Origin of the sequence: Bradyrhizobium xenonodulans (assembly GCF_027594865.1) — a bacterium.
In the GTDB taxonomy this organism is placed as follows: domain Bacteria; phylum Pseudomonadota; class Alphaproteobacteria; order Rhizobiales; family Xanthobacteraceae; genus Bradyrhizobium; species Bradyrhizobium xenonodulans.
Genome location: NZ_CP089391.1, coordinates 2897566 through 2954230 on the forward strand (window position 1 = coordinate 2897566; position 56665 = coordinate 2954230).

The 56665-nt window shown below is 63.8% G+C and carries 54 protein-coding genes (2 of these 54 running past the window's edge); 37 read left to right on the plus strand and 17 right to left on the minus strand.

The annotated features are described in order from the left end of the window. The 3 genes from I3J27_RS13345 to I3J27_RS13355 all read left to right on the plus strand — a co-directional run. On the plus strand, positions 1–272 hold the 3' portion of the coding sequence (locus I3J27_RS13345) for a response regulator (protein ID WP_270169857.1). The gene continues 505 nt to the left of window position 1, outside the view; the window shows 272 of its 777 coding nt (coding positions 506–777); the start codon falls outside the window, past its left edge; it ends in the stop codon at positions 270–272. Positions 273–513: 241 nt separating this feature from the next. Beyond that, positions 514–1758, plus strand: a complete 1245-nt coding sequence (locus tag I3J27_RS13350) for a type II and III secretion system protein family protein (RefSeq protein WP_370691950.1) — start codon at positions 514–516, stop codon at positions 1756–1758. Positions 1759–1770: 12 nt separating this feature from the next. After that, complete coding sequence (locus I3J27_RS13355; protein WP_270169859.1) at positions 1771–2448, plus strand: CpaD family pilus assembly lipoprotein; 678 nt, start codon at positions 1771–1773, stop codon at positions 2446–2448. Positions 2449–2458: 10 nt separating this feature from the next. Here I3J27_RS13355 and I3J27_RS13360 read toward each other — a convergent pair whose 3' ends face one another. The 11 genes from I3J27_RS13360 to I3J27_RS13410 form a co-directional block, all read right to left on the minus strand. Beyond that, positions 2459–3505 (minus strand): EscU/YscU/HrcU family type III secretion system export apparatus switch protein, encoded by a 1047-nt coding sequence (locus tag I3J27_RS13360; protein WP_270169861.1) that lies wholly within the window; start codon positions 3503–3505, stop codon positions 2459–2461. Continuing rightward, on the minus strand, positions 3502–4224 hold the full coding sequence (sctT, locus tag I3J27_RS13365; protein ID WP_270169863.1) for a type III secretion system export apparatus subunit SctT: 723 nt from the start codon (positions 4222–4224) through the stop codon (positions 3502–3504). Before sctT ends, I3J27_RS13360 begins: the two co-directional genes overlap by 4 nt. Before the next feature lie 111 nt (positions 4225–4335). Further along, a complete protein-coding gene (locus tag I3J27_RS13370) occupies positions 4336–4611 on the minus strand; it encodes an EscS/YscS/HrcS family type III secretion system export apparatus protein (RefSeq protein WP_270169865.1) in 276 nt (91 codons plus the stop codon). Positions 4612–4627: 16 nt separating this feature from the next. Next, the gene (gene sctR, locus I3J27_RS13375; RefSeq protein WP_270169867.1) at positions 4628–5287 is read right to left on the minus strand and encodes a type III secretion system export apparatus subunit SctR; all 660 of its coding nucleotides are present in this window, start codon (positions 5285–5287) and stop codon (positions 4628–4630) included. Continuing rightward, positions 5280–6344: a type III secretion system cytoplasmic ring protein SctQ gene (sctQ, locus tag I3J27_RS13380; protein WP_270169869.1), complete on the minus strand. Its 1065-nt coding sequence runs from the start codon at positions 6342–6344 to the stop codon at positions 5280–5282. The genes sctR and sctQ overlap by 8 nt, the downstream gene beginning before the upstream one ends. Continuing rightward, positions 6341–6847, minus strand: coding sequence for a hypothetical protein (locus I3J27_RS13385; protein ID WP_270169871.1), 507 nt, complete (start codon positions 6845–6847; stop codon positions 6341–6343). Before I3J27_RS13385 ends, sctQ begins: the two co-directional genes overlap by 4 nt. Next, positions 6823–8196 (minus strand): type III secretion system ATPase SctN, encoded by a 1374-nt coding sequence (gene sctN, locus I3J27_RS13390; RefSeq protein ID WP_270169873.1) that lies wholly within the window; start codon positions 8194–8196, stop codon positions 6823–6825. The genes I3J27_RS13385 and sctN overlap by 25 nt, the downstream gene beginning before the upstream one ends. After that, complete coding sequence (gene sctL / locus I3J27_RS13395; protein WP_270169876.1) at positions 8193–8828, minus strand: type III secretion system stator protein SctL; 636 nt, start codon at positions 8826–8828, stop codon at positions 8193–8195. Before sctL ends, sctN begins: the two co-directional genes overlap by 4 nt. Then, entirely contained in the window at positions 8828–9442 is a 615-nt protein-coding gene (locus I3J27_RS13400; RefSeq protein ID WP_270169878.1) for a nodulation protein NolU, read from the minus strand. The genes sctL and I3J27_RS13400 overlap by 1 nt, the downstream gene beginning before the upstream one ends. A gap of 17 nt (positions 9443–9459) precedes the next feature. Next, positions 9460–10356, minus strand: a complete 897-nt coding sequence (gene sctJ / locus I3J27_RS13405; protein WP_370691976.1) for a type III secretion system inner membrane ring lipoprotein SctJ — start codon at positions 10354–10356, stop codon at positions 9460–9462. Positions 10357–10367: 11 nt separating this feature from the next. Further along, on the minus strand, positions 10368–10907 hold the full coding sequence (locus I3J27_RS13410) for a nodulation protein NolB (protein ID WP_270169880.1): 540 nt from the start codon (positions 10905–10907) through the stop codon (positions 10368–10370). Between the two features lie 122 nt (positions 10908–11029). On the opposite strand from I3J27_RS13410, the gene I3J27_RS13415 reads away from it, so the two are divergent. The 10 genes from I3J27_RS13415 to I3J27_RS13460 all read left to right on the plus strand — a co-directional run bounded on the left by I3J27_RS13415 (position 11030) and on the right by I3J27_RS13460 (position 21093). Then, positions 11030–11848: a nodulation protein NolW gene (locus tag I3J27_RS13415; RefSeq protein WP_270169886.1), complete on the plus strand. Its 819-nt coding sequence runs from the start codon at positions 11030–11032 to the stop codon at positions 11846–11848. A 183-nt stretch (positions 11849–12031) separates the two neighbouring features. Next, positions 12032–12250: a hypothetical protein gene (locus I3J27_RS13420; protein WP_270169888.1), complete on the plus strand. Its 219-nt coding sequence runs from the start codon at positions 12032–12034 to the stop codon at positions 12248–12250. Between the two features lie 110 nt (positions 12251–12360). Continuing rightward, positions 12361–12573, plus strand: a complete 213-nt coding sequence (locus I3J27_RS13425; RefSeq protein ID WP_270169890.1) for a hypothetical protein — start codon at positions 12361–12363, stop codon at positions 12571–12573. A 145-nt stretch (positions 12574–12718) separates the two neighbouring features. Continuing rightward, entirely contained in the window at positions 12719–13603 is an 885-nt protein-coding gene (locus I3J27_RS13430; RefSeq protein ID WP_270169892.1) for a SctD/MshK family protein, read from the plus strand. 3 nt (positions 13604–13606) lie between these two features. Further along, positions 13607–14143, plus strand: a complete 537-nt coding sequence (locus I3J27_RS13435) for a hypothetical protein (protein WP_270169894.1) — start codon at positions 13607–13609, stop codon at positions 14141–14143. Between the two features lie 3 nt (positions 14144–14146). Next, positions 14147–14569 carry a type III secretion apparatus assembly chaperone SctY gene (gene sctY / locus I3J27_RS13440; RefSeq protein WP_270169896.1) on the plus strand — a complete coding sequence of 141 codons (423 nt, stop codon included), beginning with the start codon at positions 14147–14149 and terminating at the stop codon, positions 14567–14569. Continuing rightward, positions 14515–16713, plus strand: coding sequence for a type III secretion system export apparatus subunit SctV (gene sctV, locus I3J27_RS13445; protein ID WP_270169898.1), 2199 nt, complete (start codon positions 14515–14517; stop codon positions 16711–16713). Before sctY ends, sctV begins: the two co-directional genes overlap by 55 nt. 25 nt (positions 16714–16738) lie before the next feature. Continuing rightward, positions 16739–17386: a tetratricopeptide repeat protein gene (locus I3J27_RS13450; protein ID WP_270169900.1), complete on the plus strand. Its 648-nt coding sequence runs from the start codon at positions 16739–16741 to the stop codon at positions 17384–17386. A gap of 387 nt (positions 17387–17773) precedes the next feature. Then, positions 17774–20698, plus strand: coding sequence for a DUF4781 domain-containing protein (locus I3J27_RS13455; RefSeq protein WP_270169902.1), 2925 nt, complete (start codon positions 17774–17776; stop codon positions 20696–20698). After that, positions 20695–21093 (plus strand): hypothetical protein, encoded by a 399-nt coding sequence (locus I3J27_RS13460; protein WP_270169904.1) that lies wholly within the window; start codon positions 20695–20697, stop codon positions 21091–21093. Before I3J27_RS13455 ends, I3J27_RS13460 begins: the two co-directional genes overlap by 4 nt. A 577-nt stretch (positions 21094–21670) precedes the next feature. Here I3J27_RS13460 and I3J27_RS13465 read toward each other — a convergent pair. Beyond that, positions 21671–22711: a LacI family DNA-binding transcriptional regulator gene (locus tag I3J27_RS13465; protein ID WP_270169906.1), complete on the minus strand. Its 1041-nt coding sequence runs from the start codon at positions 22709–22711 to the stop codon at positions 21671–21673. Between the two features lie 254 nt (positions 22712–22965). Between I3J27_RS13465 and I3J27_RS13470 the strand changes: the two genes are divergently transcribed. From I3J27_RS13470 to I3J27_RS13510, 9 genes are all read left to right on the plus strand, one after another. Beyond that, the gene (locus I3J27_RS13470; RefSeq protein ID WP_270169909.1) at positions 22966–24039 is read left to right on the plus strand and encodes an ABC transporter ATP-binding protein; all 1074 of its coding nucleotides are present in this window, start codon (positions 22966–22968) and stop codon (positions 24037–24039) included. 74 nt (positions 24040–24113) lie between these two features. After that, complete coding sequence (locus tag I3J27_RS13475) at positions 24114–25358, plus strand: ABC transporter substrate-binding protein (RefSeq protein ID WP_270169911.1); 1245 nt, start codon at positions 24114–24116, stop codon at positions 25356–25358. A 97-nt stretch (positions 25359–25455) separates the two neighbouring features. Beyond that, positions 25456–26397: a carbohydrate ABC transporter permease gene (locus I3J27_RS13480; RefSeq protein ID WP_270169913.1), complete on the plus strand. Its 942-nt coding sequence runs from the start codon at positions 25456–25458 to the stop codon at positions 26395–26397. Then, entirely contained in the window at positions 26394–27248 is an 855-nt protein-coding gene (locus tag I3J27_RS13485; RefSeq protein WP_270169915.1) for a carbohydrate ABC transporter permease, read from the plus strand. Before I3J27_RS13480 ends, I3J27_RS13485 begins: the two co-directional genes overlap by 4 nt. Positions 27249–27287: 39 nt before the next feature. Further along, the gene (locus tag I3J27_RS13490) at positions 27288–28043 is read left to right on the plus strand and encodes an SDR family NAD(P)-dependent oxidoreductase (protein WP_270169917.1); all 756 of its coding nucleotides are present in this window, start codon (positions 27288–27290) and stop codon (positions 28041–28043) included. Positions 28044–28063: 20 nt separating this feature from the next. Further along, entirely contained in the window at positions 28064–30055 is a 1992-nt protein-coding gene (locus I3J27_RS13495; RefSeq protein WP_270172732.1) for an alpha-glucosidase, read from the plus strand. An 891-nt stretch (positions 30056–30946) separates the two neighbouring features. After that, positions 30947–32473, plus strand: coding sequence for a sugar ABC transporter ATP-binding protein (locus I3J27_RS13500; protein WP_270169919.1), 1527 nt, complete (start codon positions 30947–30949; stop codon positions 32471–32473). Then, entirely contained in the window at positions 32470–33462 is a 993-nt protein-coding gene (locus I3J27_RS13505; protein WP_270169921.1) for an ABC transporter permease, read from the plus strand. Before I3J27_RS13500 ends, I3J27_RS13505 begins: the two co-directional genes overlap by 4 nt. Before the next feature lie 140 nt (positions 33463–33602). After that, positions 33603–34712, plus strand: coding sequence for a substrate-binding domain-containing protein (locus I3J27_RS13510; RefSeq protein WP_270169922.1), 1110 nt, complete (start codon positions 33603–33605; stop codon positions 34710–34712). Between the two features lie 131 nt (positions 34713–34843). Here I3J27_RS13510 and I3J27_RS13515 read toward each other — a convergent pair whose 3' ends face one another. Further along, the gene (locus I3J27_RS13515; protein ID WP_270169926.1) at positions 34844–35638 is read right to left on the minus strand and encodes a DeoR/GlpR family DNA-binding transcription regulator; all 795 of its coding nucleotides are present in this window, start codon (positions 35636–35638) and stop codon (positions 34844–34846) included. Between the two features lie 340 nt (positions 35639–35978). On the opposite strand from I3J27_RS13515, the gene deoC reads away from it, so the two are divergent. The 14 genes from deoC to I3J27_RS13585 all read left to right on the plus strand — a co-directional run bounded on the left by deoC (position 35979) and on the right by I3J27_RS13585 (position 51629). Next, positions 35979–36896, plus strand: a complete 918-nt coding sequence (gene deoC, locus I3J27_RS13520) for a deoxyribose-phosphate aldolase (RefSeq protein WP_270172734.1) — start codon at positions 35979–35981, stop codon at positions 36894–36896. Positions 36897–36898: 2 nt separating this feature from the next. Then, positions 36899–39286 carry an aldehyde dehydrogenase family protein gene (locus tag I3J27_RS13525; protein WP_270169928.1) on the plus strand — a complete coding sequence of 796 codons (2388 nt, stop codon included), beginning with the start codon at positions 36899–36901 and terminating at the stop codon, positions 39284–39286. Between the two features lie 81 nt (positions 39287–39367). Continuing rightward, the gene (locus tag I3J27_RS13530) at positions 39368–39823 is read left to right on the plus strand and encodes an RbsD/FucU family protein (protein ID WP_270169930.1); all 456 of its coding nucleotides are present in this window, start codon (positions 39368–39370) and stop codon (positions 39821–39823) included. Between the two features lie 5 nt (positions 39824–39828). Then, entirely contained in the window at positions 39829–40752 is a 924-nt protein-coding gene (locus I3J27_RS13535) for a ribokinase (protein WP_270169932.1), read from the plus strand. A 7-nt stretch (positions 40753–40759) separates the two neighbouring features. After that, the gene (locus I3J27_RS13540; protein WP_270169934.1) at positions 40760–41635 is read left to right on the plus strand and encodes a carbohydrate ABC transporter permease; all 876 of its coding nucleotides are present in this window, start codon (positions 40760–40762) and stop codon (positions 41633–41635) included. Further along, positions 41632–42669 carry a carbohydrate ABC transporter permease gene (locus I3J27_RS13545; protein WP_270169936.1) on the plus strand — a complete coding sequence of 346 codons (1038 nt, stop codon included), beginning with the start codon at positions 41632–41634 and terminating at the stop codon, positions 42667–42669. Before I3J27_RS13540 ends, I3J27_RS13545 begins: the two co-directional genes overlap by 4 nt. A gap of 49 nt (positions 42670–42718) precedes the next feature. Then, positions 42719–44158: an extracellular solute-binding protein gene (locus I3J27_RS13550; protein ID WP_370691977.1), complete on the plus strand. Its 1440-nt coding sequence runs from the start codon at positions 42719–42721 to the stop codon at positions 44156–44158. An 85-nt stretch (positions 44159–44243) separates the two neighbouring features. Beyond that, positions 44244–45335 carry an ABC transporter ATP-binding protein gene (locus I3J27_RS13555; RefSeq protein WP_270169940.1) on the plus strand — a complete coding sequence of 364 codons (1092 nt, stop codon included), beginning with the start codon at positions 44244–44246 and terminating at the stop codon, positions 45333–45335. Positions 45336–46131: 796 nt separating this feature from the next. After that, on the plus strand, positions 46132–46269 hold the full coding sequence (locus I3J27_RS13560; RefSeq protein WP_270169942.1) for a hypothetical protein: 138 nt from the start codon (positions 46132–46134) through the stop codon (positions 46267–46269). 211 nt (positions 46270–46480) lie between these two features. Further along, positions 46481–47431: a PDR/VanB family oxidoreductase gene (locus I3J27_RS13565; protein WP_270169945.1), complete on the plus strand. Its 951-nt coding sequence runs from the start codon at positions 46481–46483 to the stop codon at positions 47429–47431. Positions 47432–47448: 17 nt separating this feature from the next. Continuing rightward, positions 47449–48789 (plus strand): aromatic ring-hydroxylating dioxygenase subunit alpha, encoded by a 1341-nt coding sequence (locus tag I3J27_RS13570; protein WP_270169947.1) that lies wholly within the window; start codon positions 47449–47451, stop codon positions 48787–48789. Continuing rightward, complete coding sequence (locus I3J27_RS13575; protein WP_270169949.1) at positions 48786–49262, plus strand: aromatic-ring-hydroxylating dioxygenase subunit beta; 477 nt, start codon at positions 48786–48788, stop codon at positions 49260–49262. Before I3J27_RS13570 ends, I3J27_RS13575 begins: the two co-directional genes overlap by 4 nt. A 7-nt stretch (positions 49263–49269) precedes the next feature. Further along, positions 49270–50886 (plus strand): ATP-dependent acyl-CoA ligase, encoded by a 1617-nt coding sequence (locus tag I3J27_RS13580; RefSeq protein ID WP_270169951.1) that lies wholly within the window; start codon positions 49270–49272, stop codon positions 50884–50886. Between the two features lie 11 nt (positions 50887–50897). Continuing rightward, on the plus strand, positions 50898–51629 hold the full coding sequence (locus I3J27_RS13585; RefSeq protein ID WP_270169953.1) for an SDR family NAD(P)-dependent oxidoreductase: 732 nt from the start codon (positions 50898–50900) through the stop codon (positions 51627–51629). A 13-nt stretch (positions 51630–51642) separates the two neighbouring features. On the opposite strand, the gene I3J27_RS13590 is transcribed toward I3J27_RS13585, so the two are convergent. From I3J27_RS13590 to I3J27_RS13605, 4 genes are all read right to left on the minus strand, one after another. Further along, positions 51643–52125 (minus strand): MarR family winged helix-turn-helix transcriptional regulator, encoded by a 483-nt coding sequence (locus I3J27_RS13590; RefSeq protein WP_270169955.1) that lies wholly within the window; start codon positions 52123–52125, stop codon positions 51643–51645. Between the two features lie 13 nt (positions 52126–52138). Then, positions 52139–52618, minus strand: coding sequence for a MarR family winged helix-turn-helix transcriptional regulator (locus I3J27_RS13595; RefSeq protein ID WP_270169957.1), 480 nt, complete (start codon positions 52616–52618; stop codon positions 52139–52141). A 149-nt stretch (positions 52619–52767) separates the two neighbouring features. Continuing rightward, positions 52768–54327, minus strand: a complete 1560-nt coding sequence (locus I3J27_RS13600; protein WP_270169960.1) for an indolepyruvate oxidoreductase subunit beta family protein — start codon at positions 54325–54327, stop codon at positions 52768–52770. Next, entirely contained in the window at positions 54324–56483 is a 2160-nt protein-coding gene (locus I3J27_RS13605) for a thiamine pyrophosphate-dependent enzyme (protein WP_270169962.1), read from the minus strand. Before I3J27_RS13605 ends, I3J27_RS13600 begins: the two co-directional genes overlap by 4 nt. 129 nt (positions 56484–56612) lie before the next feature. Here I3J27_RS13605 and I3J27_RS13610 point away from each other — a divergent pair, with 129 nt between their 5' ends. Further along, a protein-coding gene (locus I3J27_RS13610; RefSeq protein WP_270169964.1) for a carbon-nitrogen hydrolase family protein crosses the window boundary here: on the plus strand, positions 56613–56665 show its start. It continues 964 nt past the right edge of the window; only the first 53 of its 1017 coding nucleotides appear in the window; it begins with the start codon at positions 56613–56615; the stop codon falls past the right edge of the window.

Below are 56665 nucleotides of genomic sequence, written 5' to 3' on the forward strand. Positions count from 1 at the left end.
TCACGCGAGGCTCGCTCGAGGAAAGTCTCTACAGTTTCAACGACGAGGTTTCGTCGAACGCCATCGAGGTCGGCGTTTATCGGCTGCGTGCGCATCTGTCCGAGGCCGCCGCGAATGTCCGCGTTCGCACCGTTCGCGGGGTCGGCTACGTGCTCGAAGCCGTCTCGCGCGACAAGAGGGTAGATGCCAAGGCGGGCGACGGCGTCGCCCGATCGAGCCCGTCCGAGCGCCGCGAGGCGTCGCGACGCCTGCTCGGCACCGGTGCGAGCTAGGCGAAATGCGCGTGGCCGGCGGCTGACAAGCGAGCGTCAGGGGAGGGTAGCACATTTGATCGTGAGAGGGGCGCGTCACACGGCGGCGATTCTCAGCGTCGTCCTCGCCTCGATGGGAACGCTCGATGCCCAGACGGTCCAGAGCGGGCGGGGCCAGGCGATGGAAGCGACGAAATCAGTCGGAGCGTCGCGTTCGCGCGCATCGGGAGATGGGGCCGGCAAGTTGTCGGGACGGCTGGACATGGCCATCTCGCGGGGGCAGACGATTCATCTGCCGGGTCCGGCCGCCAATATCTTTATCGCCGATCCGAACATCGCTGACATCCAGACACCTTCAAATGAAACGGTCTTTGTGTTCGGCAAGAAGGCGGGCCGGACGAGCCTGTTTGCCCTTGACGCGGGCGGAGAGGCTCTCGCCGAATTTCAGGTGGTGGTGACGCAGCCGATCGAGGATTTGCGCGCCTTGCTGCGCAGCGAGGTCGGCGACTACCCGATTTCGGTGAGCTATACGCCGAACGGCGCCGTCGTGAGCGGGCTCGTCCCCAATGCCGCGGTCGCGGAAAGCGCGAAGGCAATCACGCTGCAGTTCCTCGGGCCCGGCGCGATCGTGAACAACCGGCTGAAGGTCGCCGGTGCGACCCAGGTCAATCTCAACGTCCGTGTGGCCGAGGTCTCGCGCACCGCGATGAAGGCGCTCGGTATCAATCTCAACGCCTTCGTGCGAGCCGGAAATTTCACCTTCGGTCTCGTCAACAGCAGTCCTCCATCCGGCGGCGGCCAGATCGGGGTCGGCTTTGCGACCAACGACGTCGGCATCTCGGCCGTGCTCGATGCGCTCGCCACCGAGAAACTTGTCACCATGCTTGCCGAACCGAACCTGACGACCGTCTCGGGAGAGCCGGCAAGCTTTCTGGCGGGCGGCGAATTTCCGATTCCGGTCTCTCAAGGCCTCAATCAGGTGACGGTCGAGTTCCGTAAGTTCGGCGCAAGCCTTGAATTCGTTCCGACGGTGCTGTCGGGCAATATGATCAACGTGCGCGTCAAACCGGAGGTCAGTGAGCTCTCCGCGCAAGGCGCCATCGTCGTCAACGGCTTCTCGGTGCCCGCGCTCTCGACGCGGCGCGCTGAAACCGTGGTCGAGCTCGCGAGCGGCCAGAGCTTTGCCATCGGCGGCCTGATCCGGCGCAACTTCAACACCAACGTCAAGACCTTTCCATGGCTCGGCGACGTGCCGATCATCGGGGCCTTGTTCCGCTCGAGCCAGTTCCAGAAGGAAGAGACGGAGCTCGTCATCATCGTGACGCCCTATCTGGTGCGACCGGCACCCGCCGCAAGCGCGGTGCAGGCGCCGACCGATCGTGTCGCGCCGCCGACCGATGCCGGGCGCGTGCTGTTCAACACGTTGAGCAAACCGCCCAAGGGCCGAGCGGCGCCTGCGACCGGCGTGCCCGGCGCGACGGGCAATGCCGGTTTCGTCATCGAATAGGGGGCTGTCGCCATGATCGTGCTGTTTCGTCGTTTTGGCATCCTCGCGCTGGCGGGGGTCACGCTCGCCGGCTGCTACTCCACGGCGCCGGTCTATATCGAGCCGACCGCGCAAGCGATTCTGGTGCAGCCGTCGCTCAACGTGCTCGTGCTGCGCGGCGGACGCTCGGGCGGGCTCGCATCATCCGAGCGCGGCCGCCTCATCGATTTTCTGCGGGTCGCCAGCAACGGGCGCGTCGACGCGCTGCATGTGCGGGTGATCGGCGTGAACCCTCACCTGCGCCGCAGTGTCGCCGCGACCGCCGTCTCGATCGGCCTGCAGCCCTGGAACATCGTCGAAATCGCCGAGCCGGCCGATGACCGCGGGCAATACGCGGTCCGCATCCTCGCGGACTACGCCACGGCTATTCCGCCGGTCTGTCCGTCACTTTCCGTCGTCGGGCCGTCAGCCAACGACAATGATTTCGATCAGACGCTTGGTTGCTCGAACCGCGCCAATCTGGCGCTGACGGTCAATGATGCTCACGACCTGTTCGGCAATCCGGCGGTGCCCGCGGGGGATGGCGAGCGCGCTGCCGTACCGATCGAGCGCTACCGCAGCTTCAACGCCCCGGCTGCGAACGGTCGCCCACCGCCGTCCGCGCCGACGCCGTCGGGCTCGGCGGTCACGCGGTCTACGAGCGGCCAATAGGCCAGCGGCCTCAGCCGGCAAGTCCCGCGGAGAAGATCGCCTTGGCGACGCGGTTGAACAGCCGCGGAGGAACGGCAGCGCCTAATCTCGCCCGACGCATCAAAAGCCTTGCGAGCTCGATGTCCTCGATAAACGGAGTTCCAAGTCCGCGGGCCTCGGCGACGATGCGATCAGCCGCGGCGCGCGATCCGCGGCAGACGACCATGGGTACGCCGGTCTCGCCCGCGACGTAGCGGAGGCCGATTGCAGCGTTTCGGCCCACGACGACGAGCGTGGCCTGTTTGACGCCAAGGCGCGGCTCGGCGGCGCTCTCCCGGCGGAGTCGCTGATGGGCGCTGCGTATCAGCGGGTTGCCCTCGAGCTCCTGCATCTCGCGCTTGGCCTCGGACGGGGTCATGCGCATTTCCCGCAGGAACAGCCAGCGCTGCACGAACAGATCGACGGCGGCTGCGGCAAGGAAGCAGCCGGCCGCGATACCGAGCAGCAGCTTGGCCTCGACGCCGATCACAAAGCTGAAGCAGCCCATGCCGCACGCCGGCAACAGCACCAGCGTCTTCCATGTACCGAGCACCACAAGCAGGAAAACGGCAGCCAACGCGACGGTCTTGAACAGGGTCTTGGCGAGCTCGATCCAGCTCTTCAGCCCAAACATCCGTCCAAGCCCCGTGAACGGGTTGATATGGTCGAGCTTCGGCTTGATCGGCTCGAGTGAAAAGAGCAGGCCGCGGTTGACGATCACGTTGGCGAGCAGGCTTGCGCCCAGCACCAGAGCAACGAGCGGCGCAATCGTGCGGAAACTCGCCACCAGCAGCACCGAGATCAACTGGCGCAGGCCGGAATCGAAATCCGAAGTCTCGATCTGGCTGGCGAAGGTCAGCGCCTGGCGCCAATCCTCCACGATGGTCTCCGACCAGATCCAAAGGTAGAGGATGGCTGCGACGCCGCCAGCCGCGCTGACGAGATCGGCGCTATGGGCAATCTGCCCCTTCTTGCGCGCATCCTCGAGCTTCTTGCTGGAGGCAGGAAGGGTTTTTTCCTCGCCCGAGTCGCTGCTCACTTTACGAAGTTCCCGAGTTCCTGGACGACGTTGCGCGTCGTGGCGATCTCGGTTCGCATATAGTCAAAGAGAAAGGTCGCGTAGATGGCGATGAAGATGGCGAAACCGACGTTCTTGATTGCCGGCGCGAGATCGAACGGCTTGAATTGTGGCGCAAAGCGCCCGATCAGCAGGACGCAAATGTCGATGAGGAGGAGAAAGATGATCGCAGGGCCTCCGACCAGTAGCCCGAAGCGCACCAGGCGATCGAGCAATCCCAGCGAGGCCAAGGCGGCGCTTGCGTCGATCTGCGGCATGAGGCTGCGCAACGGCCATATCGCATAGCTGCGATAGAGCAGGTCGACGAGGGTCTGGAGGCCATCTGCTGCGACGAACAATGCGATGCCGCAAAGGCTGAGGAAGAGTCCCATCGCCGAAGCCGGTGATCGGCTCGACGGGTCGACCGGCGCCACCTCGCTCGATACGCCCCGCTGCACGTCCATGAGTTCGCCGACGATCTGAATGGCCCAGAACGGCATGCTCAACATGAAGCCGATGGTCACGCCCACGAATATTTCCTTCACCGCGATCAGGCAAAGCTGAATGGTCCGCACCGGCGCCTGAAGATCGGAAAGGCTGGCGGTGGCGTAGCCGGTGATCGGAGCGGCCAAGGCCAGGGTCAGCGCGGCGCGGAGCAGGCCGCCGAAGCTGATCCGACTGAACACCGGCAGGATGATCACGATGCCGACGGCCCGTGTCGTTGCCAGCGCCAGGTCCGGCAGGATGCCGATGAGGTCGACGATCAGCCGGTGCAGCTCCGGCAGAATGAGCAGACCTCTATCCATGGCCGGCTAGCCCGCGGCGGTGAGTGCCGGGAAATCCGTGAACAGCTGCTTGGCATGCTCGATCAGGGGGCCCGCGAGCACCGGCGACAGCAGGCCGAGCACCGCGACGATGACGAGGAGCTTGACCATCAGCGGCAGGGTCTGGTCCTGAATCTGGGTTGCGGCCTGAATGATGCCGATCAGCACGCCGACCACCAGCGCGGCACCGAGCGGCGGCACCACCAGGGTGAGGAACAGCACGAGCGACGTGCTCATATGAGTCAGAATACTCGGTTCTCCCAAGCGCGCCTCCTTGAATTCAAGCCTGCCCATAGCTGAGCACCAACCCGTGCATCAGGCGGGACCAGCCGTCGATGGCAATGAACAGGAACAATTTGAAGGGAATCGAGATCACCGTCGGCGACACCATCGACATTCCCATCGCCATCAGGATCGTCGTGACGACCAGATCGATGGTGATGAACGGCAAATAGAGCAGGAAACCGATCTCGAACGCCCGCTTCAATTCCGAGATCAGAAAGGCAGGCACGAGAATGGCGAGATCATCAACGTTGGTGGACTGGCGCATTTGTTCCGGCCAGACCCGTTCAGTCGCCGAGAGGAAGAACTGGCGCTCCTGAAGGCTCGTGAAGCGATTGAGATGGTCGCGAAGCGGCTCCTGGCTGCGGGTGAAGGCGGCCTTGAAGTCGTCGAAGGTCCGGTACTGCAACTGCGGATCATTCAGGCGTTGGGATATCTGCTGGATGACGGGCGCGCTGATGAACACGGTGAGTATCAACGCCGCGCCGTAAATTACGATGGTCGGCGGCACCTGCTGCGCGCCGAGCGCATTGCGCACCAGGAACAGGACCACGGAGATCTTCATGAAGGCCGTGGTCGTGACCACGACGAAAGCCAGCAGGCCGAGCCCGATCGAGACCGCGATCAGGGCGATGATGCTGGGCTGAAGCTCAGTCATGCAGGAAGAGCCGTGTCGCCCGCACGCCGAGGGTATCGCCGATGCGCACGATCTCGCCGCTGCCGATCGTCCTGCCATTGGCGAGGATATCGACCGGTCCTTCCGGATCGCGTCCGAGGTCGAAGGTGTGGCCGGGCGCCATCGCGCGCAGGGTGCGCAGATCGACCGTGCGCCGCCCGAGCTCGAATGTCAGCGTGACCTCGATCTGGTCGAGCGTGGCCGACGATGCTTTGACGTCATCGGCTTCGTTCATGGTCGTCTCCATTCCAAGGGCGTGGCGGGCGGCGAATCGGCCGCGCAGGGTCGCAGTTCGGCCCGCCAGGTCGGCGTTGGCCGCGATGTTCGTGAGCGCGACCAGAACCTCTCCCACGGCAAGGCGGTTGGTTTGCACCAGGATGACATCGCCTGGCCGCAGACTGGACAGCAGCGCGACGGGCAGAGGAGTCGTCCCGATCTCGAAGCCCAGGCACAACGGCAGCCGATCCATTGAGGCCGCCGCCTCCGGCATGCGCTTGAGGAGATCGACGATCGCTGAGAGCTGTCTGCCGCCACCGCTGCGCGGCACATGCAGCCAGGCAGGGCCGCGCCAATCGCTCCAATGGATAGCAAGCATCACTCGGTCGAAATCCCGCGGCGGCGCGACGACCGGTTCGAGCGGCGTCGGAATGGCAAACTGGACGTCGAACGCATCGAGCAAGCCCGACAGCGCCAGCTCAATCAGAAGACTGCGCAACGGCTCGTCAGGCAGGCCGAGTCCATCTTGAATGACGGCGACAAGTTGTTCGACGAGCGATTGAGGCAGCGACAGGATGGAGCGTACAGGCCCTGATCCCAGGCCGAAATGACACAACGGCTCCGGATCCCGGGTGGTCGATTCCAGGCCGATCACCGCAATCTCCAGCGGTTTTCCGCCAAGTTCAGCCACGAAGGGACGCCGCCGTGTCGCGGCCGCGTTGAGCAAGGCGAGTTGCGCCTGGGCCAGGCAGGTCGATGGTTCGTACCGGATCGCAGATCGAACCGGGCTGCCGGCGAGCGGGGGCGAGGCGCGGACATTCATGACGATCGCCCGTAGTGGAGCTGGGTGTCGTCTTCGCTATCGAGCTCTGCCCTCGCTTGCAGGCGCCTGAGACCCTGGTCCCGGACCCGGGTTTCGATCTGGCGCCATTTCCGGCTGTCGTGCATTCTTGCGATCAGTCGCAGGTGCCCAGCCTCCGTCGCTTGTCTTGCCTCGCGAAGAGCTGAAGTTGAGGTATTCAGGCCGTGGGCAGCCTCGTCCACGCGGTCGCCGAGGGTTTTGATCGTTTCGCGGCGGCGGTCGAGCCCGGCGGGTTGCAACGGCCCGGACCTCCGCAAGGCGCGATAGATGTGGCGCTCGCCGGCCTGTTGCGCGTCTTTCTCCGTTGCGAGAGATACATCGGCCGCCTCGCGAGCTTGCTCGGCATCGGCCTCGCGGCGGCGAAGCGCGGCCAGTTCATGCAAGGCACGCCGCTCCCGTTCGCGCCGCAGCCGCGCGAGCGCCTCTACATGTGGAAGCTTCACGCCGCCAGCCGTGTCAACCATGCCATGGTCTCCTCAAGGCTGATCCGCTCGGTGCTCGATTGGCGCAGGAAGTTCTGTATCTCGCCGATTTTCCTCACGGCCTCGTCTGCGAGCAGATCCGCGCCGCTCTTGTACTCGCCGACCTGGATCAGGAACTCGATCTCGGCGTAGCGCGCCAAAAGTTCGCGAAGGCGCGCGGCCGCGCGTTGGTGCGCGACATCGGCGACTGCGTTCATCACGCGGCTTCGGCTCGTCAGAACATTGATCGCCGGATAGTGACCGGCACCGGCCAGCTGGGGCGATAGAACCATGTGGCCGTCGAGAATGCCGCGCGTCTCTTCCGCGATCGGGTCACCGCTGCCGTCGCCTTCGACCAGTACCGTGTAAAATGCCGTGATCGAGCCGATCTTGCCGGGGCCGGCGCGTTCCATCAGGCTCGGCAATTGTGCAAATACCGACGGTGGAAATCCTCGTCGGGTCGGCGGCTCGCCGGCGGCAAGCCCGATTTCGCGAAGCGCACGCGCAAACCGCGTCACGCTGTCCATCACGAGCAGCACGCGCTTGCCCTCATCGCGAAAATGCTCGGCGATCGCGGTCGCGACATAAGCTGCCTTCACCCGTTCCATCGCCGAACGATCCGATGTCGATACCACGAGGATGGTGCGGCGCATGCCGCCCGCGCCGAGCTGAACCTCGACGAATTCGCGCACCTCGCGGCCGCGTTCGCCGATCAGGGCAATCACGGCGACGTCGGCGTCCGCGCCGCGGACGATTTGCGCGAGCAGGCTCGATTTCCCGCTCCCCGGTTCGCCGTAGATGCCCACTCGCTGCCCTTCGCCGCAGGTCAGGAGTCCGTCGATGGCGCGCAGTCCGACAACCAGCGGACGATGCACCAGCGAACGGATGAGGGGGCTCGGCGCCGATCCATGCAACGGTCGGGCGGCTTGGGTCTCAATCGGGCCCTTGCCGTCAAGCGGGCTTCCGGTGCTGTCGATCACGCGGCCGAGCAGGGCGTCGCCGACGGGAGCCTCCATGACGCGTCCGGTCGGAATCACCTCAGTGCGTGACGACAGTCCCACGAGATCGCCGATCGGCGTCAACAGCGCGCGACCGTCGGCAAGGCCGACGACTTCGGCGTCGCGCGTCCAGCCGGTCGACGGATTGTTCAAGCGGCACAATTCGCCGATCCGCACGTCCGGCAGGACGGCATGGATCATGGTTCCGACAGCCTGCGTGACGCGCCCGCGCAAGGGACGGGTCTCCGTACGCTTGGCCTGTTCGCGAATCCGCGACAGTTCGCCGTCGAGGCGGGATGCTGGTGAGTCCAGATTCGGCCAGGATGACGCCGAAGTCGTCGACGTGATTGTCATGGCAGCTCTCCGGAAAAGCCGCCACGAGCTGCTTCCGCTAGAAGGCCCTTTCGCAGCGCCGTGAGCTGGGATTCCAGGCCAAGCTCGATATTGCCGAACTCGCTGACGAGGACGCACTGATTGGCCTTCAGGCCCGGGTCGATCTCGATCTCGACCACGGCCGGTCCGTTTTCGCGGAGCTCGTCGAGAGCTGCGCGCAGACGTGCGGACTGTTCGGCCGTGACACGAAGGCGGACCTCGCCTGCGGCCTTCAGCCTCGTCAGCGCATGCCGTACGGCGCGGGCCAGAAGATCGCCGGGCTCGAAATGGCCGAGCAGATCGTCGATCACGTCGAGGACAAGTTGCGGCAAGTCCTGCTCGAGGCGCCGCAGATAGGTGTTGGCGCGCGCCGACGTGGCAGCGATCAGCTCGGCTGCTTCCTCTCGCCCTGTTGCAAGTCCCTCATCCCTGCCGCGCTGGCGCTCGCGCTGGTAGACGGCAAGTGCCCAGCGCCGCATGCGCTCGCGATGACGTTCGGCCGCGTCCAGCGCCGTCTGCGCCTCGCCCCAGATTCCGAGCTCTTCGGCTCGCACGACGGGACCGAGCGGATGCAAGCGTGGTGCAGCCGCAGCTTGGGCTTGATCGACGGCCATCAGCTGACATCCTCTTCCGCCATGACGATGTCCATCACTGCCCGAGCGGCGGCTGGATGGTTGAGGCTAAAAAGGCGCGTGTACCCGGCTTGCACGGGAGTCAGCCGCAGCAGCACGGCATCGCGGCGCGGCTTCGGCTCGATCGCGAGCCAGGCGCCGAGACATGCGAAGCCGTCGCGCTCGATGGCTTCGGCGAGATCGGATGGATCGAGGCTCTGCGCCGGCGCTATCGCCGCGGCGGCGTGACGCAATCCGAATGTAAAGGCCGTCTCGCCGATCATGCCGACAAGGCTGGACGCCGCCTTGCCGGTCACGACCAGGCGCAGCGAAGCCGCGTGCCATACCGCGCCGGCGCGCCTCGCGATATGCTCGAGATCGGCCGGCATCGCGATGAAGTCGGCGGTATCGGGGAGCGGCCATAGGTCTTGCTGCGTGAGGAAGGGCTGTATCTGCGCGGCGAGCCGGTCATGCAGGCGCGGGCAGTTCTGCAACCTGCGGGCAGTCTCAAGCGTGAGCCGCCGGTCGAGCGCGGATGCAATGCGCGAGGGATGCAGCAAGGGCAATGGCCCCTTGGCCGCTGTCGGTGGTGTGGTGCAATTCCCCGCGTCGGACATGAGCTTGTCTCAACCGGTCAAGCTGCCTGGCGCGGGAGCCCGCGCGAGGCTTTTTCCGGATTGGAGAGCGACGCCGGGGGGTGGGTATTCGTGGGCGGCAGCCGGACCATTGCTTCAGTCGCGGACTTGGCCTGGCCGGCGGAAGCCGCGACCTCACGACGGCGGCTGAACCAATAAATCCCGCCGGCGCCGACGAGGAGGCAGCCCAGGATCGACGCGGCCCATGGTGCCGTGTCGGCGAGCGGCCCCAGCGATGTATTGCTGACCGCCGTGGCAACCGTCATCGGCTGTGCCTCGTTGCGCTCCACCGGGACGAGCACGACCGAGACCTTTTCGTAGGAAAGGCCTTCGATGCTGTTGGCAACCAGCATCTTGATCTGCTGAAGCAGCGCCTTTACCGGCGCGCGCGCATCATAGCGGATGAAGACGGAGGCCGAGGAGGGTGTCGCGTCTTGACGCAGGAGATCGTTCTTTGGCAGCACGACGTGGATGCGCGCCGACAGCACGCCGTCGATATCGGAGATCGTCTTCGACAGTTCCTCGCTCAGCGCGTAGACGTAGCGTGCGCGCTCCTCGGTCGGCGAGGCAATCAAGCCGCCGCCCTTGAAGACTTCGCCCATGTTGGTGAAGGTCTGCCGCGGGTAACCGTTGGCCTTGAGAAGTTCGACGGCACGCGCGAACTGCTTCTGTTCGATCGTCACCGTACTGGCGCCGTCCTTGGATTGGGCGCGTCCGGCGTCAAAGCCGTTGCCGAGCAGCAGCGCGACCATCTCATTGGCTTCGCGTTCCTGCAATTTCGTATAGAGGTCGGCCTTGCATCCGCCGAGCGCAGCCGAGAGCAGGCACACCGTCAGCACGGCACGTCTTCTCCGCTGTGCGCTGGACCGGCTCGGGAGCAAGGATTGAGGCGCCATCGTGGTCCCGGTCACGTCGAGGACATCAATCGGTTCATCGAAGAGGTGAAGCTGCCGCTGCTCTTGGAGACGACGGAAACCTGAATCACCTGCCCGTAGGTTTGCTGAAGCTGTTCGAGCATCCCCTTGAATTGACCCGATCCATCTCGTGGCGCCCTGGTGGCCAGATCCGACTGACTCGGAAGTTCGCGCAGCGCCGTTGCCGCCGGTCCCGGCTCGGACGCGGCAACCTTCACTACAGGGCCGGTGGTCGCCTTTTTCGCATTGCTGTTGCCCAGCTTGTCAGCACGATGGATGGCTTCGAGGCGATCAAGAATGCGTTCGCCAAGCGAGTCGTTGCGCGACGCGGGACGGTCGATCTCCCGCCGCGGTTCCGCCGGAGAAAGGGATTCGACCGGCGGCGTCGCCGGTTGCCCGGCTGCGGCATAGGAGCGGGCAAACGCGTGAGCGCCGTCCGCCGATTGCGCCGCAGCGGCCTGGATGCCTTTGAGTGCCGCGTCCGTTCCGGTGCCGCCGATTACAGCCCCGGAAGAGATTGCTCCGACCGTCATCACGCCTCCGCATTCGCGTCCGGCCGCACGATAGGAACGCCACCTGACGGCAAGGTGACGAGATCGGTGCATGGACCGACCCAAAGCTCTTGCAATACGAGCTGTCGCAATATCGAACTAGAATGGAAGACAATGAAGGTTTTCGAGAAGTCAAATCGATGAATATTGGCGCCGGTACCATGTCCGCTGCATCGCGTCGGCGAAGAAGAGCGGTGTATGCCGTCGTCGCTGTGCTCGGCTCCACCATGTTGATCTTCGGCCCGAACGCCGGCGCCGCTCCGCTGGTGCTGCCGGATACGACCTACAACTACACCGTGGTGGATCAGGATCTGCCGGCGGCCTTGCAGGAATTCGGCACGAACCTCGGGATCAAGGTCAACGTCAGCCCCGAGGTGCGCGGCCGCGTTCAGGGCCGCTTGCCGGAGTTGAAGCCAAGGGCGTTTCTCGAACGCCTGGCCTCAATGTTCAATTTCGAATGGTACTACGACGGTCAGGTCCTCCATATCAGCGCGGTCAAGGAGGCCCAGACCCGGCTCCTGGTGCTTGCCCCGATCGGCTTCGAGCAATTCAAGGCGGCTCTCGATGTCTTGAAGGTTGCGGACGATCGCTTCGCGGTAGTCCCGGCGCCCGGCGACGGACTGGTGTTGGTATCGGGACCGCCACGCTTTGCCGCACTCGCCGAGCAGACGCTTGCTGGCCTGATTGCCGAGCAACAGGCCAGACCAAAGATCAGCCCCTCGTCGCCGCCTCCCAGGGAAACGGTATTGAATGTTTTTCGGGGAACTCAGGTGAGCATTTGGCGCAACGGCCGGCTCGAACAGGTGATCGGCCCTGATCCACGCAGTCCCGAAAGTCAGACAGCACGTCAATCGCGCAGCGACGATGATGCCGGCCGTGATGTGCATGTGTCTGTTCCGGCCTCACTCCCGCCGGCGCGCTGATGCGACGATCCTCCCCGTCAGGTTTTCGAAAGCTAGACGGCTTAGATCGCTTCCCACGATCTTGAACTGACTCCGGTACGATTGAGTGGAGCCATCACGATCGGAGGGGCGGAAGACAGCGACCGCACCCTTGGCGGAAATTGTCGCGATTGGATTCTCGCGACCAGCGAATGGAGTGACGAGATGTTCGGAGCGATCGGCAATATCGCCGGCGCCATGTTTGGCGGCCCCGTTGGCGCCCTCGTTGGCGGTGCCGTCGGCAAGGCGCTCGATGGTGGCGGCGGCAATCAGCAGGCGCAGGCCTTTGAGGCGGCACTGCAGAGTTTCGCGATGCAGATCGCGAACGACTCGATGGGCGAGTTCGACGAGGCCATGGCGGATACCGAAGAGGATTTCGCCTGACATCGGGAGCCGGTTTCGGCAGCTCCCGACCGAGGGCCATGAGGCCCCTTCAAACTCCGGGCGGTGGCCCGGATCAACCCGGACGATATCGAAGCAACAAGGAGAGTGACATGGCGGATACGGTTGGTGGCGTCAACGGCGCGGCAGGCGGAGCCACAGCAGCAGGTGCGACCGGCAGCACCAGCGATAGCGGCAACTTTCAGGCGCAGCTCGCCGAGTTGAAGCGCGTGAGCGAGGAAGCTCAGGCCAAGAGCATCGAGCTGCGTAAGCTTTCGACGGTGCTCAGCTCGGACAAGAAGGTCGCTGACGAGCGTGTGCAGTAATCAGGCCGGAAGGCGCGCGCTTCGGCGCGCGCCTTGCCGCTTTGAGCGGAACAGTTTCACGCCTTGAGGGTCAGCGGTCTTGATTGAATCGAACGAGTATGTTCTCGCGATCGAGACCGGCCTGTATGCCGGCACGTCGCAGCGTTTGCCGGCCGGCACCTACGTGATCGGCGGCGGCGTCGAATCCGATATGGTCTTCCTGGGCGAGGGCCTCGCTCTGCGCCATGTCGTGGTGACCATCGATGGCAATGAGGCGCGCGTCGAGGCGTTGGCGGAGGGCGCTTCGCTTGCCGGCGCCGGCGCCTTGAAGGTGGGACGCCAAATCGGAGTGAGGCTGCCCTTCGCTCTGTCGATCGCTGATCTGCGGATGTCGTGGACGGCGAGCGCGTCGAATTCGGCGCTTGATGCTTCCCAGGACATCAAAACTGCGTCCGGCGGGCGGCCGCGCTGGCCTGCCAGGCTCAGCGTCGCCGGTATTGCCGTTGCGGTCATGGCATCGAGCCTCGCGGCGGTCGGTTCCGGCGCGGCCGGCAGCTTCATCGACATCGGCCTGCGGTCGGCCGCAACAAAGGCGACGGCGGCAACGGTCGGATCGGCAAATCGGGACCGTGCCACCCAACTGCGCCCGCCGGCGGCCAGTCTCGTCAACGATGCGGCGAACGCGCTCAAGAGCGAAGCCGAGGGAGCAGGACTGCTCAATGTCGCGGTCGAGGCCAGCGGCGGAGCCGTCATGGCCCGCGGCACGGTCGAGCCGAGCGTCGCGGGGCAGTGGCAGAGTGTCCAGCAGTGGTTTGACGAACGTTTCAAGGGAGAAGTGTTGCTGGTCAACGGCGTTGCGGTCAAGGCGGAGAAGCTGCCATCGTCGCTCGCCATCGAGGCGGTCTGGCTCGGGCCGCAATCGCACGTCGTGATCCGCGGTCAGAAATATCTCGAAGGTGCGATGGTCGATGACGGCTGGGCGATCCAGCGCATCGAGGCCGAGCGGATCGTGTTGAGGCGTGCCGGCCGGCAGGTGGCCGTCCGCTACTAGGGCATGGCGATGGTCAAGGTGCCTCAGCGTCTGTCGAACGGTCAGTCCGCGCCGCCGCAGGGCAGGGATCTTGCGTCTTCCGCAGACGCGCGCCGCGACATCGCCCGAGAACTCAGCGTCACCAGCATCAATGCGGATCGGCGTGGAATTAGCGGGCATGCCGACGGCGCCGTCGATGAAGGCGTCGAGCTCGACGCCGCGATCGATGCCGTGCTCGCCGCATCTGACGTCGATCCCGTCACACGCGCCCATCTCGACGACGCGCGTGGCGCGATCGGCACGGCGGCGCAGCATCAGGAGCTCAGGGGATTTCAGGGCGAGAACCTGGCGGAAGCCCTGTTTCGCTTCGTCATGCCCCGTCTGCGCCATCCCGATGTCCTGCATGCGGAGCGGCGTCGCGCCACCCTGGAACTTCTGTCACAGGATCTGGATCGCGTGCCGGCGGACCGAATCCTGGGAGAAGGAGCGACCGCCATTCATCGCGAGCTGCAGGGACTTGCGATGCTGCGCCAGGGCCGCAACAGCCTCATCGAGGGATGACCGATGCTGTCGCTGCCACAGGAGCTTTCATCGCGCGTGCCGTCGGTCGATTCAGCGATCGACGCCGCCCCGCCGTTGATTGGCGGGCCGCAGCGCGACCTGCTCTGCACGCTCGCCTATGTCTATCTCGCCAGCGGGCAACCCGCGCGCGCACTTCCGCTGCTTCGTCTTGTCCAGCGGCAAGCTGACGACGATGTCGGCTTTCTGCGCGTGCTGGCCTACGCACTGATTGCCGATGAGAACGGCGCCGAGGCGATCCGGATCATCGAGCGACTGGAGGAGATTGATCGCGGTGCGAATGCGCGGGCGCCGCTCCTGCTGATGCGCAGCCACGCGCTGCGGCTCGTCGGCCGCCTCGACGAGGCGCGGGAATGCTTCCGGACCTTCAGGTTGGCCCGCCTCTTACGGGAAGGAGACGTTTCGTGACCTCCCAACTGCGCGCATTGCTCGCTCGCGTGCCGAGCCATCCCGATCTGCTGGTCGCGGCGGTGCTGCTGTTGGCCGTGGCGATGATGATCCTGCCCATGCCGTTGTGGCTGGTCGATCTGTTGATCGGCTTCAATCTCGGATTCTCGGTCCTGATGCTGATGGTGGCGCTCTACATCCTGGCGCCGCTCGACTTCTCGTCGTTGCCGGGCATCATCCTGATCTCGACCGTGTTCCGGCTGGCGCTTGCAATCACCACCACGCGGCTGATCCTGTCGCAAGCCGAAGCCGGGGAGATCATTCGCACCTTCGGCGAGTTCGTGATTGGCGGCAACGTGATCGTCGGGCTGGTGGTCTTTCTGATCGTTACCCTGGTTCAATTCATCGTCATCGCCAAAGGAGCCGAGCGTGTGGCGGAGGTCGCCGCCCGATTCACCCTCGATGCGCTGCCCGGCAAGCAGATGGCGATCGACGCGGAGATGCGCAACGGCGACATCGACCAGACGGAGGCGCGCCGTCGCCGCGCCAACCTCGAAAGCGAGAGCCAGCTCTATGGTGCGATGGACGGGGCCATGAAGTTCGTGAAAGGCGATGCCATCGCCGGGCTCGTTGTCATCGTCGTCAATCTGGTTGGCGGCATTTCGATCGGCACGCTGTCGCGTGGCCTGTCTTTCGGCTCGGCCATCCACGAATACTCCTTGCTGACGATCGGCGATGCGCTGATCTCACAGATTCCGGCGCTGCTGCTGTCACTGACAGCAGGCACCGTGGTGACCCGCGTGACCGGAGACAGGCAGGTCAATCTGGGCCGCGATATTGTCGGCCAGCTCGGCGCCAGCACGCGCGCACTGAGACTGTCGGCCGTGGTCCTGCTCGGGCTGGGCTTGGTTCCCGGCTTTCCCACGCCGGTGTTTCTTGTGCTCGCGCTCATTTTCGGCGCGATCAGCCTATTGAAGCCAGCGCCATCACGGGAAGGCCAGGCGCGTCCGCCCGCATCGCCCGCACAGAGCGGTTCGGGAGTCCCGGCCGTGACCGGCGTCCGCCGCGCGGCCGTGCCGGGAGAAGTGCCTGCGATCATCTTGAGACTCGCGCCCGCTTTGGGGGACCGGATCGACGAGGGGCAGCTTTCCGGTCACATCGATCGTCTCCGCACGCAGCTGAGTGCCCGGTTGGGGATCCTGATTCCCGAGGTCGCGATCCTACGCGAGGAGACGCTCGGCGATGCGCACTGCCGCGTCGATATCGAAGGTGTTCCGGTCGAAGAATACGAAGCGCGCCTGGATGAGCTTCTTGTCATCGACGATCTCGCCAATCTCGATCTCCTGAATATCCCGATCGAGCCCGAACAGGATAGCCGGCGCATGGGCTGGGTGGATATCGCCCATGCGGCGCTCCTGCGCGATGCCGGTATCGGATTTCGAACCGCCGAGCAGGTGATGGCGCACAAGGTCAGCGAGATAGTCGCCCGCTACGCCTCGCGCTTCGTCGGTATTCAGGAAACGCGGGCGCTTCTGGCGCGGATCGAATCCGGCTACGCCGACCTCGTCAAGGAAGCGCTGCGGACGGTGCCGGTGCCGCGCATCGCCGATGTGCTGCGCCGCCTCGTGGATGAGGGCGTATGCGTCAACAACACACGGCTGGTGCTCGAAGCGCTCGCCGAATGGGGCGAGAAGGAGAGCAATGTCGTCCTCCTCACCGAGTATGTGCGCGCTGCGCTCAAGCGTCAGATATGCTACAGTCATGCCAACGCCCATCGGGCGGTGATGGCCTATGTGCTGGAGCGCGAGGCCGAAGACGTGGTGCGTGGCGCGATCCGCGACACGGCCGTCGGGCCATATTTGGTGCTTGACGAGCGCAGCGGGGAGCAATTGCTGGCACAGTTCCGCCGAATGGCGGCTGATGCGGGCGCGAGCGAGGTCAAGCCGGTCGTTCTTGCCTCGATGGACGTGCGCCGCTACGTCCGCGGCTACATTGTGCGCAATGGTCTCGAGCTCGCGGTCTTGTCCTACCAGGATCTCGCCGGCGATTTCATGGTGCAGCCGGTCGGCTCGGTCAGCTTGAACGGCCCGCGCCCGGACATGCCGGCTCGCAGTGCCGCGAAACCGGCGCAGCCGCCGCCTCGGGATGCTCTCACCGCTGCCTAAGTGCAGTGGTTGTCGGGGAATTGCCATGAAGATGCAGCGACGGCCTGGTTTCGATGCGGTGTGGGTTGTGCCGGCGGTGTTTGCGCTGTCTCTGTCCGCTTCGGGATGCATGCTGAGCGATGATAGGGCGTCACTCTCGCTACAGCCGGAGGTCCGGCCGGCGCTTGCCGACATTGACGATCTGGATTCGGCCGCGCTCGCGCGCCTGGCCAAGGCAACGGCGGAGAACGGCGGCGATGCCGTCGATCCGGTCATTCTCTATCGACAGCTCTCGGCGCGCATGCCGTCTGATCCCGCGCCGCGCGTCGAGCTTGGCCGCCTGCTGCTCAAGCGCAAGGACATCGATGGTGCAGACGCTGCCTTCCAGGAGGCGTTGGCGCTGGCACCGAACAGCGTTGACACGAGGGTGGGCTCAGCCCAGATACTGCTTGCCAGACACCGATCGGATGAAGCGCTACGCGCCTTCGAGGCGGTACTGGCCGACCAGCCGGATAATGTTCGCGCCCTGAACGGCCGGGGTCTCGCGCTCGATCAGCTCGGACGGAGGGACGAGGCGCAGGTGAGCTATCGGCGCGCGCTGGCGCTCGATCCGGAAAACGGCGTGGCGCGCAACAATCTCGGTCTTTCCCTGGCCCTGTCTGGCAATCGCAGAGACGTTCAGGCCGTCAGGTAGTGATCAGGCGGGCGTCCTAACGTGATGGTTCTGATGAGGAGGCGCCTCATCTTGCGGGACTGTCACTGAGGGAGCTTGTCCATGGCCGCGTCGATGCCTGCCACGCCATCGCCCCGCGTTCCGCCGGATGGTGCCGGTGGACGGCAGGGCGGAGATAGCGCGCGTTCGCAACGCGTCTTCAACGACGCGATGGCAGCCCAGATCGCCTTGCGAGCGGACCTCGCGACATCCGTGCCGGGGCCCGTGCGGCCCGACCAGGATCGCCTCAAGCGGATCGGCCAATGGGTCGAGCACAGCTCTGATCGCAGCGGCGACTTCTTCGGGATCGGCGGCACCTCCGGGGTCGACAAGGTCAAGGACGCGCTGCGCGGCCGTACCGAGCTTGGATTGCTCAATGCGGACGAGCAACGCTTTCTCCTCGACCGCGTGCTCGATCGCTGGACCGCCGGTCGCGGCGAGGGGATTTGCGGCAGTGTGCAGCTGAGCCGCGCGCTAGAGGACGTTCCCGAATTACGCGCTGTTGTTGGCGAGCGCCTGGCGGTCAGGGCCGCCGAGCTGTCCCAGGTGGCGAGAACGACCGGCAATGTCGACGAGACCTGGCAGCAGGGGGCTGCAGCTTCGTCGTATGCCATCGCGGCCGTGACGGCCTTGTCCGAACCGCCCGGCGGCGGAACGGATCTGTTGCGATCGGTGGTGTCCGGCCTTGCCCCGCGCGACGCCGGCGGTTTCGCCCGGGCGTTGGGCGGCGATCGCCAAAATCCGATTCTCGGCTATGGCGGAACGGCCATGAGCCAGGTTCTGGATGCCCTCGGCGGAGCGCCCGCGAGCGCTGCGACGAGCGCCTTCGTCCAGAATGCGTTCGCCGCGACGTCCGCGTTCGACTATGCCGCGCGACCGGCGCTGGGGCGGCTGATGGCCGGCGCATTGGCGCGCGAATGGTATCCCGACGATAGCGGTCTGCAGGCGCGGGAGCGTGACCGTCTCGCGGGCATTCTCGACACGCGCCAGGGGCGCGAGCTCCTGGGTATCACCGACAAGCATGTTCCGCTGGAGGCACGCGTCGGTGCACTCGCGGCGATCAGGAGCGATCATACCATCACGGGGCAGGGCCTCGAAGCGGCCAGCGATCCCTGGACCGCCGCCGCGGTCGTCACGCCGTTCGCGCGGGAAAATGCCGAGCGTTATCTCGCGACGCGCGGTGATGCGCCACAAACCTTGCGCGGCAGCGATCTCGACAACACCATCGGTTACGCGATGGGCATGCGTCCGCGCGTCGCTCCGGGGGCCGATTTCCCAAGCCTGCAAGCCGCTGCCGCCCGCGGCGAGCATTCGTTCTACGGCGATGGCGAGGATGGCGCGAGCGTGAAGGCGGTCGTCGATCAGATCCGCGCCGTTGCGGCAGGCGGCGATCCCCGTGTGACCGTGCTGCCGGTCACCTATTCCAGCGGCGAGACAGGACCCGTGCAGCTTCCGCTGTTTCGCGTGCTCGATCCCGCAGGTCACGAGCGCTTCGTCGACAACATCGGCCGGCGCTATGACAGTTTTGAGGACTGGCGCACGCAAAATCGATTGCCGGCCGGAAGCATGACCTTCCCCGAGCGCGGCCACCTGCGAGTGGGAGCTGACGGCAGGATCGCGCTCGGCAATGCCAACACGCCGCAGACGGCAGATACGCTCGGCGAGCACATCGCGCAGGTCCTGGACAAGGCCGCGCTCGTGGGTGGCATCGTCGCAGGCGGCGTATTGATCGTGGGCTCGGGGGGGCTTGCAACGCCGATCGTGGCCGGCGCCGCCGGCGTGGCGGTTGGGGCCGGTGCCTGGGGCGCCTATCGCAGCGGCGACGCACTGGTCGACCGCGCGCGGCACGGTCAGTCGCTCGATCCGATTCGTGATGATGAAGCACGCGGACTCTGGCTCAATCTCGGCGCCAGCGCCATGTCGGTTGGTGCCTTCGGAAGCGCCGCACGGTTGGCGCAGCTTGGCCGGGCAGGGCGCGCCATTGCCCCGCTGGAGGCATCGGCGCATGGCTACGTGCAGGCCGGTGCGGCCATGCTCGATTCCGCCGCGATCGCCAATCAGGGTGTAGATCTCTCGCGCAATTGGGGCCGCATGTCCGCGGGCGATCGTGTCGAGGCGCTGCTCTCCATGGGCTTTTGGGCGACGGCGACGGTGGCCGGCGCTCGCGCCGGCGGAGCGCGGCCGGGCGACATCTACAATCCCGTTCGCATCCGCGACAATCTGTTGCGCGACCTTGCGCCTCCCGTCACGTCTGATCCGGCCCTGACGGGCAACGCCGTCAGCATCGACTACGATCCGGCAACCGGCACCGTTACCGGTGTCCGCCACGGTCCGCAGGCGAGCGCGCAGGATATCGAGCTCCACATCCGGACCGTGCAGAACATTCAGCGCAGCCTGACGCTGGAAGGCCAGTTGAGATCCCTGTTCACCGAACGTGGCGAGCCGCCTCCCGGCACGGTCGGCTGGGCGGCGCGACACGACATCGCCAAGCTTCGCGAGCGAATGCAGCTGCGGGCTGACGAAGGTGCCGGTCCGCATCTGACAGCCACGCAGCGTACCGAGGCCAACGCGGTCGACTCCCGGCATCTCGACGAACTTTCCGACGAAGTTGCCTCCCTCGTGCGCGATCCGTCACGCGCCAGGATCGACGCGCGCAACACGCTGCGCGTCGATCGCGACACCGCCACGGAACGGCAGGCACTACCGGTTGGCGAGACCACCCGCAGCCTCGGCCGCAACGAGGCGACATGGACGGTCAACGAGCGCCACGAGACGGTGAGGGTTCGCTTCCACTTGCGCGAGATCCCGCGCAAGAAGGAGCGGCCGGCCGAGGAGAACGAACTGACGTCGAATGTGGGAAGGGAAGCCGGACGCGTGGGTGAATTTCCGGTGCGGGACGACGGCGGCCACATGGTCGGCTTTCAGTTCATGCACGATCAGGGGCTGATCAACCTGTTCCCGCAGAATTCGGAGTTCAATCAGCACGTCTACAACCAGTTTGAAACCGAGATGCGGCACTGGATCGAAGCCGGCGGCGAGGTGCGCGGTACCGTGGAAATCGGCCGCGCCACCGCAGGCGGCGGGCTGGAGTGGGGAGGCGCACGCCCTGGGGAGGTTGCCATCCGCTATGAAGTGGTCGATCCTCCGACCGGCCGGGTGGCCTATCGAAACCAGGTCTTGTTCGACAACGAGCAAGGACAGACATTCCAGGGGTTCGAGCGCGAGGTACGCACAGGCGAGCGCCGCGTCGACCTTGCCGCAGAGATGCGTGCGCGCCTGGAGGCCGGGAGATGAGAGCGAGCGCGATGGACCGGAAGCAGGCAGACGAATTGGTGCACGAGATCGCCGGCATGATTGCGCAAAGCGAGGTGCGCGAGTCCGACGATTGGGTGAGCGTCTCCGTGGTCGCAATCGTCGACGAGGCCTCCGTGCAGATCAGCAGCTACCGCTACGATGCGGAAGGTCGCGCCGAGCCGGGCAATCCCGGCGATTTCTCAGTGAACCGCAAGTTTCGCGAGCTCAACGCGGCCATGCAGCAGCCGACCGGCCGGCAATGGAAATCAGCCCTGATGCAGATCCGTCGTGCGACAGGCGAGGTGACCATCGACTTCGAATATGACGACGCCTCGCGCTGGAAGGTCACGCCCCTCAACATCGACACGATGCCGCAGCGATTGCGGCCGGGCTAGCGCCAAGGCGAAATCGCGGACGACAAATGGCGGCCCGCTGGGAGCGCTCGGGCTTGTAGCCGGGATCCATGGATGTCGGCCTTGCCTGGAAGGACGAGGCGAAGCTATCCCCGGCGGCTCGCGCGTTCTGCGAGTTCGTCGCCCATTCCTATCCTGGATCGGAGCCGATCCAATTCGACTGACGACCCGCTTGGCCCTGCCGAAGGTGCGCTTGGAGCCTGATCTCGCCGGCTTTCTTTGGCTGGAGCTTGCTCAAATTGGCCGATGATGGATTGGCGCGAGAGTTCAAGTATTTCCATTGCTTAGAAGGCGGCGTGTGCACCGGGAGATCAAGGAAAATCTATCGACGGCAAGTGCGGATGGCCGCTCTTTCGAGTGATGTGACTTTGAAATCGAGTTGCGAGGGGCGGGGCACTCACGGGCGTAAGAGTAGATCGATCGAGAACGCCGCGATGCGTCAGTCTCTCGCCCGGTCTAGCGGACCGGAATTATCGGTTCACGCGCGACACTTAGCGGACCTCATCATCACTACGTCCGAGTCTAGGTTCTCGGTACCCACGGGTGACTGAATTTCCAATTAACTGCTCTGCCGATGGAGTAGGGTGAAACGCGTATCGATGACGGCCTGTTCTGGCTCGCCGTCGGAGCGCAAGATCCTTGCGATGATCAGCCGCGCGGCTTCCTTCCCGATCAGGTCGCCAGGCGGGCGGATGGTCGTCAACGACGGATTGGAGGCCGCGCTGAAGCTCAAGTCGCCGAAGCCCACCACCGATAGCTGCTCGGGGATTGTGATGCCAAGGCGCTGGCACTCGAAGATCACGCCGAGGGCGATGTGGTCGTTGGAGCAGGCAATCCCGTTCACGTTTGGAAAGCGATGCAGGGCCTCACCGAGCAGCATGGCGCCGACCTCGGCGCTCGCTGGCGCAGGATGCCGGATGATCTCCGCAGTGACATCCGGCACGTTCCGCGCCGTCTCGACGAAACCCTGGGCGCGCAGTGCAGCGCGGCGATCCTCGTGCAGGCGGGCGCCAAGAAACAGCAATCGCTTGCGTCCTCGCTGAACGAGATGCGACGCGGCGGTACGACCGACCTGGTCGTGGTGAAAACCGACTGCCATGTCCATGGTCTGGGAACCGAGCTCCCAGATTTCGACAACCGGCACCTTGCTGTCACGCAACAGCCTGCGCGTCGCGGCGCTGTGCGACAGGCCGGTCAAGACGACGGCGGCGGGGGCCCAGGACAGTGCTGTGCGGACCAGGTTTTCCTCGTCGTGCTCCTTGTACTCGGTGTGGCTGAGCATCACCTGCAGTCGCTGCTTGCCGAGCTCGTCCTGCAGGGCGGCGACGGTCTCGGCGAAGAACGCATTGCGGACAGATGGCACAATGATGCTCACGACGCGCGATGAGGCCGCCGCCAGCCCGCCGGCCATCAGGTTCGGCACGTAGTCGAGCGCCTCGATGGCGCGTGCGATCGACTCGCTCGCCGCCGCCGAAACCGCATCCGGCTTCCTGAAATAGAGGGACACCGTGGACGGCGACAGCTCAGCGCGCGCCGCCACATCCATGATCGTGACCCGTTGCATCTTGCGCCGGGTGCGCGTGGGCTTTGGTGCCGCCATTCCCCTGGTGGTCCAAAAATAATAGCGCTGCTATCTAGCTGAGATTTTGTCGCGATACAATCGCACTCTTCTTATCAGAAGAATAAAACTAATCATAATCAGTCAGATGCGATAGTATTTCATCTCCTAACCTGCCGGATTGAACTGGAGTTGGCGAGCATTTCCTTGGCCGTTGATTTCCAAAAATCGTAGCGCTACCATCAACCACCGCGGCTCAAGGGCCGTAGGGACGCGGGGACGGGAGAACAGGGCTCATGGCTTCGGTCAGCCTGCGCAAGCTTGAGAAGAGCTACGGCGCGCTCCGCGTCGTCAAGGCCATCGACCTCGAGATCATCGATGGCGAGTTCGTGGTGCTGGTTGGTCCGTCGGGCTGCGGCAAATCGACGACGCTGCGCATGATCGCCGGACTCGAAAGCATCAGCAGCGGTGAAATCCGGATCGGCGATCGGATCGTCAACGATCTGCCGCCGCGCGAGCGGGATATTGCGATGGTGTTCCAGGACTACGCGCTCTATCCGCACAAGACGGTGCGCGAGAACTTGGGGTTCAGCCTGAAGGTGCGGGGTGCGAACGCGGCGGATGCGGCCGTGAAGATTAAGGCCGCGGCGGAGATGCTCGGCATCACCCATCTTCTCGACCGGCGGCCGGGACAGCTCTCCGGTGGACAGCGCCAGCGGGTTGCGATGGGCCGGGCCATCGTTCGGCGGCCGCAGGTGTTCCTGTTCGATGAGCCACTGTCCAATCTCGACGCGAAGCTGCGCGGTCAGGTGCGCACGGAAATCAAACGGCTGCACCAGGCGATAGGGACCACCATCGTCTATGTAACCCACGATCAGGTCGAGGCGATGACTCTGGCCGATCGCATCGTCATCCTTCGCGGCGGCGATATCGAGCAGATCGGAACGCCCGATGAGGTCTATAACAATCCGGCCAACGTCTTCGTCGGCAGCTTCGTTGGCTCTCCGTCAATGAACTTCGCCAAGGCCAGGGCTGCCCATGGCTATCTCGATTTCGCCGATGGCAACCGTCTGCCGCTTGCGGCTTTGACTGGCACGGGAATTTCGGCGGTTGACGGGCGCGAATTTATCGTCGGCATCAGGCCCGAGCATTTCACATCCGGGATGTCTGATGTCGGCTTGAATTGCGAGGTTCAGGTCGTCGAGCCGCTCGGCTCCGATACGCTGGTGCATTTCTCGGTGGGAGGCGCGACATTGACCGCGCGGCTGCCGCCCGAGTTGCGTCCGCGAACTGGTGAGGCATTCAAGCTGGGCCTCGACCCTGCGAAGATACATCTGTTCGATGCGGAGACGGAGCGTGCATTGCACTAACAGGTGCGCAACGAGGCCATCAACCACAAGCTAGCAACGTCGCAAGCAAGCGGCGATCTTATTCGGAGGACGGCATGAGTTTGGGACGCATTTCAAAGATAACGGGATTGCTGCTCGGGTTCGGAGCGTTCGCATTCGCAACCGGCGCGTCCGCCGAAACCTCGTTGAAGCTCTTCGTCACAAGCCAGGGTCAGCCCGGCATCTGGCGCAAGGTGCTCGATCAATACGAAGCGCTCAATCCGGGCGTCAAGGTCACTATCGAACTGGGCGGCGCGACCTCGGATTTGCAGGCGCAATATCTCAACACGGTCCTCACGGCGAAGGACTCTTCACTCGACGTGCTGATGCTCGACGTCATACGGCCGGCGCAGTTTGCGGCTGCGGGCTGGACTAGCCCGATCGCAAGCGAAAACATGTCGTCTTATCTCCGCGCCTATGCGGAGGCGAACACCGTCGACGGCAAGGTCGTGGCGCTCCCCGCCTTTGCGGATTCCATGTTCCTCTATTATCGCAAGGACCTGCTCGACAAATACGGGCTCCAGCCGCCAAAAACCTGGGACGAACTTGCTGCCGCCGCGAAGAAAATCGCGGACGGTGAGCAGAATTCGAATCTGCAGGGCCTCTCGTTTCAGGGCAAGGCGATCGAAGGCGCGGTTTGCACTTTCCTCGTACCGTACTGGAGCCAGGGCAAGGTGGTCGTTAAGGACGGCAAGCTCGATTTCGATCGTGAGGCCGCTGCGAAATCGCTCGCGCTTTGGAAGAGCTTCGCCGATAGTGGTGTCGCCAAGAAGAACATTGCCGAGGTTGCGACCGACGACACGCGCAAGGAGTTCCAGGCCGGCAACGTCGTATTCGCGGTGAACTGGGCCTACGCATGGGCCATGACGCAGGGCGCGGACTCCGCCGTGGTCGGCAAGGTCGGCGTCGCACGGCTCCCGGCGGTCACGGGCGGTGAACAGGCGACTTGCCTCGGAGGTTGGGAGTGGGGCGTTTCCGCCTTTTCCAAGCATCAGGAGGAGGCGAAGAAGCTCGCCGAATATCTGTCGAGTCCCGAAGTCTCCAAATTCATGGCCATCAACGGCTCGTTGCTGCCGACTTACGGCAAACTATACAAGGACGCGGACGTGACCAAGGCGGTGCCGTGGTTCGCCGACGCTCAGCCGATTGTCGAGACCGCGAAGCCGCGTCCGGTGACGCCGCGTTACAACGAGGTCAGTGAAGCGATCCGGACCACGGTCAACGCGGTGCTTGCGGGCGTGACTACGCCGGCGGACGGCGCCACCCAGATCGAGGCTCGCCTGAAGCGGATCCTCCGCTAAGGCATGATCCAGCGACGAGCGGGTGTGCTTGGTACCCCGCTCGTGGTCGCGAATTCCAGCGTCGTCTTGCGCGCAATCCGGATCGGACTTAACGACGATGACATGCACGTTCAAGAACGCAGCCGATCGCGTCGATGCGCGACGTGCAAGGCTGTCGCGCTGCCTCGATCCGGACGAAACGACGCTCGCCGTATTGCTCTTGGCACCCGCCGGGGTACTGCTCAGCATGATGATCGTCTATCCAGTGGGCCGGCTTATCTACACGAGCTTCCTCGACCTGTCGCTGACGTCGGGCCTGCCGGCGCGATTCGCCGGGCTCGCGAACTTTCAGCAGATGCTGGAAGATCCCGTCTTTTGGCAGGCGACCTGGAACACGATCCTGATCACGCTGATCACAGTGCCCGGCGCGCTGCTCGTCGGGCTCGGACTTGCGCTGCTCGCCAATCTGCCGTTCCGGATGCGGTGGCCGGTGAGGCTCTCGCTTCTGATTCCGTGGGCGCTGCCGCTTGCGTTCGCGGGCCTGATCTTCGCATGGTTCTTCCATTCGGAGTACGGCGTCGTCAACGACGTGCTCAATCGGATCGGCCTGCCGGGCGTGATCTGGTTCAATTCGCCGCGTCTCGCCTTCGCCGCGATCTGCCTCACCATCACCTGGAAGGCCTCGTCCTTCATGGCGATGATCATTCTCGCCGGATTGCAGACCATTCCGCGTTCGCTTTACGAGGCCGCTGATGTCGACGGGGCAGGGCGTGTGCGGCAATTCTTCGAGATCACGCTGCCGCTGTTGAAGCCCACGATCGTGGTCGCGCTGATCTTCCGCACCATTACTGCGCTGCAGACCTTCGATATTCCGTACATGATGACGGGAGGCGGGCCGGGCACCTCAACTGCGACGTTGGCCATGTACATCCACCAGAACACCGTATCGTTCCTCGACCTCGGTTATGGATCGGCGCTTGCGGTGGTGATGTTCGGCCTTTCGATGTGTGTCACGGCGCTTTACCTGCGCATGATCCGCGGCAGCGAGCCTGTGTCATGAGCACGGCTATCTTCTCCGCTGCGGGCTCGGTCTTATCAGGCAAACCGTTGCGGGCCATCGCTGCGCTCGTTCTCGTCGTGAACGGCCTGTTCCCGGCGCTGTGGATTCTGCTGACCTCGTTCAAGACAGAGGCCGAACTCACGCTGAAGCCGATCACCTGGCTGCCGCACGCGGCGACGCTGCGGAATTACAGCCAGGCGTTCTCCGATCAACCGCTGCTCACGTTCCTGTTCAATAGCGTCATGGTCGCGCTGCTGTCGACCGCGTTGACCCTGCTGATCTCGGTTCTGGCGGCCTATGCGCTTGCGCGGCTGAATCTCAGGTTCAGAGGATTGATCATGTCGATGATCATCGCGGTCTCAACCTTTCCGCTGGTGACGCTGCTGGTACCCTTGTTCGAGACGATGCGTGCACTCAATCTGCTCAACAGTTGGACAGCATTGATCTTGCCCTACACCGTATTGAGTCTGCCGGTCTGCACCCTGGTGCTGACGTCCTTTTTCGAAGCTATTCCGCGCGATTTGGAGAACGCTGCCATGATAGATGGCTGCACGCGATTTGGCGCGCTTTTCAAGGTGGTGGTTCCGCTCTCGGCGCCGGGCGTATTCACTGCCGGAATCCTTGCCTTCGTCAACTCCTGGGACGAATTCCTGCTGGCCCTGTCGTTCAACTCCAATCCGGGCCTGCGGACGCTGCCCGTCGGAATCCAGCTCTATCAGGGAGAGTTTGCGTTTCCGTGGCCGGTCATATCCGCCGCGCTCGTCGTGGGTATCGTGCCAGTCGCGATCCTCATCGTGATCTTCCAGGAGCGCGTCGTCTCGGGGCTGACCGCGGGCGGTCTCAAGGGGTGAGGTCCAGCGGGATATCCCGGGCTTAACGAGGTTACCAAAATGGCAGCTTACGATTGGGTTCGCTACGCCTCATTGGCAGGTCGCAGCGTGCTAGTTACTGGCGGGGCGTCCGGAATTGGCGCGGAAATGGTGAGGGCCTTTGCCTCCCAAGGGGCGATCGTCTCGTTTGTCGACATCGACGAGGAGGCGGGGCCGGCGACCGCTGCCGCCACGGGAGCGGAGTTCATCGCTTGCGACGTCACCGACATTGCGGGGCTCCGCTCGGCGATCGCGGGCGTAGAAGACAAGCATGGGCCGGTTGCAGTGCTCATCAACAACGCCGCCCGCGATGATCGTCACGCGATGGCCGACGTTGAGCCCGAAGCTTGGCGGCGGTCGCTGGCGTTAAACCTCGATCATCAGTTCTTCGCCAGCCAGGCCGTGAGCAGGCGGATGACCGAGGCCGGCCGCGGAGCGATCATCATGTTCGGATCGGTCTCCTGGATGCGCGGGATCCCGGGAATGGTCGGCTATACAACAGCGAAGGCCGCAATCAACGGCATGACCAAAACGCTTGCGCGCGAACTGGGGCCGGCGGGCGTTCGCGTCAACTGCATCGTGCCGGGCGCGATCGTGACTGAACGTCAACTACGCCTATGGGCAGCGCCCGAGAGTAACCAGAAGTTCATTGACAGCCAGGCGCTCAAATTTCGACTCGATCCCACGCACGTCGCGCGCGTGGCGCTGTTCCTCGGCTCTGACGAGAGCGCAGGCTGCACAGGGACAAACTTTGTCGTCGATGCCGGCCTGACCTGAAGGGGCGAAGAGAAATGGACCTGAAACTTGAGACGACCCAATCCGGCTTCGCGGTTTCCATTTCTGGCCGGCGGATTCTCACCCATAGTGCCGCAGCGCCATGTTTCTTTGTCGGGCAGGGGAACGATAGCATCACGATGCATCGCGGCCGCTTCGAGATCGAGGATCGCGTTGCTGAACGCTGTCCGCTGGCGCATGCCGAGATGGATGGCGACATGATCGCGCTTGCCGCGGCCAAGGGGCAACCCCCGCGCCTGGCCGTTACACTCGAGGGCAATGCGTTGGTGCTGCGGGCCCTTGATCCATCGGTCAACCGATTTTGGCTGCGTGTGGTTGCCGACCGGGACGAGAACGTCTGGGGCGGAGGCGAGCAATTCTCCTATTTTGATCTGCGCGGGCGGCGGTATCCGTTGTGGAGTTCGGAGCCAGGCGTCGGGCGCGACAAGACCACCGAGATAACGTTCAAGGCGGACGTGGGGGGCCACGCAGGCGGCGACTACTATCATACGAACTATCCCCAGCCGACTTATGTTTCCTCGGCGCGCTATGCGCTTCATGTCGAAACATTCGCCTATAGCGCCTTTGATTTTCGCGATCATTCGTTTCACGAGATTGAAGTCTGGGCTATTCCGGAGCGCATTGAGCTGTTTGCCGCGCCGACCTTCGTCGGGCTGGTGGAGATACTGTCGAGCCGTTTTGGACGCCAGCCGCCACTTCCGGAGTGGGTCTACAACGGCGCGATCATCGGCCTGAAGGATGGGGCGAACTCATTCAATCGCCTTGCGAAGATACGTGAGGCTGGCGTCAAGGTTGCCGGTCTGTGGTGCGAAGACTGGGTCGGAATTCGACGAACTACCTTCGGCGCGCGACTGTTCTGGGACTGGCAGGCAAACGAGACGCGGTATCCGGGCCTGCGACAGCGCATCGCTGAATTGAACAACGAGGGCATCCACTTCCTCGGCTATGTGAATCCGTATCTCTGCGAAGATGGCGTCCTGTTCAAAGAGGCTGAGGATGCGGATTATTTCGTCAAGGATACGTCGGGGCGAACTGCCCTGATCGATTTCGGAGAATTCAACTGCGGCATTGTTGATTTCACCAATCCAGACGCTGCAGCGTGGTTTTCCGAAGAGATCATAGGCGCGAGGATGCTCGACTATGGCCTGTCCGGCTGGATGGCCGATTTCGGGGAGTATCTACCGGTTAACGTGCGTCTCGCCAGCGGGGTCGACGCAAGACTTGCGCACAACCATTGGCCCACGCTATGGGCTGAAGTCAACGCGAAGGCCGTGGCCAGTCGCGGCCGCACTGGTGAGGCAGTGTTCTTCATGCGGGCTGGCTTCACTGGTATACAGAAGTCGTGCCCGTTGCTCTGGGCCGGCGATCAATCGGTTGACTTTTCGCGGCACGACGGGCTGGTCACGGTCATCTGCGCCGCCTTGTCATCAGGATTGCTCGGCAACTCGTTTCATCATTCCGATATCGGTGGCTATACGAGCCTGTTCGGAAATGTCCGCACGCCCGAACTCTTCATGCGCTGGGCCGAGATGGCGGCATTCACGCCGGTGATGCGTAGCCACGAAGGCAATAGGCCGCGTGACAATTTGCAGATCGACAGCGACCCCGCGGTCCTTTCGCATTTCGCCAGAATGACTGCGATCTACGTTCAACTCTCGCCCTATCTCAGGAGATTGTCACTGGAAGCAACTCGCAGGGGCCTTCCGGTGCAGCGTCCGTTGTTCCTGCATCACGAAGAGGACCGGCGGACATACGGCATTCAGGATTGCTATCTCTATGGTCGGGACGTGTTAGTCGCTCCCGTCTGGCAGGTATCGCAGGACGAGCGGAAGCTCTACCTTCCGGCTAGGGCCGACTGGATTCACGTCTGGACAGGCCAGTCATTTGCCGGTGGCCAAGAAATATCGATCGAGGCGCCGGTGGGGCGGCCTGCGGTCTTCTATAGGGCAGATACCGAATTCGAAACGGTGTTTGTTGGACTCCGGGATTTATAGTTCCGGCTTGGCGACTCTTGCAAGTCTTGGAAAGCGTCGCCAACCAACTTTGGCTGCGCGCGGCGGGGCCTGTCCCGCACTCGTTGGAGCTCCACTTTCCGTTCTCGTGTCTGCAATTTTCGGTTGGAAGTCGATATCGTGGCGGAGAAACCTTGATTAGATCGAGGTGGATCTCGTTTGCTTGCATTACCGGTGATGCTTATGAGGACGGCTCCGTATCATCGAGTGCCAGCCGTCATGCCCCTATTAGACGTGGTCGAACTGATCGCTGCCTCGAAAGCGAAGACCGGGGGCATTACATACGCCTCGGCCGGGGCTGCAACCTTGTCCATCTGACCATCTGCGCCTTGCCAAACGTTCCGGCGCGCAGTGGGCGTATGTGGGCTCACAGGGGGCGCTCCTGCCGTCAACGACACGATCGCCGGGCACGTCGGCATCAGTGGCATTCGATCGTTCCAAAGGGACGCTTCGAAGCGCGCCAGTGACAGAACGCGATTATCCTCGTGCACGGCGAGATATGCCGTCTTCCCGTCGAATCCCGTAATCGTCCCTGGTCCGCGGAAGACGCCCAAATCTGACGAACGACTAGGCCTTCAGTGCGTGGCGCAACCCGCGGGCTGTCCTGGATGTCGAGCAGGTCCCCGCTGGGAAAGTGGCCGATCGGTCGACATTCGCGACGGCACGAGGCGCGATCGGGGTAGCGGTCATTCGAACCTGCTTCCCAAGCGATCTGCCTTGACAAGCCTCCCCTATGATAGAATTATAACAATATAAGTTGCAAAAGTAACAATATGTCACCATCGTACCAGCGTAGCGCGGGGCCGACGGGAGGAAAGTTTGGAATTGTCGGGTTCGGTTGCAGCAGAGCCTCGGCCGTCGCCCTCGCTTGTGATGGTCAGTGCCATCAACAAGCGCTTCGGCGGCGTGCGCGCGCTACGCGATGTCAGGCTCGAGGTCCGGGCCGGCGAGGTGCACGCGCTGCTGGGCGAGAACGGTGCCGGAAAATCCACGCTGATCAAGATCCTCAGTGGCGTTCATACCCTCGACAGCGGCACGGTCGAAATCGCCGGCAGGCTGGTGGAATTCGACAGCCCGGCGAAGTCGCGCGAGGCGGGGATCGCCGTTGTCTATCAGGATCTCAGCCTCATTGAATCCCTGAGCGTCGCGGACAATCTGTTGCTCGGCCGCGAGCCGCGCGCAGCTTTCGGCTTTGTCAGGCAGCGCGCGCTGATGGCCAGGGCCGAAGCGTTCCTGAACGAACTCGGCATTCCCCTGGATGTGGGGGCAACCGTCGGCTCGCTGCCGTTCGCCTACCGCCAGATGACGGAGATCGCCAAGGCACTGATGGGCGAGGTTCGGCTTCTGATCCTCGACGAACCGACCTCATCGCTGACATCGGATGAGGTTCGGATCCTGTTCGATGCGATCGGGAAGGCAACGCGCCGCGGAGTCGGCGTGATCTATGTGACCCATCGGCTCAACGAGGTCTTCGAGATCTCGCAGCGTGTCACCGTGCTGCGCGATGGCGCCAACGCCGGCACGTTTGTCACCGCCGATACGGACATGAAGCGGCTGGTGAATGCCATCGTCGGCTCCGATCGATCGGCATCCACCGGCTCGCGCGCCGAGCCTGCAACGAAGCGCGGGTTGGATCCGTCGCCGGTTCTGTCGCTGTCCGGCGTGTCCAACGATCGGCTTCGCGCCGTCGACCTCTCGGTGCTGAAGGGCGAGATTCACGGCCTCGCCGGATTGATCGGCAGCGGACGCACGGAAATTCTGGAGACGGTGTTCGGCCTCCGGCCGCTCGACAACGGCGCAATCGAGATCGAGGGCCGCCGATGGCTGCCGAACGGGCCGGCAGATGCAATAAAGCAGGGCATCGCGCTGGTGCCGGAGGATCGCCACGTGCAGGGCCTGGTCCTAGACCATTCGATCGAGCGAAACGTCACCCTGCCGCGGATCCCTCATTTCTCGCGCTGGGGCTGGATGCAGCAGCGCGCCGCCGCCCGGCGTGCGGAAACCGCCGTCGCCAGGCTTGCGGTGAAGGCGCAGGGCGCCTTCACCCTGGTCAGGACACTGTCCGGCGGCAACCAGCAAAAGGTCGTGTTCGGAAAATGGAATGATCCGCGGCCACGCCTGCTGCTCCTGGACGAACCGACGGTTGGTGTCGATGTTGGCGCGCGCGAGGAAATCTATGCCGTGATCCGGAACGCGGCCCGCGACGGCAGCGGGGTCCTCGTCGTCTCCTCCGATCTCGTCGAGTTGATCGAGCTCTGCGACCGTATCTCCGTGATCGACAACGGGGGTGTCGCCCGAACGTTGTCGCGCGGCGAGATCGATGACGCCGAAGAGCTGCACCATCTCCTCCAGATGTACCAGGCCTCCGGGCTGAGCCTATCGCAAGAGTTGTCCGCATGACCGAACTGACTGCTCCCAACGTCGTCGCTTCGTCGACCCAGTCCGACCGGCGCCGCAAGATTCTCCAGAATCTGTTGCGGGGCGAGCGGCCTTACATGCTGTACATCGCCTTCGTGATCCTGCTGGTCGTTTTCAGTCTGTCCTCGCCCTGGTTCTTGTCGGTCGACAATTTCCTGAACATCGGACGCCAGACCACGCTGGTGTCGATCATCGCGGTCGGCATGACCTTCATCATCATCGCGCGTCAGATCGACCTGTCGGTTGCATCGACGTTGGCGCTGTCAGGCATGGCGGCTGCTCTCGCGATGAGCCAGATCCACAACAGCTGGATCGTGGGCGCCGTGGCCGGGCTCGGCACCGGCGCGCTGGTCGGGCTGCTCAATGGCATCCTGACCACGCAGCTATCAATCCCGTCCTTCCTGGTAACGCTGGGCTCGCTGAGCATGGCGCGGGGGTTGGCGATGATGGTGACCAACACCAAGCCTGTCATCATCACCAACGAGACCTATTTCGCGATCTTTGGGGAAGGCACGTTCCTCGGCATACCGGTTCCGATCGCTTGGACGTTAGCGGCGATGATCGCCGGCATCCTGCTGCTGCACTACAACGTGTTCGGCCGGCGCATCTACGCAGTCGGAGGCAATCCGACCGCGGCGCTCTATTCCGGCATCAACACCAAACGGATCACGACTGCGGCCTTTGTCCTGACCGGCACGCTGGCCGGTCTAGCGGCGCTGGTGCTGTCCGCACGTTCACACGCCGCGCGGCCCGATGTCGTGCAGGGCATGGAGCTCGACGTCATCGCCGCGGTGATCCTCGGCGGCTGCAGCCTGTTCGGCGGGCGCGGCTACATCCTGGGAACGCTGTTCGGCAGCCTGATCATCGGCACGCTCAACAACGGCCTTGTTCTGCTCGGCGTGAGCTCGCCGATGCAGCTCGTGATCAAGGGCGCGATCATCGTTGCCGCGGTTGCTTTCACGAAACGCTAGTCGAGGTCAGGCGCATGAACAACAAGTTCATTGCGCTGCGTGGGTAGGGGCAAGGTCGCTGGCCCTCCGGTGAATCGGCGACCAAAATGGAGGAAACAATGAAACCAATCTTGCGACAAGCCTTGCCTTTGACTGTGCTGATGGCCGCTGCTGCCATCTCGACCATGCCCTCGGCCCGCGCCGAGGTGCCCGCGACCTGCGTCAAGGGCGTCGATCTCGCGAAGCTTGGGCCGAAATCGATCGTCGGCCAGGGGCCACACGGCGAGAAGGCGGCTTCACCCGAGGTGCTGGCACTGTCGGAGGCCGACGCCGCGAAGATCAAGGACAAGCACTTCAAGGTCGGCATCTCCATGCAGACGGTCAACCTCGACTGGTCGCAGCTCCAGATCCAGGGCATTACCGATACGCTGAAGAAGTACGGTGTGACGGTGACGGGCGTCGCGTCCGCCGAATATCAGGTCGACAAGCAGATCGCCGACATCGAGAACACCATCCAGCAGCATCCGGACGGCATCATTTCGATCCCGGTCGATTTCACTGCGACCGCGCCGACCTACAAGAAGATCGCCAAGGCCGGCATCAAGCTCGTGCTGATGGACAGCATCCCGACCGGCCTGAAGCATCCCGAGGAATATGCGACGATGGTCTCGGCGGACAGCCAGGGCAACGGCCAGATCGCGGCTCAGATCCTGGCGTCCTGTATGCCGCAGGGCGGCACCATCGGTCTCGTCAATTTCGGCGTCGACTATTTCAGCACCAACGAGCGCACCAAGGGCGTGCGGGAGTGGATGAAGGCGAACCGGCCCGACATCAAGATGAAGCAGGTCGACTTCACCGATCCGCCGAAGGTCTCGCAGATCGCGGGCGACTTCCTGACCGGCAACCCCGACGTCAAGGGACTGTACGCGGTGTGGGATCAGCCGGCGCTCGACACGCTGAGCTCGATGCGGGCCCAGGGCATCGATATTCCCATGACGACGGTTGATCTCGGCCTGCAATCGGCCATCGAGATTGCCAAGGGCGGTCCGCTGAAGGCGACGGGCTCGCAGCGTCCCTATGACCAGGGCGTCGCCGAGGCGATGGCGATGATGAACGCGCTGCTGGGCAAGGAAACGCCCGGCTGGGTCGGCGTGCAGTCGCTGCCGGTGACACAGTCGAATGTGCTGGAGTCCTACAAGACCGTCTTCAAGAAGGAGCCGCCGGCCGAGCTGACGGATGCCTGCAACAAGGCTAAGCCCGCCTGCAACTGAGCCTGCGGCTACGATGCGCGGTCCCGTGCCGCGCATCGTTGTTTGAGCATGATCTTTCCGGAAAACTGCTTCACACTTTTCCGGATCATGCTCCAGCAGACCTGACCCGGGCGAGCCAGCCCCCGTCCGGATCAGGCTGCGCTGGTGACGTATTCGACGGGAAGATTGCGGAAGTGCTTGCGCGTGTCTGATGGCACCGAGCCGCCGACGATGATCCGCGCGAACGAACCGATATCGGAGAAGAAGGCCGGCTTGAGGCTGCCGAGCTTGCTGGCGTCGACGACGAGGATGCTCTCCATCGCAGTGGCAATGACAGCCTGCTTGATGGCGACTTCGTGAAAGTTCGAGCAGCTTGCGCCGCGGGTCCAGTGCAGGCCGCCGGCCGAGATGAAAGCCTTGTTGACGCCGAGCCGCCGCAGATAGGACAGGCCGTCGTCCGACGAGAACGACTGCGACGACGGATGGTAAAGTCCCCCCATCAGCATCACCTGCGTTGCGGGCCGATGCGTGACGATCGAGGCGACGTTCAGCGAATAGCAGATCACCGAGAGCGGCATGTCCTCGGGCAGGCAATCCGCCAGCGACTGCATGGTGGTGCCGCAGTCGATGAAGATGGTGTCGCCTTCCTTGATCGAGGCGGCCGCGGATCGGCAGGCGAGGCGCTTGTCCTGCGTGTGCTGGTCGATTTCCTGCTCGAATGTGTATTTGATTCCGGTCGGCGACGCCGCGTTGACGACGTAGCCGCCGAGCAGGGCGAGCGCCGCTTCCGGACCGGCAAGATCGCGCCTGACCGTCATCTCCGACACCTTCAGCAGATCCGCGGCGTCCTTTAGATGCAATGCGCCGCTGGTCTCGACGGCGCGGCGCAGCCGTTGCAGCCGCTGGACGCGGGACTCGCTGGAGCGTGCGGTCGGTGTTTCAGCCATTTTCGTTACCGAGCTTGCTTATCCGGTTGACAATGATCTTACAATGATGTGAGTTTAGCAACGTCAATTTGTTACAATAATAACATCTGGTCCGAGGAGCAGTTCCTGTCAGCGATGGCAAGTGAGCGGAAGCTCCGGCGGGCAAGGGATGGGAGGATCGCATGTTGCAATCGGCACATTCAGTCTATCTGCCGCTTCAGCCGATTCGCTAGCACCGCACGGCGTACCGATGGCGCAGGGCGTCTTGATACCAAATCCATCCGCGGTGCCGGCGCAGCCCCATGCGCGGGATCACAACCATACGCATGCCATCGCGCGCAACACCGGCCGCGCGCTCGAGATGGACTGGGTCGACGAGATCAGGATCAATCTGTCGGCCGCCGAGCGCCGCGTTGCGAGCCTGCCTGGTCGACGCACCGTCAAGAAGGACGCGCAGGCAGCGTGGTTGCTCAAGGCGATCACCTGTATCGACCTGACGACCCTCAGCGGCGACGATACGACTGAGCGTGTGAAGCGCCTCTGCGCCAAGGCGAGGGCGCCGCTGCGGAGCGATCTCCTTGAGGCACTCGGCTTTGCCGGGCGCGGGCTCCACACGGGCGCGATCTGCGTCTACCACCGCTTCGTCGCAACCGCGGTCGAAGCGCTCGACGGATATGACATCCCGGTCGCTGCGGTCTCGACCGGATTTCCTGCAGGCCTCATCCCTCACGACCTCAAGCTCAAGGAGATCGAGGCGTCCGTCAGGGACGGTGCGCAGGAGATCGACATCGTCATCACGCGCGAGCACGTGCTGACCGGAGATTGGCGGGCGCTTTACGCTGAGGTCCGGGATTTCCGCGCCGCCTGCGGGGACGCGCATCTCAAGACGATCCTCGCGACCGGCGACCTCAAGACGCTGCGCAATGTCGCCAAAGCCTCGATGGTCTGCATGATGGCCGGCGCCGACTTCATCAAGACCTCGACCGGCAAGGAAGGCGTCAATGCCACGCTGCCGGTGACGCTGGCGATGCTCCGCATGATCAGGATCTATGAGGAGCGCACCGGCTTCAAGATCGGCTTCAAGCCGGCCGGCGGAATCTCGACGGCGAAAGATGTGCTCAACTACCAATTCTTGATGAAGGAGGAGTTGGGGCGCGGCTGGCTCGAGCCGGATCTATTTCGCGTGGGCGCCTCGAGCCTGCTCGCCGACATCGAGCGCCAGCTCGAGCATCACGTCACCGGCCGCTACTCGGCCTTCAACCGTCACCCTGTGGGCTGAGCATGAGTGTCGCACATTACTATGAGACCATGGATTATGGTCCTGCTCCCGAGGCGGACGGCGACGCGCGTGCCTGGCTGAAGCGTCACGATGCGACGTTCGGGCATTTCATTGCCGGTAAATTCGTCGCTCCCGCTTCGGGCAAGCATCTGGCGACGATTGAGCCGGCCACCGGCAAGGCGCTGGCTAAAATCGCGCAAGGCGGCGCCGCCGATATCGAGGCCGCTGTCGGCGCTGCGCGATCGGCGCAAACGCAGTGGGCGAAGCTCGGGGGTCACGGGCGGGCCCGTCATCTCTATGCGCTGGCACGTATGCTGCAGCGTCACGCGCGATTGTTCGCGGTGCTGGAAGCGATCGACAACGGCAAGCCGATCAGGGAAACCCGCGATCTCGACGTGCCACTTGCCGCGCGCCACTTTCTCTATCACGCCGGCTGGGCGCAATTGCAGGAGCGCGAATTCGCCGACCACGTCCCGGTCGGTGTGATCGGCCAGATCATCCCCTGGAATTTCCCGCTGCTGATGCTGGCCTGGAAGATCGCGCCCGCGCTGGCGACCGGCAACACCGTGGTGCTGAAGCCCGCAGAATTCACCTCACTCACCGCGCTGCTGTTTGCTGAGCTCGCGGCGGAGGCCGGCCTGCCGCCTGGCGTGTTGAATGTGGTGACGGGCGATGGCGCTACCGGCGCGTTGCTGGTCGAAAACCCTGATGTCGACAAGATCGCCTTCACCGGGTCGACCGAGGTCGGGCGGTTGATCCGTCAGTCGACCGCAGGCAGCGGCAAGTCGCTGACGCTCGAGCTCGGCGGCAAGTCACCCTTCATTGTGTTCGACGATGCCGATATCGATGGCGCCGTGGAAGGCGTGGTCGATGCGATCTGGTTCAACCAGGGCCAGGTCTGCTGCGCCGGATCGCGGCTGCTGTTGCAGGAGGGGATTGCCGAGACCTTCCGCAAGCGCCTGATCCGCCGCATGGAGACGCTGCGTGTGGGGCCGCCGCTCGACAAGGCGATCGACATGGGCGCGGTGGTCGCACCTGTGCAACTCGAGCGGATCAAGGCGCTGGTCGAAACCGGCGTCAAGGAGGGTGCCGAGAAGTATCAGGCGCCTGGCCCGATCCCCGCAGAGGGCTGCTTCTATCCCCCGACCTTGCTCTGGAACGTACATCCGTCCTCGACCGTGGCAATCGAGGAGATCTTTGGGCCCGTGCTGATTGCGATGACGTTCCGTACGCCCGATGAAGCCGTGATGCTCGCCAACAACACGCGCTATGGGCTTGCCGCCAGCGTGTGGAGCGAGACCATTGGCCTCGCGCTCGATATCGCGCCAAAACTTCAGGCCGGCGTGGTCTGGGTCAACGCGACGAATTTGTTCGATGCCAGCGTCGGCTTCGGCGGCTATCGCGAGTCCGGCTTCGGCCGCGAGGGCGGCCGGGAAGGTCTCACCGAATATCTCAAGCCGAAAGCATGGAGCGGACGGAAAGTGCGAGCCAAGCTGCCGCCACTCCCTGAAGCCGCTACAGAGGCAGCCGGATTTGGCACGCCGTCGATCGACCGAACCGCAAAACTGTTTGTCGGCGGCAAGCAGGTGCGCCCCGATGGAAATTATTCGCGCGCGGTGCTGTCGCCGAAGGGCCGGCATCTCGACGAAGCCGGCGAGGGCAATCGCAAGGATATCCGCAACGCCGTGGCCGCCGCACGTTCGGCCGAGGGGTGGGCACGGGCGACGGCGCATAATCGCGCCCAAATCCTCTATTACCTTGCCGAGAATCTGTCCGCGCGCGGCGACGAGTTCGCCCGGCGTATCGGTGACATGACCGGCGTGTCGCCCGCAAAGGCGCGCGCAGAGGTCGAGGTGAGTATCGAACGGCTGTTCAGCTATGGGGCCTGGGCCGACAAGTACGAGGGAACGATCCATGCACCGCCATTGCGCGGCGTGGCGCTTGCGATGCACGAGCCGATCGGCGTGGTTGGCGTGGCCTGTCCGGACGAGGCGCCATTGCTGGGCTTCATCAGCCTGGTGGCTCCCTTGATCGCGATGGGCAACCGTGTCGTCGCAGTGCCAAGCGAGCGGCACCCGCTGGCCGCGACCGATTTCTACCAGGTGCTGGAGACGTCGGACGTGCCGGCAGGCGTCGTCAACATCGTCACCGGCGAACGCGATGCGCTTGCAAAGGTTCTGGCCGAGCATGACGACGTCGATGCGCTCTGGGTGTTCGGCTCGCAGGAGGCTTCGACAGTGGCGGAGCGGCTGTCGGTCGGCAATCTCAAGCGCACGCTGGTCGACCACGGGCTGGCGCTCGATTGGTACGACAGGGCGGCCAGCGAGGGGCCGATCCTGCTCCGTCACGCGGTGCAGGTGAAGAACATCTGGATTCCCTACGGAGACTAAAGACGTCACCTTGCAGTGATATTGGTTGGCATCCGGACCATCAGAGTTCGGGCGATTTGGAAGACAAGGGAGGGACACAACATGCTCAAGGGCATCAACCCGCTGCTCAATGCCGACGTGCTCTATGCCTTGCGCGCGATGGGGCATGGCGATCGTCTCGTCGTGTGCGACACCAATTTCCCCGCCGACTCGATCGCGCGCCAGACCGCGTTCGGTGAGTTGCTGCGCATCGACAATGTCAGCACGGCCAAGGCGATCGAAGCCATTCTCTCGGTGATGCCGCTCGATACGTTCGTCGACGATGCCGCGATGCGCATGGAGATCGTCGGCCAGCCCCAGGAAGTGCCGCCGGTGCAGCGCGAGGTGCAGGCCGCCATCGATCGCGCCGAGGGGCGCTCCTGGCCGCTGGTCGGGGTCGAGCGCCATGCTTTCTATGAAAAGGCCAAGACCGCCTACTGCGTGATCGCAACCGGTGAGCGGCGCTTCTATGGTTGCTTCCTGTTCACCAAGGGCGTCATCGCGCCGGACGGAGAGTGACGACCATGAGCAAGTCTGGCGTTGCGATCCTCGGCATCTTCGTCGTCGATCTGGCCTTCCGTGCGGGCAACATGCCCGCGATCGGCGAAACCATTGCCGGCTCGGGATTTGCCATGGGGCCGGGCGGCAAGGGATCGAACCAGGCCGTCGCGGCGGCGCGCGCGGGCGCGGACGTGACCTTCGTCTCCCGGATCGGCCGCGATGCCTTCGGTGATCTCGCCATCAAGACCTGGGAAGCCGAGGGCATCAGGCCGCGCGTCGCCAGGACTGCGGAAGCGCCGACCGGCGCCGCCTTCATCTATGTCCATGAGACGCGCGGCGACAATGCCATCATCGTGGTGAGCGGGGCGGCCGATGGTCTCAGTCCTGATGACGTCGATGCGGCGGCGGACGCGATCCGCGCCAGCCGCGTCTTCGTAACCCAGCTCGAACAGCCGGTCGCTGCTGCGCAGCGCGGGCTCGAGATCGCGCGTGCTGCCGGCAGCATCACCGTGTTCAATCCGGCTCCTGCGGGCGCATTCGACGACAGCCTGTTTGCCTTGTGCGACTACGTCGTTCCGAACGAGACCGAGGCCGAAGCACTGACCGGAATTGCGGTGGGTGATCTTGCTGGCGCCCGCCGCGCCGGCGATGCGCTGCTGGCCAAGGGCGCCGGCATCGCGCTGATCACGCTCGGCGAACGCGGAGCGTTGTTTCACGGGCGAGATCGCTCGCTGCACGTGCCGCCGTTCGCCGCCGGCAAGGTGGTCGAGACCGCGGGCGCGGGCGACGCCTTCGTCGGCGGCTTCGCGGCAGCGCTCGCGGGCGGCACCGATCCGTTGGATGCCGCGCGCTTCGGTTCGGCGACAGCCGGGATCTCCGTGACGCGCGCGGGGACTGCGCCTGCCATGCCGCGCCGGGTCGAGATCGAAGCGCTGTTGAAGGGATGATCTGCTGATGATGCGGAACGATCCGATCAAGCACGTCTTCATCTGGCCGGCGGTGCTCGTCGTGCTGGCGATCTCGATCTTTCCGTTGATCTATTCGTTCACCACCAGCTTCCTCAGCTATCGCCTGATTCCGCCAATTCCGCCGCGCGTGGTGTGGTTCGGCAATTATGCCACTCTCTTGCAGGAGCCGCGCTTCTGGAACGCGATCGTCACGACGACGCTGATCGCGTTCATCGCCGTCGGGCTTCAATACGTCATCGGGTTTGGCGTCGCGCTCGCGCTGAACGCGCGCATTCCCGGCGAGCGGCTGTTTCGCGTGGCCTTGCTGCTGCCCATGCTGCTGGCCCCGGTTGCCGTCGCGCTGGTTGCCCGCATGATCTTCAATCCGACCATGGGGCCGCTCAACCAGGTCCTGTCCATGTTCGGCCTGGCGAACCTGCCGTTCCTCACCAATGGACATTGGGCGCTCGCCTGCATCATCGCGGTCGAGATCTGGCAGTGGACGCCTTTCATCATCCTGATGATGCTGGCCGGACTGCAGACGCTTCCCGAAGATGTCTACGAGGCGGCCGAACTCGAGAACGCCAGCGCCTGGCAGCAGTTCTGGGGTATCACGTTTCCCATGATGCTGCCGATCTCCGCAGCCGTCGTTTTCATTCGCCTGATCGAAAGCTACAAGATCATGGACACCGTGTTTGTGATGACGGGCGGCGGACCGGGCGTGGACACCGAGACGCTGACCTTGTTCGCCTATCAGGAAGGCTTCAAGAAGTTCAATCTCGGCTACACGTCCGCGCTCAGTTTCCTGTTCCTGATCGCCATCACGATCATCGGCGTGACCTATCTGGCGCTGCTGCGGCCGCATCTGGAGAAGCGCCGATGAGCGGGCAGGGCCTCACCGGACTATCGAACTGGGGTCGCCGGCTGGCCGCGGTCGGCGTGCTCGCATGGTGCCTGATCACGGCGTTTCCGCTCTATTGGGTGGTGGTGACGGCGTTCAAGACCCCGCCGGGCGTGGTCGGCGGCCCGACCTATATTCCGTTCGTCGATTTCACTCCGACGCTGCAGCCCTTCATCGACCTCTACCACGGGATCCGGGGTGAATTCTTCAGGACGTTTCTGAACTCGACCATCGTTGGCCTGTCGGCGGCGGCGATCGCGACCGCCATCGGCGCGATGGCAGCCTATGCGCTGGTGCGGTTTGAGTTCAAGGTGCGCTTTGGCGCCGGCCTGATCTTCTTCCTGCTCGCGCTCGGCGGCTATCTGCTGTTCAACAATTCGCTCGGATTCACCCGGCCGCAGGCGCTGCTGCTCGCGTTCCCATTCGCGCTTGCCGCTGCGATCGTCGCCAACCGTCTGCCGCTGCCGGGCCCGATCCTTGGCAATGAGGACATCCTGTTCTGGTTCGTCAGCCAGCGCATGTTTCCACCGATCGTCACGGCCTTTGCGCTCTACCTGCTCTACAGCGAGATCGGCCGGCTCGGCTTCCAGCTCATCGACAGCTTTGTCGGCCTGACGCTGTGCTATGTCGCGTTCTCGCTGCCGATCGTCGTCTGGCTGATGCGCGACTTCTTCGAGGCAATCCCGATCGAGGTGGAAGAAGCCGCTATGGTCGACAACGTGCCGAGCTGGCGCATCTTTCTCGGCATCGTGGTGCCGATGTCGATGAACGGGCTGCTGGCGACCTTCATGATCACGCTGGCCTTTGTCTGGAACGAGTTCCTGTTCGCGCTGTTCCTGACCAATTCCAAATGGCAGACGCTGCCGATCCTGGTGGCGGGACAGAACAGCCAGCGCGGCGACGAATGGTGGGCGATCTCGGCCGCGGCGCTCGTCGCCATCATTCCGATGATGATCATGGCGGGCCTGCTCAGCCGCATGATGCGGTCGGGCCTGCTGCTCGGGGCAATCAAATAGCAAAAACTCATCTAGGGAGGACTGGACGATGTTGCGACGGACGTTTCTGATGCTGACCACCTCGCTCGTGATGGCGTGCGCCGCGAGCCAGGTGAACGCGGCCTGTAGCCCGGATTACTCTGGCGTCACCCTGACGGTGGCGTCGCAGACCGGACCGTATATCGCCTCCGCGCTCAAGCTCGGCGCGGATGAATGGACCAAGAAGACCTGTGGCAAGGTCAACGTCGTGGAGTTTCCGTGGTCGGAGCTCTACCCCAAGATCGTCACGTCGCTCACCGCGTCGGATGCGACGTTCGACCTGGTCAGCTTTGCGCCGGCCTGGCTGCCCGACTTCGTCCCCTATCTCAGCGAAATGCCGAAGGCGATGCAATCAGGCAAGGATTGGGACGATGTCGAGCCGGCCTATCGCGAACGGCTGATGGTGTGGGAGGGCAAGATCTATTCGCAGTCGATGGACGGCGACGTCCACACCTACACCTATCGCATGGACCTGTTCAGCGATCCCAAGGAGAAGGACGCGTTCAAGGCCAAGTACGGTTACGACCTGGCGCCGCCCAAGACCTGGAAGCAGTATCTCGACATCGCGGAGTTCTTCCAGCGCCCCGACAAGGGACTTTGGGGCACCGCGGAAGCGTTCCGCCGCGGCGGCCAGCAGTTCTGGTTCTTCTTCAGCCACGCGGCCGCCTACACCAACAATCCGAACTATCCGGGCGCGATGTTCTTCGACCCCGAGACGATGGATGCCCAGATCAACAACCCCGGCTGGGTGAAGGGACTGGAAGAATACATCCGCGCGTCGAAGCTTGGCCCGCCCAATGCGCTGAACTTCTCGTTCGGCGAGGTCAACGCGGCCGTTGCCGGCGGTCAGGTGGCGGAATCGATCGGCTGGGGCGACACCGGCGTGATCGCGGCCGACCCCAAGCAATCGAAGATTTCCGGCAAGGTCGGCTCCGCAGTCCTGCCCGGCTCTGACGAGATCTGGAATGCGAAAACCAAGAAGTGGGACAAGTTTCCGGCAGTCCTGCCGGCGCCCTTCATGGCGTTCGGCGGATGGCAGATTGGCGTGCCGAAGGTCGGCAAGAACCAGCAGGCGGCATGGGATTTCGTCAAGACGCTGACGAGCCCCGAAGTTTCCGGCCAGGCAGCGATCACCGGCGGCACGGGTGTGAACCCTTACCGTAAGTCGCACACCGCGAATCTGGAGTTGTGGAACAAGATCTTCTCGCCGCAAGAGGCCAAGGAGTATCTCAGCGCGCAGGCCGACTCGATCAACGGCAAGAACGTCGCGCTCGACATGCGTCTGCCCGGCTATTTCTCCTATACCGAGGTCGTGGAGATCGAGCTTGGCAAGGCGCTGGCCGGCCAGACCACGCCGCAGGCCGCGCTGGATACGGTCGCGAAGGAATGGAATCGCCTGACCGACGAGTTCGGTCGTGCGAAGCAACTGGCGGCCTATCGCGCTGCGATGGGTCTTCCGCCGAAGAACTAGCTTTCCGCGGAGACTGCCCCGGATGATGCGCAAGCATCATCCGGGCTTTGTTGACCGTCGATATGAGGGACGGAAAAAGGAATCCATGGCGCACGTCGAGATCGAGAACGTCAGCAAGGCATATGGGCCCTACAAGATCATCGAAGGGCTCGATCTGAACGTCGCCGACGAGGAATTCGTCGTGCTTGTCGGCCCGTCCGGCTGCGGCAAGACCACGACCTTACGCATGATTGCAGGGCTTGAGGCGGTCACCAGCGGAACCGTTCGTATCGGCAGTCGCGATGTGACGCAGTTGCGCCCGGGCCTGCGGAATTGCGCGATGGTGTTTCAGAACTACGCGCTCTATCCGCATATGACGGTCGGGGAGAACATCGGCTACGGCATGAAGGTCAGGGGCGAGCAGCGCGCCAGCGTCGCGAAAGCAGTGCAGGACGTCGCACGGGTTCTGGACCTCGAGCCATATTTGGACCGCCGGCCGAAGCAACTCTCCGGCGGACAGCGCCAGCGCGTCGCGATCGGCCGTGCGATCGTGCGCAGCCCGGACGTGTTTCTGTTCGACGAGCCGTTGTCGAACCTCGACGCCAAGCTGCGCATCGAAATGCGGACCGAGATCAAGGCGTTGCACCGCCGTCTTGCCAAAACGATCGTCTATGTCACGCACGATCAAGTCGAGGCCATGACCATGGCCGATCGCGTCGTGGTGATGAATCGCGGCCGGATCGAGCAGGCGGCGGATCCGATCACGATCTACGAGAAGCCTAGCAATCTTTTTGTGGCGGGCTTCATGGGCGCGCCCAGCATGAACTTCATTCATGGCGAGATCGTCGCGCGCGACGGTGCGCTGGTCTTCACCGAGCCGTCGGGGACGGCGTTGACACTGCCGAAATCGCGCGAGGCGGCCTATGCAGGGAGCGTCGGCAAGGCGGTCGTGCTCGGCGTCCGGCCCGACCACGTGCTGCTGCACGACGCGCCGGCGGGTTCGTCGATCCGCCTGATGGTGAAAGACGTTGAGCCGCTTGGGCCCCATACGCTCGTGATTGGAACCGTGGGCGTGTTTCCGTTCACGGCGCAAATGCAGGTTGGTGTGACCGCCGCGCCTGACAACGTCATTGACGTCGCGCTCAATCTTGAGCGAACGCATCTGTTCGACAAAGTCTCAGGAAAGACCATTTCATAGCCTGCGGGTCTCTGGGTGATCCAGGCACCCCAATCTTCGAAACTACGCCAAAGCCTGGTCGATTTCCTTGGTGCGCAATACAGCGTGCGATCAGCTTATGCCTCTTTGGATTAAACTGGCCTAATTTGGCCCCTGATGGATTGGAGCGAGAGTTCAGGTCTTCCAATTGGTTCGGCAGCGGCGTGTGCACGATGTGTGCACCCAGAGATCAAGAAAAATCCCACGATAGCGAACGTGAGCGCGGCTCTCTGAAGTGAGTAGGTCGGGGAGAGTGTCACTTCACCGCTACGCATTCGCGTAGCTACGTCTGCGACCTATTCGATCAATGACGCGACGCACCTGATAGGCGAATTGACTCTTAATCAGCCGGCTCTACGATTGATTTCTAGTGCCCTCCACACTTTTCGCTGACTTAGACGCCCTGCAGGGCGGCCAATCCATCGTGTCCGCTCCCTCACAGCGCTTCTTCATTCCCGATATCGAGTTCTTGGTTTTCGCACTGGTCGGCAGTTGCCTTGCTGACCTGTGACGACTTGCTGCGCGCAAGCCGGCTCCGTGAAATCGCTGTCGGCACTTTCGGTAAACCCGCCATTGCGGGACGCCGTTTTGTGAGAGTAGCGCACCCGAGCGATTTGCATTCTCATCTCGAGGGCGGAACAACTGGCCCGACGCACGTCAGGCCGTATGCCGCAAACTCCTGTTTCGGGTGGTTGCGATCTCAGACGGTCGTTTCTGAACTTGCGACTTGGGCCCTGATCTACGCGACGGGCATCCGGATGCTTGGGAGAGTCGCCCGATGAGAGTAGAGCGGTTCGGTCTGGCCTTCATCTTCTTCCGCTTCTCGCGCAACAGCTACTTTCATGTGGCGTTCAGCGTCTTGTACTTCCAAAGTCTCGGTTTCTCGCTCGCGACGGCACTTGATGGATTGGCGTGAGGGTTTCAGTCTTTTCAGCTAGTTAGAGGGTGGCGTGTGAGAAGCGCTGGATCGAGGCCTCGACGGTTCGCTTGAGCGCAGACTTCCACGGCCACCGGAAAGTACGCAGGGCCGTTCGCCGCGGACGGCAAGTCGAGCGTCCATGGATCATTGACAGGCAATTATTGCATGTCTAAAAATATGCAAATACATATAATTGTAAGATGCCTGAATGGACACGCATCCGCTGAAATTCAAGGTGAGGTCGTGGACCGCGGAAACTCCGTCGGTGCGGAGCCTTGTGTTTGACGTGGAGGGCAGTGTCGCGCCGCAATGGCAGGCAGGCGCGCATGTTCGCGTGGCGCTCCCGAATGGGGGCGACCGGCCGTATTCGCTGATGGCCTTGCCTGGGCTTCCCGACGGCGCACTGGCGCTTGGCGTCCTGCGCGAGCAGGCTTCGACCGGAGGCTCGCAGTTCATGCACGCGCTGAAGATCGGCGATGTCGTGAGGGCAACCGCGCCGGTCAACAACTTCCCTCTGCACGCGGAGGCTTCACCCGCGCTGCTGTTTGCCGGCGGCATCGGCGTTACGCCCATCCTGTCGATGGCGGCTGAGCTGAAAGTCCGCGGGGGCCCATATCGCCTACACTACGCGGGCCGCACGCGGGGGACGCTGGCGTTCCTGCCGCAATTGCAGGAGATCTGCGCGGACAGCCTCTCCATTCATCATGACGACGACGCATCCCGCCTCGATATTGCGGCGGCGTTGGGCGCTCCGCCGGCAGGGTGCCACGTCTACGTCTGCGGCCCCGCGGGCATGATCGAGGCGGTGAAGGCCGCCGCGCTGGCCAAGGGCATTGCGGCCGACCGCGTTCACTACGAACTCTTCAAGGCGGAGCAGCCGGGCTTGCCCGACAAGCCATTCGAGGTCGAGCTCAAGTCGAGCGGGCAGGTCGTCGCGGTCGCGGCCGGCCAGACCATCATCCAGGCGCTGGAGGCTGCGGGGCTCGACGTCCTCTACGACTGCCAGCGCGGCGATTGCGGCATCTGCCAATGCGGCGTGATCTCAGGCATTCCTGATCACCGCGACGTCATTCTCAGCGACGACGAGAAGGCGTCCAACAAGGTCATGCAGATCTGCGTGTCGCGCGCGAAATCGGAACGGCTTGTGCTGGATCTCTAGCGGGAGGTAAAGGCGTCATGGACAGATACCGGAACAATGCCTTTGCGATCGATGCGCTGGTGCGTGACACCGAGGTGCATCGCGACGTCTATGTCGACCCCGAGATCTTCGAGCTCGAGATGGAGCATCTGTTCCCGAACAGCTGGATCTATATCGGGCATGCGAGCCAGCTGGCGAAGCCCGGCGATTTCATCACCGCCAATATCGGCCGGCAGCCGGTGCTGGCGAGCCGCCATACCGACGGCTCCATCCACGCATTCTACAATCGCTGCCCGCACAAGGGCGTCAAGATCGCGTCCGAGGCCTGCGGCAACACCGGAAAGTTTTTCCGCTGTCCCTATCATGCCTGGTCGTTCAAGACCGACGGCTCGCTGCTCGCGATTCCCCTGAAGAAGGGCTACGAGGGGACGGGGTTCGGCAATGCGCAGGCCAATGAGGGACTGTCGCGGATCAGGAACGTCGTCGTCCATCGCGACTTCATCTTCGCGCAGCTGAACGACAACGGCGTCTCCTTCGAGGACTATTTCGGCGAGAGCCTCTCGACTATCGACAACATGGTCGACCGCTCGCCGGAGGGCAAGCTCGCGGTCGTCGCCGCGCCGATCCGCTACATGCACACCTGCAATTGGAAGATGCTGGTCGAGAACCAGACCGACACCTGCCATCCGATGGTGGCGCATGAAAGCTCGGCCGGCACCGCGGTCAAGGTCTGGAAGCGCGAGCAGAGCGATTCCACGGAGACGCCGATGGCGGTGCAGCTCTACGGTCCCTTCATGAGCCCGTACGAATTCTACGAGCAGAGCGGCATCAGGATCTGGCCGAACGGCCACGGCCATACCGGTGTCGCCAACTCCATCCATTCGAACTACTCGGACATCGAGGGCTATCTCGGCCAGATGGTCGCGGCCTATGGCGAGACGCGCGCGCACGAGATCCTCGGCGAGGTCAGGCACAACACCGTGTATTTCCCCAACATCATGGTGAAGGGCGCCGTCCAGATCCTGCGCAACTTCATCCCGATCGCGGTCGACAAGACGCTGGTCGAGAGCTGGGTCTATCGCCTGGTCGGCGCGCCCGACAAGCTGTACGAGCGGGCGCTGATGTACAACCGCTTCATCAACGCGCCGACCTCGATCGTCGGTCACGACGATCTCGAAATGTATGAGCGCGCCCAGGAGGGGTTGAAGTCCAACGGCAATCAATGGGTCAATCTCCAGCGCCTCTACGAGGCCGGCGAGCAAGCGGACGTCACCGCCGTGATCAACGGTACGTCGGAACGGCAGATGCGGAACCAGTTTCATGCCTGGGCCAAGTTCATGACCCTGGACATGGACAAGCGCGTCGAGGCTGCGGAATGATCACCGAGAAGACCATCACGGACTTCATCTATCGCGAGGCCGATCTGCTCGATACGATGCAGTGGCAGGCCTGGCTCGACCTGTTTCATCCCGAAGGACGTTACTGGATGCCGCTGGAATGGCAGCAGCAGGACCCGGTGCTCCAGCCGTCCCTGATGTACGAGGACCTGCTGCTGCTGAAGGTGCGGGTCGAACGCCTCGCCGGCGAGCGGACCTTCAGCCAGAAGCCGAAAAGCCGCTGCCATCATCTGCTCCAGGCGCCGCAGATCGTCGCGTGCGATCCGGCCGCCGGAATGTTCAAGGCGCGGACGTCCTATATCTACACCGAGACGCGCGGCGACGTGCTGGAGCGCTTCTCGGGATGGGCCTCGCACGATTTCGTTCAGGTCGGAGATGGCCTGAAGATCAAGCTCAAGCGCGTCGATCTCGTCAATTTCGACGCGCCGTTCGGCAACATCCAGCTCTTCATGTGAGAATGTCTTGACCGCTGAGACCACTGTTTACGCGCGCTTTCGGGAAACCGCGCTCCGCCGCGGCGAGGCGGGCTTCCTCAACGTTCTGCCGGAAACCGCCGGGATCTATGGCATCGCGGCGGGGGAGATCTCCTATCGCGCCATGCTCGACCGGGTCGAGCATTGGCGGTCGGCGTTCGCGCACCAGGGCTATGGCGAAGGCCACCGGGTCGGGCTGCTGCTGCAGAACCGACCGGTGTTCATCGAGCTGTGGTTGGCGCTGAACGCGCTTGGCGTCTCCGTCGTGCCGATCAACCCCGATTTGCGGATGAGCGAGCTCGAATACATCGTCGCCCATTCCGAGATGAACGCGGCCTTCGTGCTCGCCGAGCGGCGCGACGAGGTCGCAGCAGCCGCGCGTCAGGCCGGCCGCGCCATCGCGGTGGTGACCGACGGCGATGAGGTTCCTCCACCGTTCGGCGGCAGGCTGGCTGCGGCCGCAGGCGACGGCGCAACCGAATGCGCGCTGCTCTACACGTCAGGGACGACCGGGCAGCCCAAGGGCTGCGTGCTGACCAATATTTATTTCCTGCATTCCGGAAACTGGTATCGTGACGTCGGCGGGCTGTGCGGGCTGAAGGCGGAGGGCGAGCGCATGATCACGCCGCTGCCGCTGTTTCACATGAACGCGATGGCGGTGTCGCTGATGGCGATGTTGTCGGTCGGCGGCTGCCTAACCATGCTCGACCGCTTCCATCCGCGCAGCTGGTGGGCGTCCGTGCGCGACAGCCGCGCGACCTGCCTGCATTATCTCGGCGTGATGCCATCGATGCTGATGAGCGCGCCGGAATCGCCGCAGGACAAGGCCCACACCGTGAGGTTCGGCCTTGGTGCCGGTGTGGACAAGCTGCTGCACGCGCCGTTCGAGGCGCGGTTCGGCTTTCCCCTGATCGAGGCCTGGGCGATGACCGAGACCGGCAGCGGCGGCGTGATCGCCGCCAATGTCGAGCCGCGCAAGATCGGCACCAGCTGCTTTGGCCGGCCGGCGGGCGAGGTCGAGATCCGGATCGTCGACGAGAGCGGCAATGACGCGGTGGTGGACATGCCCGGCGAATTGCTGGTGCGGCGGGCCGGTGCAGATCCGCGCTACGGCTTCTTCCGCGAATACCTGAAGAATCCGCAGGCCACCGCTGACGCCTGGGCCGGCGGCTGGCTGCACACCGGCGACATCGTCTCGCGCGATGCGGACGGCGATCTGCATTTCGTCGATCGCAAGAAGAACGTGATCCGCCGCTCCGGCGAGAACATCGCCGCGGTCGAGGTCGAGTCTGTCCTCAACCGCCATCCCGCGATCCGGCAGGCCGCGGTTGCGGCGACGCCCGATCAGGTCCGCGGCGACGAGGTCGCGGCAGTGATCATCGCCGAGCAGGCCGGCGCCAATCGGCAGCTTGCCGAAGACATCGTGCGCTGGAGCCTGGAGCAGATGGCCTACTACAAGGCGCCGGGCTGGATCTGCTTCGTCGACAGCCTGCCGCTGACGGCAACCGAGAAGATCCAGCGCGGCGGACTCAAGGACTATGTGGCGAAGCTGATGGGCGAGGGCGCGTTCTTCGACCTGCGCGACCTCAAGCGGCGGCAGGTCTGAGGGAGCCAATCATGAGCACGATCCGCACCACACTCGTCACCGGCGGCAATTCGGGGATCGGTGAAGCCCTGGCAAAACGGCTCGTCGAGAAAGGCCAGCGCGTCGTCTCGGTCGGGCTGGAGAAGCCGGACTGGACCCATGATCTGCTCGCCGCCTATTGCGCCGACTTGACCGACATCGCGGCGACGCGCGCCATCGCGCAGGAGATCTGCCGCGATCACGCCATTGATCGCCTCGTGCACAATGCCGGCATCATCCTGCCCAACCTGCTGCAAGATGCGAAACCCGAGGACATTCTGACGCTGGCGCAGCTGCATCTGGGGGCACCGATGCTGCTGACCCAGACTGCGATGGAGGGGATGCGCGCGCGCCGCTTCGGCCGCGTCGTGTTCGTCTCCTCGCGCGCGGCGATGGGCGCGGCCACGCGCTCGGCCTATTCGGCGACCAAGGCCGGCGTGCACGGCATGGCGCGGACCTGGGCGCTGGAGCTGGCCGCGAGCGGCATCACCGTGAACGTGGTCGCGCCGGGACCGATCCTCACCGACAATTTCTGGGGCATCATCCCGAAGGGCTCGGAGCAGCAGGAGCGGATGGCGCGCAACGTGCCCGTCGGCCGGCTCGGTTCGCGCGAGGATGTCGCGCACGCGATCGAGTTCTTCCTCGACGAGCGCTCCGATTTCGTCACCGGCCAGGTGCTCTATGTCTGCGGCGGCACCAGCCTCGTCGGGCTCGGTCCGAGCTAGATCTTGGGCCGAGCTAGATCTGGTTCTGCCTGATATTGTCGACCATCTTGGCAAGCACGCGGGCGCAGATTTCGATCTCGTCGGGATCGATGCCCGCGATCAGCCGGTCGTAATTGGTCGCCATGATCGGCCAGATCTTGCGCAGCAGCGCTTCGCCGTCCGGCGTCAGCGCCACCACCCGGCGCCGCTGGTCTTCCTCCGCGATCTCGCGCATCACGAGACCCGACGACACCATGGATTCGACCATGCGGCTCGCGGTCGATTGCTCGGTGACGGCGAGAACGGAGATCTCGTTGACGGTCAGGCTCTTGTAGATGAAGAGCACCGACAGCGTTCGAAACACGACATTGTTGATGCCGTGCTCGCTCAGATCGCGGTTCTGGTCCAGGTTCCAGCGATTGGCGAGGCGGTTGAACAGATACGGGATGTAGCTTTGCAGCTGGTCCCTGGTCCTGGGCGGACCCGATCTCCACCGGCTCTTGGAATCTTTGGCCATTATCTTTGCGACTTTACTTCTTGCGATGAGGGCGAATTTTCGAGGAGAGGGAGCGCAGCACCGACAGCGCGGTGTCCAGCTCCCGGGCCGGAATGGTCTCGAGCCGTTTGCAAAGATGCTTCTTGTGGACGTCCGCAGCCTTGCGGAACAGCGCTTCGCCCTTGGGCGTCAGGCGCACGATGAAAGAGCGCCGATCCTCGCTCGACATTTCCTTGCTGATGAGGTCGTCTGCCAGAAGACGCTGCACCAGCCCCGAGACGTTGCCGCCGGAGACTTTCAGGTTTTGCGACAATTGCCCGAGCGCGAGGCCGTCCCTGGAACGGTCGAGCTGCGCCAGCACGTCGAACTTCGCCAGCGACAGGCCGAACTCCGCGCCCAGCATCGCGTTCAGCGACGCGAAAATCTCGCCGTGCAATGACAGCAATTGCAGCCAAAGCCTGGTTTCGATCTGCCCATAGGCGGGACCAATGCTCTCCTTGAGTGCTGCCGGCATCACATGACCATCAAGTACAATGTGTCTCGTCGAGGGGGATTATCGCTGGGCGTTCGCTCCGATTAACAAGCTGAGAATCGTAGTCAAGCCGTCCCATGCTGACGGACGTCAGCTCGAACGGCAATCGAATCCTGGGCCGGCCGACGGCATCACGCAAAACTCTTGATGGTCTGGATCACGCCGTCGAGCTCCTTGCCGGGCCCGTCCTTCAGCGCCGCCTCCCGCAGCCGCCGCGCCCAGTCGGCGGCATCGTCGCGCCGCTCCACCAGCTTGATCGCGGCCAGCGTCTTGTCGAACTTGGACAGTCCGCGGCTGTGGGTATCGGAATAGCCCTTCACCAGCCGGCGGCATTGCAGGATCTCGACGCCGAGCTGGTAGTTGATGCCGACGGCTTCGGTCGCATCCTTGAGCCACGCGTCCCGATGCGCCATCTCGACGGCATGACGCAGCGAGCGGCGGCGCATGCCGCGCAAGCCCGCCACGACATAGAGCGCGAGGAACCAGGGCAGCGAATAAGTCCGCACCCGGCGCCCCTTGTTGACGCGGCGATCGAGCCAGCCGAGCAAGCGGGGCCTGGTACCAAGCCAGCGGCCAAAACCTGCCGGCAGCATCCCCATGACCTCCTCCATGCGCGGATGCATGAATTCGGTGGTGTGAAGCACCTGGTCCTGCGACAGCTCCAGCTCGCTCTCGATGCGCGTGCGGCGACTGGCGCGGGTCTTGAGGTCGGCGACGCGGATGACGTCGTCATAGCTCATCGCGTTGGCGAGATGTTTTGCCGCGGCCTGCGTGAACGCGTAGCCCCGTTCAGTGCCACCGGCGTTCCGGTCCGTGGTGGACAGCTTGCCGAGGATATCGAGATATTCGGCACCATAGGCGACGTCCTGAAAGTCGACGACCTTCCTCAGGCCGGCCCGCGCCATCGCCTGCGCGGGCTCGGGCAAGTCCTGCGTCAGCCGCGCGACAAGCCCGCTGAGCTGCGGATCGAGCGGCGCGGGCGTTGTGCTGGCCTGCGCCGGCTGGCTTGGTGCCGCAATTTCCGCGGCCCCGGTCTTGACGCGGTCGAAGGCGGCGTCGAAGGTCTCGATGCTGGCTTTTGCGCCCTTGCCGCCGGCACGGATCACGTCGAGATAGCTCTCGCGGCTGAACGGGAGCACGTTTGCGGCCGCCAGCGCACCGAACATCGCCGCCGAGATGACGCTGCCATGCGCGATCGCCAGCGCGTTCAGGTCGAAGATGATCTCGGTCTTGGCGGCAACGCCGATCGCACCCGTCACCGCGCCGTCGTCGGCAATGCCATTGCCCGGCGCGATCTTCTCGCCGATCGCAAACGAGCGGTGATTGGACGCGATCAGCGTCGTGCGCTCCGGCGTCACGAGGCCGCGCAGGATCGACCGGCCGGCCTCCATGAATTCCGCGGCCATCACCACGTCGACGTCGCCGGGCGTCGGCATCAAGGACAGGATCGGCCTCCGGCCGTCGAGCAGCGGCATCGCCTCGATGTAATAAATGGTGGCGCCGGTGCGCTGGGCGACGCCGGGCACCGAGGTCGATTGCGCGGCCCAGCCGTGGTTCTCGGCGAGCTGCACGATCCAGTCGGTGAGGACCCCGCCGCCCTGGCCGCCCATCGCGACGATCGCGATCGAGATCGGCCGTTCGGTCGCGTCTCCCGCAGCGGGCAGCGCCAGCCGCACCGTCTCGTCCCTCATGCCAGCGCCTCGAGCGCGGGACGCCGGCGGTCGCGCCGCCGTTGCAGCCAGCCAATCACGGACATGGCGACCTCAGACTTGAACTTGTCCCATCGGCTTGGATTGTGAATGACGTCGGCGCGATAGAACGAGGGGCAGAGCACGGCGGCTTCGGCAACCTCGCCGCAATTGCCGCATCCGACGCAGGAATTGTCGATCGCCGCGACCGGATCGTCGCGCAGGGGATCGTCGAGCTGCTTGACGGAGAGCGACGGGCAGCCGGACAGCCGGATGCAGGCGTGGTCGCCGGTACAGACGTCCTCGTCGACGCCGAACCGCTCCTTGACGGTGCGCATCCCGTCCTTGATCGCCTTGTTGATCTGCGGCTTCACGCGGCGCTGCTTGTTCAGCATGCATTCGGAGGAGGCGACGATGACCTTGGGGCCTTCCTCCTTCGTCGTCAGCGCTTCTTTCAGCGTGTCGCGCATCTTGCCGACATCGTAGGTGCGGTCGAGCTGGCGCACCCATTGGCCGCCGATGCCCTTCACCGCCTGCACGATCGAATTGTTGGTCTTGCGCCGCTTGTTGCTCGCGCGCGAGGACAGGATGTCCTGACCGCCGGTCGCCGAGGTGTAGTAATTGTCGACGATGACGAAGACGCCGTCATGCTTGTTGAAGACGGCATTGCCGATGCCGCTGGTCAGGCCGTTGTGCCAGAAGCCGCCGTCGCCCATTACGGCGATCGAACGCTTGTCGGCCTTGACGTTGAAGGCCGAGGTCGAGGCCGGACCGAGGCCGAAACCCATGGTCGTCGCGCCGATGTTGAACGGCGGCAGGATCGAGAACAGATGGCAGCCGATGTCGGCTGAGACGTGATGCTGGCCGAGCTCTTCCTCGACCAGCTTCATCGCCGCAAAGATCGGCCGCTCCGGGCAGCCGGTGCAAAGCCCGGGCGGGCGCGCCGGAACCACCTGCTTGAGTTTTTCGACGGCGGGATGATTGAGGACAGGAGCTGCGTCGGGGGCAGGCGGGCGGTTGCCGAGTAATCTCGGCTCGGTCTTCTCCAGAAATTCCCTGACGCCGCCGAGCAGCACCTGCGCGGTGTAGTCGCCGCCCATCGGTAGCACGTCCTTGCCATGGACGCGCGCCTGGATGTCCTTGCGGCGCAGCACCGTGTTGATCGCCTGCTCCAGATATTCCGGCTGGCCTTCCTCGACGATGAGGACGGCCTCCTTGTCGAGGCAGAACTCGGCGACCTCCGTGTCGATCACGGGGTAGGTGACGTTCATGACGTAGAGCGCGACCTGGGTGTTGCCATAGGCGTCCGAGAGCCCGAGATATTGCAGCGCGCGGATCACGTTGTTGTACATGCCGCCCTGCATGATGATGCCGACCTTGCCCTGCTTCGGTCCCATCCATTCGTTCAACTTGTTGTCGCGGACGAAGCTGACAGCCGCGGGCAGCCGCGTCCTGATCTTCTCCTGCTCATGCTCATAGGCCGCCGGCGGCAGCACGATGCGGTTGACGTCGCGCTTGGGGTTGTTGAGCGCGTCCTTGATGGTGTGAGCGGGCTTGACGTTGTCCTTGCAGGCGAAGCTGCCGTGCATGTGGCAGGCGCGAACGCGGACCTCGAGCATGACAGGCGTGTTCGAGACTTCCGAGAGCTCAAATCCCTTCTCGATCAGATTGACGATGCATTCGTGGTCGGGGCGCGGGTCGAGCAGCCAGATCTGCGACTTCATGGCGAAGGCGTGGGTGCGCTCCTGCATGATCGAGGATCCCTCGCCATAGTCCTCGCCGACGATGATCATGGTGCCGCCGGTGACGCCGCCCGAGGCGAGGTTGGCCAGCGCGTCCGAGGCGACGTTGGTGCCGACCGTGGACTTCCAGGCCACCGCGCCGCGCAGCGGATACATCACCGAGGCCGACAGCATCGCCGCGGCGGCTGCCTCGTTGGCCGAGCTCTGGAACACGACGCCGAGATCGTCGAGCACGTCCTTGGCGTCGGCAAGCACGTCCATCAAATGCGAGATCGGCGAGCCCTGATATCCGCCGACATAGGCGACACCCGATTGCAGCAGCGCTTTGGTGATGGCGAGGATGCCTTCGCCGCGGAACGTGTCGCCGTCGCCGAGCCGGAGATCCTCGACCTCGCGAGCAAAGGAACGTTCAGCCATTGCACCCTCCAGAAATATGCGATAGCATACGTTTACATGTAAAGTAAGTCAACGCCGCGCCATGCTATCACGCCTCCGGGGCTCTGCTCCGAACGCAGCGGATCGTGAGCCGGCGACAGGGTAGGGCCCATGCTGAAGCTGCCTCGCTTTAGAGCCGCCGCCGTCCAGGCCTCACCCATATA

Excerpts from the sequence above, each read along its gene's own strand:
- I3J27_RS13525 (WP_270169928.1), top strand. The coding sequence starts at position 36,899 with ATGAGTGTCGCACATTACTATGAGACCATGGATTATGGTCCTGCTCCC.
- I3J27_RS13425 (WP_270169890.1), top strand. The coding sequence starts at position 12,361 with ATGGCGGATACGGTTGGTGGCGTCAACGGCGCGGCAGGCGGAGCCACA.
- I3J27_RS13385 (WP_270169871.1), bottom strand. The coding sequence starts at position 6,847 with ATGGTTGACACGGCTGGCGGCGTGAAGCTTCCACATGTAGAGGCGCTC.
- I3J27_RS13470 (WP_270169909.1), top strand. The coding sequence starts at position 22,966 with ATGGCTTCGGTCAGCCTGCGCAAGCTTGAGAAGAGCTACGGCGCGCTC.
- I3J27_RS13575 (WP_270169949.1), top strand. The coding sequence starts at position 48,786 with ATGATCACCGAGAAGACCATCACGGACTTCATCTATCGCGAGGCCGAT.
- I3J27_RS13350 (WP_370691950.1), top strand. The coding sequence starts at position 514 with ATGGCCATCTCGCGGGGGCAGACGATTCATCTGCCGGGTCCGGCCGCC.
- I3J27_RS13540 (WP_270169934.1), top strand. The coding sequence starts at position 40,760 with ATGATGCGGAACGATCCGATCAAGCACGTCTTCATCTGGCCGGCGGTG.
- I3J27_RS13550 (WP_370691977.1), top strand. The coding sequence starts at position 42,719 with ATGCTGACCACCTCGCTCGTGATGGCGTGCGCCGCGAGCCAGGTGAAC.
- I3J27_RS13475 (WP_270169911.1), top strand. The coding sequence starts at position 24,114 with ATGAGTTTGGGACGCATTTCAAAGATAACGGGATTGCTGCTCGGGTTC.
- I3J27_RS13435 (WP_270169894.1), top strand. The coding sequence starts at position 13,607 with ATGGCGATGGTCAAGGTGCCTCAGCGTCTGTCGAACGGTCAGTCCGCG.
- I3J27_RS13465 (WP_270169906.1), bottom strand. The coding sequence starts at position 22,711 with ATGGCGGCACCAAAGCCCACGCGCACCCGGCGCAAGATGCAACGGGTC.
- I3J27_RS13400 (WP_270169878.1), bottom strand. The coding sequence starts at position 9,442 with ATGTCCGACGCGGGGAATTGCACCACACCACCGACAGCGGCCAAGGGG.
- I3J27_RS13600 (WP_270169960.1), bottom strand. The coding sequence starts at position 54,327 with ATGAGGGACGAGACGGTGCGGCTGGCGCTGCCCGCTGCGGGAGACGCG.
- I3J27_RS13515 (WP_270169926.1), bottom strand. The coding sequence starts at position 35,638 with ATGGCTGAAACACCGACCGCACGCTCCAGCGAGTCCCGCGTCCAGCGG.
- I3J27_RS13595 (WP_270169957.1), bottom strand. The coding sequence starts at position 52,618 with ATGCCGGCAGCACTCAAGGAGAGCATTGGTCCCGCCTATGGGCAGATC.
- I3J27_RS13570 (WP_270169947.1), top strand. The coding sequence starts at position 47,449 with ATGGACAGATACCGGAACAATGCCTTTGCGATCGATGCGCTGGTGCGT.
- I3J27_RS13560 (WP_270169942.1), top strand. The coding sequence starts at position 46,132 with ATGAGAGTAGAGCGGTTCGGTCTGGCCTTCATCTTCTTCCGCTTCTCG.
- sctJ (WP_370691976.1), bottom strand. The coding sequence starts at position 10,356 with ATGGCGCCTCAATCCTTGCTCCCGAGCCGGTCCAGCGCACAGCGGAGA.
- I3J27_RS13410 (WP_270169880.1), bottom strand. The coding sequence starts at position 10,907 with ATGACGGTCGGAGCAATCTCTTCCGGGGCTGTAATCGGCGGCACCGGA.
- I3J27_RS13590 (WP_270169955.1), bottom strand. The coding sequence starts at position 52,125 with ATGGCCAAAGATTCCAAGAGCCGGTGGAGATCGGGTCCGCCCAGGACC.
- I3J27_RS13415 (WP_270169886.1), top strand. The coding sequence starts at position 11,030 with ATGGAAGACAATGAAGGTTTTCGAGAAGTCAAATCGATGAATATTGGC.
- I3J27_RS13490 (WP_270169917.1), top strand. The coding sequence starts at position 27,288 with ATGGCAGCTTACGATTGGGTTCGCTACGCCTCATTGGCAGGTCGCAGC.
- sctL (WP_270169876.1), bottom strand. The coding sequence starts at position 8,828 with ATGGCCGTCGATCAAGCCCAAGCTGCGGCTGCACCACGCTTGCATCCG.
- sctV (WP_270169898.1), top strand. The coding sequence starts at position 14,515 with ATGCTTCCGGACCTTCAGGTTGGCCCGCCTCTTACGGGAAGGAGACGT.
- I3J27_RS13480 (WP_270169913.1), top strand. The coding sequence starts at position 25,456 with ATGACATGCACGTTCAAGAACGCAGCCGATCGCGTCGATGCGCGACGT.
- I3J27_RS13585 (WP_270169953.1), top strand. The coding sequence starts at position 50,898 with ATGAGCACGATCCGCACCACACTCGTCACCGGCGGCAATTCGGGGATC.
- I3J27_RS13510 (WP_270169922.1), top strand. The coding sequence starts at position 33,603 with ATGGCCGCTGCTGCCATCTCGACCATGCCCTCGGCCCGCGCCGAGGTG.
- sctN (WP_270169873.1), bottom strand. The coding sequence starts at position 8,196 with ATGACAATCACGTCGACGACTTCGGCGTCATCCTGGCCGAATCTGGAC.
- I3J27_RS13565 (WP_270169945.1), top strand. The coding sequence starts at position 46,481 with ATGGACACGCATCCGCTGAAATTCAAGGTGAGGTCGTGGACCGCGGAA.
- I3J27_RS13355 (WP_270169859.1), top strand. The coding sequence starts at position 1,771 with ATGATCGTGCTGTTTCGTCGTTTTGGCATCCTCGCGCTGGCGGGGGTC.
- sctY (WP_270169896.1), top strand. The coding sequence starts at position 14,147 with ATGCTGTCGCTGCCACAGGAGCTTTCATCGCGCGTGCCGTCGGTCGAT.
- I3J27_RS13545 (WP_270169936.1), top strand. The coding sequence starts at position 41,632 with ATGAGCGGGCAGGGCCTCACCGGACTATCGAACTGGGGTCGCCGGCTG.
- sctR (WP_270169867.1), bottom strand. The coding sequence starts at position 5,287 with ATGACTGAGCTTCAGCCCAGCATCATCGCCCTGATCGCGGTCTCGATC.
- I3J27_RS13500 (WP_270169919.1), top strand. The coding sequence starts at position 30,947 with ATGGTCAGTGCCATCAACAAGCGCTTCGGCGGCGTGCGCGCGCTACGC.
- I3J27_RS13605 (WP_270169962.1), bottom strand. The coding sequence starts at position 56,483 with ATGGCTGAACGTTCCTTTGCTCGCGAGGTCGAGGATCTCCGGCTCGGC.
- I3J27_RS13530 (WP_270169930.1), top strand. The coding sequence starts at position 39,368 with ATGCTCAAGGGCATCAACCCGCTGCTCAATGCCGACGTGCTCTATGCC.
- I3J27_RS13555 (WP_270169940.1), top strand. The coding sequence starts at position 44,244 with ATGGCGCACGTCGAGATCGAGAACGTCAGCAAGGCATATGGGCCCTAC.
- I3J27_RS13450 (WP_270169900.1), top strand. The coding sequence starts at position 16,739 with ATGAAGATGCAGCGACGGCCTGGTTTCGATGCGGTGTGGGTTGTGCCG.
- I3J27_RS13505 (WP_270169921.1), top strand. The coding sequence starts at position 32,470 with ATGACCGAACTGACTGCTCCCAACGTCGTCGCTTCGTCGACCCAGTCC.
- I3J27_RS13420 (WP_270169888.1), top strand. The coding sequence starts at position 12,032 with ATGTTCGGAGCGATCGGCAATATCGCCGGCGCCATGTTTGGCGGCCCC.
- I3J27_RS13535 (WP_270169932.1), top strand. The coding sequence starts at position 39,829 with ATGAGCAAGTCTGGCGTTGCGATCCTCGGCATCTTCGTCGTCGATCTG.
- deoC (WP_270172734.1), top strand. The coding sequence starts at position 35,979 with ATGGACTGGGTCGACGAGATCAGGATCAATCTGTCGGCCGCCGAGCGC.
- sctQ (WP_270169869.1), bottom strand. The coding sequence starts at position 6,344 with ATGAATGTCCGCGCCTCGCCCCCGCTCGCCGGCAGCCCGGTTCGATCT.
- I3J27_RS13485 (WP_270169915.1), top strand. The coding sequence starts at position 26,394 with ATGAGCACGGCTATCTTCTCCGCTGCGGGCTCGGTCTTATCAGGCAAA.
- I3J27_RS13460 (WP_270169904.1), top strand. The coding sequence starts at position 20,695 with ATGAGAGCGAGCGCGATGGACCGGAAGCAGGCAGACGAATTGGTGCAC.